Genomic DNA, 57,671 nt, shown 5'->3' with positions numbered 1-57,671 from the left:
GTGAAAGTAATTAAAATGCTGGATTTTGGAGCTGTGGTAGAATACCTAGAAGCACCAGGAAATGAAGTTTTATTACATGTATCAGAACTTGCCTGGGAACGCACAGAAAATGTTAGCGATGTTGTTAACATGGGTGATGTTTTTGACGTAAAATATTTTGGTATCGACTCCAGAACACGTAAAGAAAAAGTATCTAGAAAAGCACTTCTACCAAGACCTCCTAGACCAGAAGGTGGTGATAAACCAAAAGGAGATAGAAGACCTCCTCGTAGAGAGAAAAAAGAAAATTAATTTTCTTTTAAAACTGTTCTAAAAAAACGTTACAGTTTTTATAGGATCAAAAATAGTTAAATCTCAGATAAGACATTTTGTATGTTTTATCTGAGATTTTTTTTGTGCGTTTATTCTAGTGCTAAAATTTGACAAGACAAATGTGATCTTTCGTGTTACAAACTCTAACACTTTGTTTAACAAACACTTTACTTAAAACTTTTTGGCAATCACGCAACCTTTTAGAAGTGATCAGTCTATAAGACATAAACTTAAATAAAATGATCATGAAAAAACTAACTTCTTTCTTGTTGTTTATTGCCCTATTAACATTCATATCATCTTGTGAATACGATTCTTTTGATCGATTCCCAGACAATATCGAAGAAATTAATAAGGATTCGGAACTATTCAATTCGATCAAAAATATTTCAACAAATAAAAGCAAAGATACCGAACCTGTTTGTGTCATTTTTGTTTACCCGTTTAATATATACCTATTTAATAGTGAAGCAGAAATTGTGGATAGTAAAATAATTAATAACAACCTTGAATTTATAGAACTTCTAGCCAATACTGAAGGTAATAACGGAGGTGTTGGATTGAGTTATCCTATTACAAGTACTCTCGAAGACGGCAATGAATTTATTATTCACAATAATGCCGAACTAAAATCTGTTATCGAAGCTTGTATCGAAACAGAAATTATTGGTATTTGTGAAGACATCTTAGAAGAAAAAAACTGTATCTGGCAAATAACTTCATTAACAGATAACCAAAGATACAATTCTTCTTTACTAGACTTTTACAATGATGGTACTGGTGTATTTTATGATAATGGTAATGCATATAGAACCTCTTGGGTTTCGTTATTTATTGAAAACGAACTACATGTTAATATTCACTTAGAAGGAGATTCTGAAGTTACAGAAGATTGGAATTTTGACTGGAGTGCAGTAATTATAGATGACAATGTTATGGAAATAACTAATGACGATCAAAAATACACCATCAAAAAACAATGTGGTGTCGAAAATTCATGTGATTATGTAGAATTCAAAGAATGTATTATAGGAGGTTCTGATGACAAAGCAGAATTTGTTTTTGACAACTATAAAGATTGTATAATTTCTCTTCAAGAGAACGTAACCAATCCTACATTATCATTTTATGAAACCTTAGAACATGCAAAACAAGAAACAAATATGCTAGACGTAACCACACCCTATCTAAACACCTCAAATCCACAATTAGTTTATGTTCGTGTAAAAAATGAAGATATTGAAGAACCCCAAATAATTAGGATCATTTTATTTGCTGAAACCTGTACAGATAATAATGAAAACTAATTGTATTGTTAGCAATCTTTCCTGTTTTCAGGAAAGGTTGCTTTAATTATAATACAAACATCTCATCTCTTAACTTTGTTAAAAATTACTATTTTAAAAAAAATCACGCAACCTTTTTAAATAATACAGTCTGATGGACATAGAACTTATGATAACACAGGTTATTCCTAAGTATCACAAAGCAGAAAATTCAATAAATAATTAGTCTTTACAAAGCATAAAACCAATTGGACACAAATAAATTAATTAAGAAGTGCCAAAAAAATAATCGTAAAGCACAGAGCGAACTGTTTCATCAATATAAAGATGTACTTTTTTCTTTGAGTCTAAAATATTGCAGAAATTATAGTGAAGCAGAAGATAACTTACAGGACTCCTTTATTACTATTTTTAAAAAAATCAACCAATACAAGTTTAAAGGTTCTTTTGAAGGGTGGATGAAAAGAATAACAATTAATGAAGCCATTGATAAATACAAAAAAACCACTTTTCTAAAAGACAACATAAGCGAAGAGAAAATAGCAGATATTATAGTTGATCCAGAAGTACTAAATATTTCATTAGATGAACTATTAATGCATATACAAGAATTACCAGACAGATATAGGTTAGTATTTAATTTATACCAACTAGACGAGTATTCGCATAAAGAAATAGCCGCAATGCTACATATTTCTGAAGGAACCTCTAAGTCAAACTTGCACAGAGCAAAAAGCCTTTTGAAAAAGAGAATAGTATTAAACAACAAACATTTAAAAAAAGCGCAATAAGTAATGGCTGATCAAAAAGACATAGGAGAAGCTTTTAAAGATAAGCTAAAAGGTTTTGATAGTTTCCCTAGCTCATTAACATGGGAAGATATAGAACCTCATTTACCTAAAGAAAGGCGTCCCTTTTTGTATTGGATAAAGGTAACTGGTATAACTTTATTACTATTACTTTTGATTTTTCCTACATATAATGCCTACAAAAATTCTTTGACCTTAAAAACATCTAACCCTACAACTATAGAAAATACAACGATAACAGATGATTGCGAAGAGGAAAAAATAGATTTAGAAAAAAATAATAGAACGGTTATAGTATATAATGGAAATACCAAAGAAACAACCTCTTTGTCAACACCATCAAAACCCAATATCGATGCTGCAAGCTCAATAAAAAATAAACAATCATCATATCATAGAAATTCTACTAGTAATACAATACAATCTAGCAGTAATACAATACAATCTAACAGTAATTCTACTAGCTCAAAATTAAAGGGTTCGAATACAGATGTTACATTTTCTACATCTAACACTAAGAAAGCAATATCTATAGAAGAAAACAAAGGTTCTTTGGTAGAAAAAACTTCAAAAAAACATACCGATGAAGTAAAAAACAACTCAAATCTTATTGCCAATCAAAATATAAAAGCATCTTTATCACAAACCGCTTCTAAAGATAAATTAGAACATAAAGAAGATTCTATAAAAGCACAATCGACTCTAAAAAAAGACGAGCCACTCACCAACCGTAAAAAGAAGTCATTAATTTATATGTACAGAGAACAAAAAGAACTTTTTCAAAAATATAGTATAGCACTACACATTACTCCTACATATACAATTCCTTCTAACATATCTTTGATCAGTAACCTTTTAAAAGAAGTTGGCAATAACGCAAAACACAATAACCTAGACAGGCTAAGCCTTGGCTATGGCATAATATTCAAAACATTTAATACCAAAAAAGCAGCAATAAGAATAGGATATAATCGATTAAAAATAAACCACACAGTAAAAAACATTAGAGGTAATCGACTTAAATCTGCGTTAAGCAATTCAGGAATATTGTTATCTGGAGATCAAATAATTGGAAATTCGGAAGAAGTAGATCTTATACAAAAAGTAACTTATAATGAAATCTCATTTGGATTTCAATATCAAATTACTGATATGCAAATAAGCACTTCATTAATAGGTGGAACAAATTTTATTTTCCCCGGAAAAAACAGTATTAAGATAAATGCTCCATCAAACAGTTTCACGGTTCAAGGTAGTAGTAATCTACAAAAAGTAGGTTTCACTATGATTGTGGGGTCAAATTTTCAATACAAACTTTCAAAAAACATATTTTTGAATGTAGAGCCTTTGATTAATTATCAAATAAATGATACCAGCAAAGACTCAGAAATCTATAAAAGTTTATATTTTACTATTCAAACAGGGCTTTCTTATAAATTTTAAAAATTAATTTTTCATGCGTCCTACTACATAAAAAGTAAAAACACTCGTATTATTTCTTTTTCTCTCCTACTCTATTTGACATATACAGGACGAATAATATGATAAAAAAGAGTTTTTTTTAATAAAAAGCACTTCAAAAAAATAAAGTAGTAAAGTTTAACAAAACCCAGTGTTAGTAATGCCTAACCGTTTATGACAAAAGAAACAAAATGACTTTTTTAAAATAAAAACACAACATTTTTGTAACATTTTGATAACATATTACGTATATATAATAAACAGACGCCCTAAAAGATTCACATAATAAATTTCAAGGAGAATAATAGATGAGACAACTTAAAATTACGAAGCAAGTAACAAATCGTGAAACTGCCTCGCTAGATAAGTATTTGCAAGAGATCGGTAAGGTAGACCTTATTACTGCGGATGAAGAAGTAGAATTAGCACAGCGTATAAAAGCTGGTGATGAGAGAGCCCTTGAAAAATTAACAAAGGCCAACTTAAGGTTTGTTGTATCGGTTGCAAAGCAATACCAAAATCAAGGACTTACCCTTCCTGATTTAATTAATGAAGGAAACTTGGGACTTATTAAAGCTGCAAAGCGATTTGATGAAACTCGTGGTTTTAAATTTATATCGTATGCGGTGTGGTGGATTCGTCAATCTATTCTTCAAGCATTAGCAGAACAATCTCGTATTGTACGTTTGCCACTAAACAAAATTGGTTCGATTAATAAAATAAATAAAACATATGCTTTCTTAGAGCAATCTCATGAGCGCCCACCCAGTGCAGAAGAAATTGCAAAAGAATTGGATATGACAATTAATGACGTAAAAGAATCTATGAAAAATTCTGGTCGTCATGTAAGTATGGATGCTCCTCTTGTAGAAGGAGAAGATTCTAACCTATACGATGTATTAAACTCGGGAGAATCACCAAATCCAGACAGAACATTGTTGCACGAATCTCTTCGAACAGAAATAGAACGTGCTTTAGAAACGTTAACTCCAAGAGAAGCAGATGTTATTCGCTTATATTTTGGCCTTGGTGATCAGCATCCTATGACACTAGAAGAAATAGGTGAAACATTTGATCTAACAAGAGAACGTGTACGTCAAATTAAAGAAAAAGCAATTCGAAGATTAAAACATACTTCGAGAAGTAAAATATTAAAAACTTATTTAGGATAAATTCTTAAATTGCGGCTACAAACAGTTTTATAACATAACTGTTCGTTTTTTGATTGATGAATGACCTCCGGCTGATTACCGGAGGTTTTTTTTACGGAAAACCATAACAAAAATTACGGAAAATCATAATTATAACTCAATTTAATGTTAAAGTCATTTTCTCATTAAATACTTCCTTCCTAAACAATAGTATAAATACCTAGTTATTTGTAACTTATGTTTATAGTCAGTCATTCTAATAGAGTTATCATGAGATATGCCATTAGTTATGTAAGCACAGTAAACCCTACCCTATCAAATTCTGATATTACCAAACTTATGGATTATGTTAATACTTATAACAATGCTAAAGGTATTATAGGAATATTAATATATTCTGACGGAAATTTTTTCCAGGTTCTAGAAGGTTCAAAAAGCGTTATCCAAGAGATGTTTGAAAAAATCAAAAAAGACACTCGACATCATAATATTATTAAAATGTTAGATCAGGAGATAGAAGGACCTCCTTTTTCTGAGTACCATTCTTCGTATACAGTCTTATCAGATCATCATAATCAATGTGAAATACAGCGATTCTTAAAAAATGAAGCCGGTAACAAACCTGCTCATTTTAAGAGTACTTCTTACCTTGCTAAAAAAATATTGAAAGTTACCTAGTGAGTTTACACGGGTAAATCTTTAGCATCCTTTTGGTTTATTTCCTATTAATTTTAAAACTTAAATAGTATTTTTGCCGAAAACAACACAATTTTATGGCTTTAAAACGTATAGCACCTTCCGTACTGGCAGCAGACTTTGCTAATTTACAGCGTGATGTAGAAATGATTAACCAAAGTGATGCAGATTGGTTTCATATAGATATTATGGATGGTGTATTTGTTCCTAATATCTCGTTTGGAATGCCAGTTTTAAGGGATATTGTAAAACATGCAAATAAAACTATCGATGTACACTTAATGATTGTAGACCCTGATAGGTATATAAAAACATTCGCTGATCTGGGGAGCAATATTTTGACAGTACATTATGAGGCCTGCACGCATCTTCATAGAACATTACAGGCTATTAAAGCAGAAGGCATGAAAGCTGGTGTTGCTATTAATCCCCATACCAACGTTAGTTTATTAGAAGATGTTATTAAAGATATTGATTTGGTATGTATTATGAGTGTAAATCCAGGATTTGGAGGACAATCATTTATAGAAAACACCTATAAAAAAGTACAGCAGCTTCGAGATATTATTTCTAGAAATAATGCCAGCACTTTGATAGAAATTGACGGAGGAGTAACGAGTAAAAATGCAAAACAACTTGTTGAAGCTGGAGCTGATGTATTGGTGGCTGGTAGTTTTGTTTTTAAAAGTGATAACCCAACTCAAACCATCAAAGAACTAAAAGAGATTGTAAATGAATAACCCTTAAAATGGAACAAACCCCTATTCCTTCTTTTGATACCTGGACATCAATTTTCCTTATCGTAAGTTCATTAGGGTTCTTTTTAAGTTTTATTTTAAGCTCACATAAAACGAGGCTGTCTAAAAAGGCAGTCTTTTTTTATTTACTCAGCTTACCGAACTATATATTAAATTATTAGCTTTACACCAGAAACACATGATTACTAATGAAGCATATAGATTTAATTGTAATAGGAGGTGGACCTATCGGTATCGCTTGTGGTTTAGAAGCCAAAAAAAAAGGATTAAACTATCTTATTATAGAAAAAGGGACAATTGTTAATTCTCTATACAATTACCCCATAAATATGCAATTCTTTTCTTCCTCAGAAAAACTTGAAATAGATAACATTCCGTTTATTAGTAAAGAAGCAAAACCTAAACGTAATGAAGCATTAGAGTATTACCGAAGGATTGTAACCTCTAATGATTTAAATATTAATTTGTTTGAAAAAGTTAGTAGCGTTAAGAAAAATAGTCAGCTATTTCAAGTAGAAACCAACAAAAACAACTATACGGCTACCTACCTAATCGTTGCTACAGGCTTTTATGATTTGCCCAATACTATAAACGTACCTGGTGAAAATTTGGAAAAAGTATCTCATTACTACAAAGATCCACATTTTTTTGCCAAGCAAAAGTTAGCGGTGATTGGAGCAAGTAACTCTGCTGTAGATGCAGCCTTAGAGTGCTATCGAAAAGGTGCCGAAGTTACCATGTTAGTACGTGGTCCAGAAATAGGGAAACGTGTAAAATATTGGGTAAGACCTGATATTCTTAATCGAATTGATGAAGGTAGTATTAAAGCTTTCTACAATGTAACTATTGATGAAATCTTACCCGATAAAATTAATTTTAAAACAGCAGATAGAAAGATATCGATTGATAATGACTATGTTTTAGCCTTGACAGGGTACAAACCTAATTTTGAATTTTTAAAGAATATAGGAATTCAACTTTCTGAGGATCAAAAACTCTATCCACAATACAATGAGGATACCATGGAAACAAATATTGAAAATCTATACCTAGCAGGTGTTATTTGCGGAGGAATGGACACGCACCTCTGGTTTATTGAAAACTCTAGAATCCATGCTACAACAATCCTAAAATCTATTCTTAAAAAACAATAAACATAAAAAGACTCATTTAGACATACTAATATCTCTAAATGAGTCTTTATTATAAATTCCTGTCTACAAGGAATTATACCATATACTGCCTAGCCTATTCTCTAGATAGAATACTTAATATATACCAAAACAACAGCATCAAAGAGGCAAATAATCCAAGTGAGGCTCCTACGTATTGATCTTCTGAATACTTATGAACCATGTTAGAAGTTTGATATAATATAGACCCTGAAGCCAATACTACCATACCTACACTAAACCATAATCCCAAATTAAATCCAAATAACATTCCGGCTACAATAAGTCCAATTGCAATAAAAAAGCCAATTGCCAAAATAGACTTAAGAAATGAAAAGTCCTTTTTTGTCAAAAGAACAATAGCCGATAACCCAGTAAACAATGATAGGGTTAAAATTGCAGCTTGATTAAGTATGTTTGCACCTCCACTTTCTGCAATCATCATGGCCATGCCTATAAGCGGAATAAAAATAAAAGCTTCTGCAACCACATACAATAATAAACCTAAGTATTGCTGATTGATATTATGGTTTCTAAATGCCATCTTTTCTGCATAATTTGTAGCCAGCATAAAACCTCCTAACATAATTAGCCATCTCCAACCTTGCGTCATAGAAAAAGCAAAATTTACAATAGGCTCTATCTGAAAAAATATCCACTCTACAATAACAAAAAGTAGAACAGCCATCGCTAGGTGTGTATAGGTCTTTTTATAAAAAGCAACTCTTTTTTCGTCCGTAAGTGTACTTACAGGAGCTACTTGCTGAAATTCTTCCATATAACTTTATAAATTAAAATTGTTTCCGGCAATAAATATACTAAAGTGACATCACTTTTTGATATTGCTTATAAATTATCTTCTGTAGTTTCAATTAATAAATAATACAACTATTCGAAAATTTAAAAAATTAATTTAACTGATTGGAGTTACTTTCAAAGTATCTAAAATTAAGCATTCTTGATACATAATAATAGATGTCAGGAAATTCGTTTTTTAATTTCATTGGTGATTCCATAAAAACTTCAACAAGAACCGCTATAAACTCGAATTTATCGGTATATGCATATTCTCTTAAAATTTTGGTATCTACAATTTTTTTTCTAAGCTCTACAGAGCCCAAATGCTTTTCTAACAACAAAAAAGTGTCATAAAAAATCTCTGAGCTTATATCATTATTCTTAATTGAATTATAATGAATAGCATGAGTAATTTCATGAATACCAAGACTTTTCCCTTTATCTTGATGCAAATTTCCTTTTTGAAAATGTTTCCAAGATAAAGCCAATGCTTTTGACCTGGGGTTAAACTCTCCTAGGTTTTCCGTTTTATTTAATATAGAATAAAAAGATGACGGGTATAAAATAATAGTATATAGATATCCTAACTGATAATGTCTCATCCCAAAAGTTAGTTGCGTAACCATAATAGTTACCTGCATACGCATAAAATCGTCTATTACAAGTCCATCTCTACCCACAAATCTTGTACGTTCTATAAATTTTGCAGCTCTATGGGCAAAGTATTTTTTTTGCTTTTTATCCAAAATTTTATAAAAAGCATTCTCATCTAAAAACAACTGCAAATGTGATGGTAATTTTTTAAGAATTGGATAACAATGTACATAATAAGGTTTTCCTTTATATTTTACATAAACCGATTCTAAATATCGCAATACATAGTACACACAAATCGATACAATACCCACAGTAACAAAAACTCCTAATACTGTTTGAAGTATCGAATTCGAGGGGGCTTCTTCTACTAATAGTATAGTTGTTATATAAAGGTTCAAAAAGTTTAAAATGTAGGTTAAGGGTATTAAATGTAACGTTTTAGAACTAAATATCTTATGAATTCTCTATAAATATCAGATTATATTAATTACTATTCTTAATACAAGTTCATTACATTTTGTTTTGGAAATATAACAAATCAAAAGTAATTAACTTAATTTTCAATAAAAATTTACACTAATTAACACAAAAACAATTATTTACATATTATATTAGTACTACAATTATCAATCATTATCATCAAAATCATTTTTTGATTAGTTAAGTACTCTTTCTTATTCTTCCCCCATTAAGAGTATATCGCAGATATCATATTTTCTTATTTGATTTAAACCTATTTATAGTCTTAAGGTTTTATAAGCAATTGATTATACATAAAACAATATAATAACAACATACCGATTACAAATATTAACCATTCACAATTATTAAATCCCTTACGCAAATGAAAAAATTCATTTTATTTATCGCAATTGGCTTTATAGCTGCCTTACAAAATTCGTGTCAGAACGAAGAACTTTTGAATCCCGAAGAGTCAATAGAAATCATAGACAAACAAAATAGTTATTCTAAAGAGTATTTTCTTGTAGCTAACCGTGGATCTGGTACTATTAGTGTTTTTGATGCAAAAACTACTCGATTTATCAGAAATATTAAACTACCGGACTCTAATGCTGAACCTACTTATTTAGCACATAGTAAAACGCATAACAGATTATATGTTGGTGATTTTGCCAACAAAAAAATACTATACTTTAATGCAAAAAACTTTAGGCTAAAAGGCGAAATAAAAATAAAAAAAGGAGCATTACATATGGCATTAAATAAACAGGCAAATCAATTATGGGTTAATAATATTATTTCAAAAAAAACTACGATAATTGATTTGAACAGTAATTCTGTTATTAAAAACATTAAGCTTCCTTTTGACAAAATAAAAAGATTGACGACTAACGCTGTACAACACGACATAACCATTAACCCAGTTGGAAAAAAAGCCTATATATCAATATTAGATGGTCTTAATAAAAGTTATATCGTAGCATATGATACTAAAACTTTTAAGTATATAGATCATAAAGTAGTTGGTGGTGGTGCCCGTTTATTATCTGTTAAGAGCAAATTATATGTCTCATCCAAAGAAGACAATAAATTAAGTGTATTTAGAAATCAAAATTTAAACTTAATAAGTAATATCCCTTTTAAATCAGCTCATGGTATCGCTAGTAGCGATGATTATATATTTACTACTGGTATTAAAAACAATAAATTAGCCGTGATCGATAGGAAAAACAATAGGATCATATCACGAAAAAACACTGCTTATGGCAGACCTCACAATCTTGCTGTAAATAGTAATGGAAACCGTTTATTTGTATCTCATTCAGATCCAAATGCGACCCAAGTAGTTTTTTATAAAGTAAAACGCAACGGTACCTTACAAAAAATCTCACAATACGATTCTGGTTTAAACCCATATGGAGTATTATATTATTAAAATAAACGATCAAAAAAATAAAATGTAATCGGTAATTGTATAAACAAAACGTTATTGGTTAAGGTAATCATTAAATAAATTTAATGATTACCTTAACACTATTAATTATTGATTGGTTTATATTGAACTTGTTCAAACTTTTTTGATTCATGCGAAAAATGATGATTCTTTGGTGAATTGAATAAAGTTTAAACCAATTCATTTAATAGTCTATACCCTTTGTTTTATATGATTATCCGTTTTGTATGATAATGATATTCAATGTCATTCCGAATTTATTTCGAAATCTTATTACATTCATATGTACTAACTTATAACAAGAACCTGAAACAAGTCTATAATAATGAGTTATTATGCATTTCGGACATTCAAATTGTTTTACTATAAAATTTGAAATATCAATATTAAATTTATGATTAGTATATTGAATTATGAAAAAATGGTATCTTATTGTTAACACTTATTCCTCCTAAAAAACGCATCAAGAAATAACTATAGAAAGGCTTGTTTATACGAAAAACGTCAAAACATACTAGTACTTTTAAATAATATAATACAGAATAAAAGTTCTAAATGACTTGTTCCTAAAAGTATAATTTCTTACAAAAAAATTAACAAATTCAATCATAGTCTTACATATCATCGTTATAAACATTCCTTAAAACCGAAGCAAAAAACAGTTTTACTTATTTACAATCAATGATTTGTGGTAATACCACATACAAAATACTGTGCTTTTAGCTATATTTGAGTAAGATCGATTCTATACGTTTTAAAGATATTTATTGCTTTTTAACGACATACCCAGATCATCCTATCAAAAAAACCCCTAACAAATATTGAATATTAATCATTGATTTTACATCGAACTAATTTCGCATGGCTAAACTTTACATTCTAATTATTGCATTAATTATCGGTGGTGCTAATGTTAGGGGGCAGTTAAGTAATATCCACTATTTACCACCCTTAAAGCAAGGAAATGGAGGATCAGGCTCTATAAGTCAACAAAGAATTTATCTTTCTACTCCAGAAACTACTGCTTTTGACGTACAGATATATAACGGAACAAATCCTACTGCAATTGCAACCATCACAGGCTTATCTAATACAAGTTCTCAAACTTACAATCTAGCGAATGGAAACAATGGTTTAACTCTTGTTAGCACAGCAAATACCGGAATTGTACTTAGTAATGCAGGATTACGATTCGAATCTGCAGGAGGTGAAGAATTTTATGTAAACTATCGAGGAAGATCAAACGCTCAAGCAGCTTCCTTAACTTCTAAGGGAAGGCAAGCATTTGGAACCTCATTTAAATGGGGAGGTCGACCAAATTATGGGAATAGTCATAATACGTTGAATGCCGTAGTAGGTATTATGGCAACACAAGACAATACAACTGTAAATATTTTTGGTTATGACTCAGATTGTACTTTTAGAAATGGTAATAGTGCCGCGGGTATAACTGCAGATAATATAACAATTACACTAAATGCTGGTCAATCATATGTATTAGAAGCCCCAAGAAACAATGGAGCAGCAAATATTGACTGCTGGTTGGGGGCTTCGATACAATCGAATAAAAATATAGTTATTTCGAATGGTAATCTAAATGGAGCTCCTTCTCCAACTTCGAATAGTAGAGATGCAGGTATTGATCAGGCTGTGCCAGAAAACGTATTAGGCAGAGAGTATGTATTTGTAAGAGCGGGAGGTACAGACTTGAATGAAACACCAATTATTATAGGTACGCAAAATGGTACAGATATTTTTGTAAATGGTGCTACTACTCCTATAGCTACTATTAATGATGGAGATTACTTTATGATTCCGGGAACCAATTATTCTTCAGGGTCAATGGGTGCAAATATGTATGTCACGGCTAGTAAGGAAGTATATGCATATCAAAATATTGCTGGTTCTAGTGCAATACAAACGGGAGGATTAAACTTTATTGCTCCTACCAATTGTTTATTACCTGATTTTTTTGATAATCTTCCAGATATAAGAAATGTTGCCGGATTAAATTTTACGGGTGGAGTTACCATTACCGCTTCTACGAGTACACCAGATGCAAATATTACCGTCACTGATGATAATGGCGCGGTAACCCTACCAGCTTCTATACCCGTTACAGGAAGCTCTGATTGGAAGACAATTACAGCACTAGGACTTACAGGTGATGTTAGCGTACAGTCAACAGGCCCTATAGCAGTAGGATTTTTTGGCGCGAGCGGTAATGCCGGGTTAGCAGGATACTATTCTGGCTTCGACACGGTTCCTGTAGTAGAATTGGATGTAACAGGAGATGGGTGTCTTCCAGGATCGGATGTCTTCGAAGTTTCTGGTAATTTTGATGCATATCAATGGTTCGAAAATGGAGCACTAATTCCCGGAGAAACCACCAGCGTATATACTCCAAGCGAACCAGGTGATTTTTTTGTTCGAGTCACAAGAGGACCTTGTACTTATGACTCTGCTATTTTATCTGTTTTTAATTGTGACCCCGAAATTGTATTAACAAAAACGGTAGATAATACTACTGCTATTGAAGGAGATACGGTCACTTTTACTATAGAAGTAGAGCAATTGGGAATAAACCCTGTCACGAATCTGGTTATCAACGACCTTTTACCTCCAGAGCTCACTTTTGGAACGGTAACCCCTAGCTATGGAACATGGTCAGCTCCAAATTGGACTATTGGAGATATGTTTAGTGGCGAGGTTCATACACTTACCATAGAGGCAATAGTAAATGAAGTTGCAACACCCGGAGTGGTTACAAATACGATTAGTAACACACAAACAGAAGTTGAGGGAAACTTTTTGCCAGATGACCCCACAGAAGATGTCACCATTATTAACAATGAACTAACAAGTACAAAAACGGACCGACCTGCACCCGATGGTAGCTATGACACAGTTGGCGAAACAATTACCTATGATTTTGTTGTAACCAATACTGGAGATCAAATCATACCTTCTGTTACTATTTCTGATCCCGATATCGATCCAGGAAGTTTATCACCTGCTTCGGTTTCTAATCTTGCAATAGGAGGTTCTGCTACTTTTACAGCAACCCATACCATTACTCAAGAAGATATAGAAGCTGGACAAGTAATAAACTCTGCCACCGCTGAAGGTACATTATCCAATGGTTTTGTGATTTCTGATATTTCTGATGATCCTGACGATCCTACAACTTCGACTCATGATCCTACTATTACACCGATTGAGCAAATAGGTGCTCTGATATTAGAAAAAATTGCACAACCATCAACCGGTGGCGATGGAGATAGTTTATATAATCAATTAGGTGAAATAATCACCTACGAACTTACTGTTTACAATACAGGTAATGTAAGCTTAAATAATATTACTATCACAGATTCTAATGCGGATCTAGGAAGTATCAGTCCTGCATTTATCACCAATTTACCTGTTGGAGCTTCTGCTGTATTTACTGCCCAACATACCATTGTTTCAGCAGATTTTACCGCTGGAAATGTAACAAATATAGCTACAGTATCGGGTACAGAAGTAGTAGAAGGTACTTTAATCACAGATACTTCTGACGACCCTACCACTATAGTTTTAGATGATGCCACAGTAGTCACTATTCCTCAAATAGGAAGAATTGAAGTTACTAAGGCTGCCAGTCCTCCTGCAGATGGAGATTTTGATACTGTTGGTGAAACAATCACTTACACTCTTGTGGCTACCAACACAGGAACGGTTGCTCTCACAGATATCAATCTAGTAGATCCAAATGCAGATACTCTTATTTTAGATAGTACCACAGGAACCGATGATGGGTTAGACTTGATAGTAGATAATCTAGCTCCCTTAGAAACAGCTACATTTACAGCAACACATATTATCACTCAAGATGACTTAGATACAGGCGAAGTAATAAACACCGCTACAGCAGGCGCACAATACTTTGGAGGAAGTATTACAGATATTTCTGATGACCCCAATGACTCTACGACAACAACAGAAGACCCAACCATTGTTGCGATGACCTCAACTCCTTCTATGACCGTTACAAAAACAGCCGATGATGACAGTAATGTATCAGAAGGACAAATCATTATCTATACGTATGTGGTGACCAATACTGGAAATGTAACCATAGATGAGGTAACTATAAATGATGTTCACTCTGGAAATGGAGTTATAAATACTCCTTCTTTACAGAGTACTACAGGAACCGATGATACTCTGGATAATGATGTAGACAGCTTAGCTCCTGGTCAAATAGCAACATGGACATTGGAATATATTGTTACATCAGCTGACATTACAGATCAGGTAGATATTACCAACACCGTAACCGCAACGGGAACACCTAAAACAGGAAGTATAACAGATCCCGTGGTAGCAGAAATTGTTACTGTAAATCCCATTGAAACGATTTGCGGAGGGGTTACTTTATCACACGATTTAACGAATGATGTTGATACATCTATTGTATCCTTTAGCTGGTCTGCAACAGATAATCCTTTACTATTTGGAGAAACCACTACTACCAACACTTCTTCTGAAATTACAGACACATTGGTTAATGGGGTTACTTCTGCTCAAGATATTATTTACACAATCACCGGTTTTGATTCAGGAGGAGTAATACAAGATGTATATACATATACAGTAACAGTTCAACCTATTCCGACGGTAACAGGTTCTATTAATAAAACAAAAAACACATGTTCAGAAACATCTTTAAATGAAAAATTAATTAATGATATTGACAACTACAATGATGGGGTCACTTTTAGCTGGTTAGCTGCTGAAAATCCTAACGTTACTGGAGAAACTACCACTTCTAATACGGCTGCTAACATCACAGATACGCTCATCAATACTACCACAACGCCTCAGGATGTAGTGTATACCATAACACCTTCTGATTCGACAACCGGTTGTATTGGCACTATCTATACCATAACAATAACGGTTAATCCTAAACCTTCTGTGATAACATCTCCTACAGATACCATTTGTAGTGATGTTTCTTTAAATCATGACTTAAATAGTGATATTGATCTTGCATCCGGAACTTTTAGCTGGTCGGCAGCAGAGAACTCTAATGTAACAGGAGAAACTACGGCTGCAAGCACCGATAATAGTATCACAGATACTTTAACCAATATTTCGGGAACAGTACAAATTGTAACCTATACCATTACTCCTACCAGTGTAGATGGATGCGAAGGAGATTCCTATACTTATGTAGTTACTGTTAACCCAGAACCTTTTGTGACAACACCCCCTTCTGATACTATATGTAATGATGAAACATTAAATCATAACCTAAACAATGATATAGATCTTATAGGGGTAAGTTTTAGTTGGTCGGCGGCAGATAACCCAGATGTGACCGGTGAAACCATAATCACAAGTACAGATATCGATATCACTGATACATTAACCAATACTTCGGGAACAATACAAACAGTAACCTATACTATCACTCCTACTAGTGCTGATGGATGTCAAGGAGACTCCTATACCTATGTGGTTACTATTAATCCAGAACCTTCTGTTTCTTCTCTTCCTACGGATACAGTTTGTAGTGATATCTCATTAAATCATGATCTTAACAATGATGTAAATTTAACTGGTGTAACCTTTAGTTGGTTAGCTGCTGATAACCCTGATGTGACCGGTGAAACCATAACCACTAGTACAGATACCAATATTACTGATATATTAACGAATATTTCAGGAACAATACAAACTGTAACCTATACCATCACTCCTACTAGTGCCAATGGTTGTGAAGGAGACTCCTATACCTATGTGGTTACCATTAACCCAGAACCTTTTGTAGCTGCTCCCCCTTTTGATGTCGCATGTAGTAATATTGCTTTGGATCATGACCTTACAGAAGACGTAAACCTTCCTGGAACAACCTTTAGCTGGTTTGCAACGGACAATCCTAATATTACCGGTGAGACAACTACATCGAGTACTGATTCTAATATCACAGATACACTAAGTAATACATCAGACACCACTCAAATGGTTATCTACACCATTACTCCTACTAGTTCAGATGGATGCGAAGGAGATGCCTATAATCTTACTCTCTTTATTAACCCAGAGCCTTTTGTAACTATTCCCCCTATAGAAGAAATTTGTAGTGATGAAGCTTTAAACCATGACTTAAGCAATGATGTTAACCTCACTGGTGTAATTTTTTTATGGGTGGCAATCGACAACCCTAATGTTACAGGAGAAACGATAACCACTACTAATACTTCAAGTATTACTGATACATTAATCAATACTTCGGGGGTTGTACAGGATGTAATTTATACAGTCCTTCCGGTAAGTGCTAGTGGTTGTGTTGGAAGTCCATTTGTATATTCTTACACTGTAAGAGTAAGTCCTAAAGCGTTTGTAAATACTCCTCCTACTGATGTTATTTGTACTGGAACAACGTTAAATCATGATTTAATTGCTGATATAAATATTCCCGGAACTACTTTTAGCTGGTCGGCAGCAGAAAACCCTGATGTAACAGGAGAAACCACAACTACAAGTACAGCTACCAGTATCACAGATACATTGACCAGTACTTCGGGAACACCCCAAATTGTAACCTATACCATCATTCCTACAACCGCCGATGGATGTGAGGGAGACACATATACTTATGAAGTGACAGTGAATCCAAAACCAGTTATCATTACGCCACCAATTGATACTATTTGTAGTGATGCAACACTTAACCATAATCTAAATGATGATGTGGATCTTACCGGAGTAACCTTTAGCTGGTCGGCAGCAGAAAACCCAGACGTAACAGGAGAAACTACCTCAACAAGTACAGCGACCAGCATCACAGATACATTAACTAATACTTCGGGAACAGTACAAACTATAACCTATACCATCACTCCTACAAGTGCTGATGGATGTGAAGGAGATTCTTATACCCATGTGGTCACTATTAATCCAGAACCATTTGTGGTAACATCTCCTACAGATACTATTTGTAGTGATGCAACGCTTAACCATGATCTAAACAACGATGTAGATCTTACCGGAGTAAGCTTTAGTTGGTCGGCAGTAGAAAATCCAGACGTAACAGGAGAAACCACTGTAACAATTACGGACACCAGTATTACTGACACATTAACCAATACTTCAGGAACTGTACAAACGGTAACCTATACCATCACTCCTACTAGTGCTGATGGATGTGAAGGTGACTCCTATACCTATGTGGTCACTATTAATCCGGAGCCTTTTGTAGTAACACCACCTACAGATACTATTTGTAGTGATGTAGCATTAAACCATGATTTAAACAATGATGTAGATCTTACTGGAGTAAGTTTTAGCTGGTCGGCGGCAGAAAACCCTAATGTAACTGGTGAAACTACCACTACAAGTACAGCTAGTAGTATTACCGATACACTGACCAACATTTCAGGATCAGTACAAACTGTAACTTATACCATCACTCCTACTAGTGCTAATGGATGTCAAGGAGACTCCTATACCTATGTGGTTACGATTAACCCAGAACCATTTGTAGTAACACCACCTATAGATACCATTTGTAGTGATGCAACTTTGAATCATAACCTAAACGATGATGTAAATCTTACCGGAGTAACATTTAGCTGGGCAGCAGTAGAAAATCCTAATGTAACCGGTGAAACTACCACAACAAGTACATCCACTAGTATTACAGATACATTAACCAACATTTCGAGAACAGTACAAATTGTAACCTATATCATCACTCCTACTAGTGCTGATGGATGTCAGGGAGACTCTTATACTTATGTGGTAACTATTAACCCAGAACCTTTTGTAGTAACACCACCTACAGATACCATTTGTAGTGAAGCCGCACTTAATCATAACTTAAACGATGATGTAGACCTGACAGGAGGAACATTTAGTTGGACGGCTGCAGAAAATCCTAATGTAACTGGTGAAACTACCACAACAAGTACCGCTACTAGTATTACTGATACATTAACCAACACTTCAGGAACTATACAAACTGTAACCTATACCATTACTCCTACTAGTGCTAATGGATGTGAAGGAGACTCCTATACCTATGTGGTCACCATTAATCCGGAGCCTTTTGTAGTAACACCACCTACAGATACTATTTGTAGTGATGTAGCATTAAACCATGATTTAAACAATGATGTAGATCTTACTGGAGTAAGTTTTAGCTGGGCAGCTGCAGAAAATCCTAATGTAACTGGAGAAACTACTACTACAAGCACTGCCACTAGTATTACAGATATATTGACCAACATTTCAGGAACCGTGCAGACTGTAATCTATACCATTATTCCTACCAGTGCCGATGGATGCCAAGGAGACTCCTATACCTATGTGGTTACGATTAATCCAGAACCCTTTGTAGTAACACCTCCTACCGATACCATTTGTAGTGATACAACTTTGAATCATAACCTAAACAATGACGTAAATCTTATCGGAGTAACATTTAGCTGGGCGGCTGCAGAAAACCCAGACGTAACAGGAGAAACTACAACTATAAGTACAGCTAGTAGTATTACCGATACACTGACCAACATTTCAGGATCAGTACAAACTGTAACTTATACCATTACTCCTACTAGTGCTGATGGATGTCAAGGAGACTCCTATACCTATGTGGTCACCATTAATCCCGAACCCATTGTTATAACACCTCCTACAGATACTATTTGCAGTGGTACAACACTCAATCATAATCTAAATAATGATGTAAATCTTACAGGAACAAGTTTTAGCTGGTCGGCAGTAGAAAACCCTAATGTGGCTGGAGAAACTACCACAACAAGCAATTCCACTAGTATTACAGATACATTAATCAACATTTCGGGAACCGTGCAAACTGTAATCTATAGCATCACTCCTACTAGTGCTGATGGATGTCAAGGAGACTCTTATACTTATGTAGTAACTGTTAACCCTGAACCATTTGTAGTAACACCTCCTACGGATACCATTTGTAGTGATGTAACTCTTAATCATAACCTAAACGATGATGTAGACCTGACGGGAGGAACATTTAGCTGGGCGGCTGCAGAAAACCCTAATGTAACTGGTGAAACTACAACTATAAGTACTGCCACTAGTATTACAGATACATTAACCAATGCTTCAGGAACTATACAAACTGTAACCTATACCATCACTCCTACTAGTGCTGATGGATGTCAAGGAAGCTTCTATACCTATGTAGTCACTATTAACCCAGAACCATTTGTAGTAACACCACCTACAGATACCATTTGTAGTGATGTAGCTCTGAATCATAACCTAAACAATGATGTAGACCTTACTGGAGGAACATTTAGCTGGGCAGCTGCAGAAAACCCTAATGTAACTGGCGAAACAGCCACAATAAGTACTGCCACTAGTATTACAGATACATTAACCAACACTTCGGGAACAGTACAAACTGTAACCTATACCATCACTCCTACTAGTTCTGATGGATGTCAAGGAGACTCCTATACCTATGTGGTCACCATTAATCCTGAACCTTTTGTGTTAACACCTCCTACAGATACCATTTGTAGTGATGTAGCACTTAATCATAACCTAAACAATGATGTAGACCTGACAGTAGGAACATTTAGCTGGTCGGCAGCAGAAAACCCTAATGTGGCTGGAGAAACTACCACAACAAGCAATTCCACTAGTATTACAGATACATTAATCAACATTTCGGGAACCGTGCAGACTGTAATCTATACCATCACTCCTACTAGTGCTGATGGATGTCAAGGAGACTCTTATACTTATGTAGTAACTGTTAACCCTGAACCATTTGTAGTAACACCTCCAATTGACACCATTTGTAGTGATGTAACGCTTAATCATAACCTAAACGATGATGTAGACCTTACTGGAGTAACATTTAGCTGGGCGGCTGCAGAAAACCCAGACGTAACAGGAGAAACTACAACTACCAGTACAGCCACTAGTATTACAGATACATTAACCAATGCTTCAGGAACTATACAAACTGTAACCTATACCATCACTCCTACTAGTGCTGATGGATGTCAAGGAAGCTCCTATACCTATGTAGTCACTATTAACCCAGAACCATTTGTAGTAACACCACCTACAGACACCATTTGTAGTGATGCAACTTTGAACCATAATCTAAACAATGATGTAGACCTGACAGGAGTAACATTTAGCTGGGCAGCTGTAGAAAATCCTAATGTAACTGGTGAAACTACAACCACTAGTGTAAATGGTATTATAACTGATACACTAATTAATACCTCAACAGTAACTCAAACAGTAACCTATACCATCACTCCCACCAGTACTGGTAGTTGTGTTGGTGACTCGTATAATTATGTGGTGACTATTAACCCAAAACCTTATGTAGCTTCTCCTCCTACAGACATTATCTGTAGTGATGTAATGCTTAATCATAACCTAAACAATGACGTAAATCTTACCGGAGTAACATTTAGCTGGGCAGCTGCAGAAAATCCTAATGTAACTGGAGAAACTATCACAACAAGTACATCCACTAGTATTACAAATACATTAACCAATGCTTCAGGAACTATACAAACTGTAACCTATACCATCACTCCTACTAGCGCTGATGGATGTCAAGGAGACTCCTATACCTATGTGGTTACGATTAACCCAGAACCCTTTGTAGTAACACCTCCTACAGATACCATTTGTAGTGATACAACTTTGAATCATAACCTAAACAATGACGTAAATCTTACCGGAGTAACATTTAGCTGGGTAGCAGCAGAGAACCCTAATATAACAGGAGAAACTACCACTATAAGCACTGCCACTAGTATTACAGATACATTAACCAACATTTCAGGAATAGTGCAGACTGTAACCTATACCATCACCCCTACTAGTGCTGATGGATGTCAAGGAGACTCCTATACCTATGTGGTCACCATTAATCCCGAACCCATTGTTATAACACCACCTACAGATACTATTTGCAGTGGTACAACACTCAATCATAATCTAAATAATGATGTAAATCTTACAGGAACAAGTTTTAGCTGGTCGGCAGTAGAAAATTCTAATGTAACTGGAGAAACTACCACAACAAGTACATCCACTAGTATTACAGATACATTAACCAATGCTTCAGGAACTATACAAACTGTAACCTATACCATCACTCCTACTAGTGCTGATGGATGTCAAGGAGACTCCTATACCTATGTGGTTACGATTAACCCAGAACCCTTTAATGTAACACCTCCTACAGATACCATTTGTAGTGATACAACACTTAATCATAACCTAAACGATGATGTAGACCTTACTGGAGTAACATTTAGCTGGGCGGCTGCAGAAAATCCTAATGTAACTGGAGAAACTACGGCTACAAGCACTGCCACTAGTATTACAGATACATTAACTAATGATTCAGGAACAGTACAAACCATTACATATACCATCACTCCTACTAGTACTGATGGATGTCAAGGAGACTCCTATACCTATGTGGTTACGATTAACCCAGAACCATTTGTAGCAACACCTCCTACAGATATCTTTTGTAGTGATACAACACTTAATCATAACCTAAACGATGATGTAAATCTTACCGGAGTAATATTTAGCTGGGTAGCTGCAGAGAACCCTAATATAACAGGAGAAACTACCACTATAAGCACTGTCACTAGTATTACAGATACATTAATTAACACCTCAACAACAACTCAAACCGTCATTTATACCATCACTCCTACTAGTGCCGATGGTTGTATTGGTAATTCCTATACATACACCATAACTATTAGCCCAAAACCTCTTGTGATAACATCACCTACAGACATTATCTGTAGTGATACAGCTCTTAATCATAATTTAAATAATGATGTAAATCTTACCGGAGTAACATTTAGCTGGGTAGCAGCAGAAAATCCTAATGTTACTGGCGAAACAACCGCAACGAGTACAACTACCAGTATCACCGATTCATTAACCAATACTTCAGGAATCGTACAAACTGTAACCTATACTATTACTCCTACTAGCGCTGATGGATGTGAAGGAAACTCCTATACCTATGTGGTCACCATTAACCCAGAACCATTTGTAGCAACACCTCCTACGGATACCATCTGTAGTGATGTAACTTTGAATCATAACCTAAACAATGACGTAAATCTTACCGGAGTAACATTTAGCTGGGCGGCTACAGAAAACCCTAATATTATTGGCGAAACAACCGCTACCAGCACGACAGATACTATTACCGATACATTAATCAATACCTCTGGCGCAACGCAAATCGTAACGTATACCATTACTCCTACTGGCTCAAACGGTTGTGTGGGTGATTCATATACATATACAGTAACCATTAATCCCAAGCCTTTTGTTACTTCTCCCCCTTCTATTACTGTGTGTAATAATGTAGCTTTAAGTCATGACCTTACCAATGATGTAAATCTATCAGGAGTAAGTTTTAGTTGGTTTGCAATGGATAATGTTAATGTTACAGGAGAAACTACCACGATAACTACTACATCAAATATTACCGATACTTTAATAAATAACTCTCCTTCAGTAGAAACTATAACTTATACAATTACACCTATAAGTGCAGATGGGTGCTCAGGAAATCCATATACATTAACAGTATTAGTCACTCCTACACCAGAGCTGATAGTAACCAAAGAAGCCCTTCCCGCACCAGATGGGTCTTATGATACAGTTGGAGAATCAATAAACTATCAAATAATCATTCGAAATTCGAAAAGTGTAGATATTAATAATGTCACTATTACAGATAACAATGCTGATTATATTAGTATGACTAATATTCCAACAATACATGCTAACACTTCAATTACAATAACTGCAAGGCACACCATTACCCAAGAAGATTTAAATAATGGAACAGTAACTAATGTTGTTACCGTCGAGGGTACTGATACATGTAACACAATAGTAACCGATATTTCTGATGATCCTAATACCAGTATTCCTAATGATCCAACCGTAGTAACTCTGGATCAAAATCCTGCTTTACAATTGTTAAAAACGGCAGATATCGCTCCAGACGGAGCCTGGGATGAAGTCAATGAAGTAATAACATATGCTCTGGTAGTAACAAATACAGGAAACATCCCTCTTCAAAACGTGATAATTACTGATGCCAATGCAGATAGCGGAAGTCTTATTCCTTCATTTATAGCAACCATTCAACCTGGTGATCAGATTAATATCACTGCAGCACATACAATTACCCAATCTGATTTGGATCATGGAAGTGTTACTAATAGTGCCTATGTAGATGCCGAAGATTTAATAGGAAATATAATTACTGACATATCAGACGATCCTAATGACAATACAAATATTGATCTTAATGCAGATGGTATTCCTGATGATCCAACCGTGGTTAGTACGATTCAAAGTACAATGTTGGAAGTAACTAAAATAGTTGACAAAAAAATATACAGTCAAATAGGAGATATACTATCATATACCATTTTAATAACAAACACAAGTAACATAACGCTTCATGATGTTATTGTAAATGATCCCAATATTAGCTTTACATCTCCTAATACTCTTTTAGAAATCGCCCCCAACGAATCATTTACTGTAACGGGATATCATATCATTGATAAACAAGATATTACTAACGAAATGGTTAGCAATACAGCAATTGTCAAAGCTTTGTTTCCGAATGGAACGGCTATCATCTTTGAAGATTCTGATGATCCCAATGATCGTACCGATATCGACATTGATAACGATGAAGATCCGGAAGATCCTACGGTAAGTTATTATGATAAAGATGAAGATAACATACCCAACATAGAAGATTTTGATGATGACAATGATGGAATAACTGATATTGAAGAGCAAAACGGAGATCTGTTTCTTGACACAGATGATGATGGTATAATCGATCGTCTAGACCTTGATTCTGATGGCGATGGTATTTATGATTTTGTAGAGGCGGGGCATAATGCCATAGATTCTGAAATCGACGGAACCATAGATGGTCCTTATGGTAGTGATGGAATTTCTGACAGCGTACAAGACAATCCTTATTCGGGAGAGGTGAATTACCAAATACAAGATACTGATAATGATAGTAAACACGATTTTCAGGATATCGACGATGATGATGACGGTCTTTTAACCGAAAATGAAAACCCAGACCCAAATGGCAACGGAATTCCCGAAGATGCTTTTGATACAGATGCAGATGGAACCCCAGATTATCTGGATCCCAACTTATTTGATCCTAATGCAGAAGATGATGTAGAAATATATAATGTGGTCACTCCTAATGGAGATGGAGATCATGATATGCTACTGATTAGAAATATTCAAAACTTTCCTGAAAACGAAATCAAAATATTTAACAGATGGGGAGTATTGGTTTATGAAGTGCAAGGGTATGGAAAAAACAATAATTTCTTTAGAGGTCAATCTATGGGAAGAGTTACACTGAATAAAGAAAAACAGTTACCTGTAGGAACCTATTTCTATATTCTTACGTATACAACCAAAGATGGTAAAACAAAAAAAAGATCTGATTATCTCTACATCAATAGGTAAAGCAACTATACCTGTGTGAGCATAGTCCGAAGTCTTAAAAATAAATAAACCTTAAAAAATGAATCGAACCTATTTCATATGGGGAGTTCTATTACTGCTCTTCACCCAAACATTTTTTGCTCAACAAGATGCTCAATATACGCAATACATGTACAATACCATAAGCGTTAACCCTGCATATGCAGGCTCAAGAGATGCAATGAGTATTATTGGTTTATATAGAAATCAATGGGTAGGTATTGGTGGAGCGCCTGTTACACAAACGATAAGCATAAACTCACCTATTGGTTCACATAATCAGGTTGGATTAGGATTGTCTATAGTGAATGATAAAATAGGACCCACACAAGAAACGTATTTCGATATTGATTTTTCGTATACCATTAATCTGACTCTTGATAAACAATTAGCATTTGGAGTAAAAGGAGGTGGTCATTTATTAGATGTTAATTTTGATAAGCTTAATCAATATACCAACTCTGATCTGTCATTAGAGACCAATATAGATAATAAATTCTCTCCTAATGTTGGCGTTGGAATTTATTATCATACAGAAAAACTATATTTGGGAGCTTCTGTACCCAATCTGTTAGAAACACAACATTTTAATGAATCCGGAGATCAAGACATGTCTGCTTCTTTTTTGGCCAAAGAAAGGATGAGCTACTACCTTATTGGTGGATGTGTTTTTGATGTTAACCGATTTCTAAAATGGAAACCCGCAGTACTGGTCAAGGCTGTTTCGGGAGCCCCGCTTCAGGTAGATCTGTCTGCGAACTTTTTATTCAGAGAAAAACTTACTCTAGGTATTGGATATCGATGGGATGCTGCGATCAGCGCACTTACCGGGTTTCAAATTTCAGAAGATCTCATGTTAGGGTTCTCCTATGACTGGGAAACAACAGCATTAGGAAATACCGAGTTTAATACAGGTTCGTATGAATTTTTTCTACGTTTTGAAGTTCTCAGAAAAAACAAACGGATTCTTTATCCTCGATTTTTTTAAACAAGTATAATATAACTAAGTACTTCTAACTCTTTAAATCTATCTCCTTCAGGTTTTTAATCCTATTTCGTTCTAGAAAATCATCAATAGTCTCAAAATGCTCTATAACACGTTGTTCTTTAAATTCAAAAACTTTTTGAGATAATCCTTGTAAAAAATCACGATCATGGGATACTAAAATAAGTGTTCCTTCAAAAGACAGTAATGCTTCTTTAAGTACATCTTTGGATTTAATATCTAAATGGTTCGTTGGTTCATCAAGAATCAATAGATTAACGGGCTCTAAAAGTAATTTTACCATTGCCAATCTAGTTCTTTCACCTCCAGAAAGTACTCCCACTTTTTTCTCGATATCATCACCTCCAAACATAAATCCTCCTAAAATATTCTTTATTTGAGTTCTTATATCACCTTTGGCAACCTCATCTACAGTTTGAAAAACGGTTAATTCGGGATCTAATAGTGCTGCTTGATTTTGAGCAAAATATCCCACTTTTACATTATGCCCCAAATGGCAATCTCCTTCAACATCAATTTCATTCATAATGGCTTTAATCATGGTTGATTTACCTTCTCCGTTACGCCCTACAAAAGAAACTTTTTCTCCCCTAGAGATTGACATATTCGCTTCTCTAAATACCGTGTGATCACCATATTTTTTTGTTAGGTTTTTTACGGTTACAGGATAATCTCCTGATCTGGGAGCTGCCGGAAATCGCAATTTAAGAGATGAAGTATCCATCTCATCAACTTCTATGATTTGTAACTTTTCGAGCATTCGTTCTCTGGATGTCACTTGATTCGTTTTAGAATATGTGCCTTTAAATCGTTCTATAAATGCTCTGTTATCTGCAATAAATTTTTGCTGTTCTTTATAGGCTTTCATCTGGTGCTCTAATCGATCCTTACGCAATTGCAAATAATGAGAATAATTAGCTTTATAATCATAAATTCTTCCCATAGTTACCTCTATAGTTCTATTAGTAATATTATCGATAAAAGCTTTATCATGAGAAATAACAACAACAGCATTTGCTTTGTTTACCAAAAAATCTTCTAGCCAAATTACAGACTCGATATCGATGTGGTTTGTGGGCTCATCTAACAAAATTAAATCAGGCTTTTGCAATAATATTTTTGCCAACTCTATTCGCATTCGCCAACCCCCGCTAAACTCTTTGGTAAGTTTGGTAAAATCTTCTTGCTTAAATCCTAGACCTTTTAATGCTTTTTCTATTTCTGCATCATAATTAATGTCTTCGAGTGCATAAAATTTCTCTCCTAAATCTGAGACTTTTTCTATGATAGACATATACTCATCAGACTCATAATCTGTTCTGGTTTCTAACGCTTTATTTAAGCTGTCTATCTCATCACGCATGGCTAGAATGCTAGCAAAGGCTTTTGACGTTTCTTCAAAAACAGTACAATTATCTTCTGTAAGCAAATGTTGTGGCAGGTATGCAATTACCGTGTCTTTGGGACATCTAACACCTCCTCTGGTTGATTTTTGAGCACCTGCAATAATTTTCATCATTGTGGATTTACCTGCACCGTTCTTACCCATCAAAGCTATTTTGTCATTTTCATTGATAACAAAAGAAACATCACTAAATAAAGTTTGGCCACTAAATTCTACTGCTAACGCATCTATAGAAATCATACTATTTTGATTTTTAAAAATGCAAAATTAAGAAAAAGTCTTGCAGTATAAGTGATCCATTCTATTTACTTTAAAATTGCTAAAAAACAACCTTCAGCTTACCTCGTTTCTCATAGTATCCTACATAGGCGAACACCACTTATGAAATATGCTGAAATATTATTTCAGATAACACTCTCGTAAATTTGTAGTATCAAAATCGGAATGGTGGAGTTGTCAATTGATGATCTGGGTTATTTTTTGTGCAAAACAGATCTCATATAAAGCGGTTAATTTAAGTTATGAAATGATTTAATGACGCGTCATTTCATAGAGAAGGGGTTCTAAAATTCACAAAATTTATATCGATAACTCCATTCATTCCTCAACCTAAAATATCTTTGGTTATGTGTACAAAAAACAGCTTTTCTATTTTGCTACCTTTTAAGGTATTTACAGATATTTATTTTTTTATTTCTACTACCGCAATTCGTAAAATAAATTTGTTCTCTATCAAGAGATAAGTGCTATATTTTTTTTAACTTATATACGCATTTAAAAGTAGTTATTTTATCTTAAAAACTACACCATCAATCGTTTATAAAACCACCACTATTAGTTGCTAAAAGAATCACATAAAAAAGGTTAGTAGTGCCATCTTATAAATGCTATTTTTGATAAGATGCAGGAAGTTACAAACTAGAAATATTTCAAACTTCGCTTATAGTTTACACTGCAAATAACAGTACTAATGACTTAATTAAATTAAATATGTTGACCACATATAAAGCAGAATTATTCAATAATTTACAAACGGCGATAGAGCTCGAACATTCTACCATCCCTCCATATTTAGCTACACTTTTTACCATCAATCAAGATACAAATGCTTTTGCTTATGGGGTAATACGCAGTGTAGTAATGGAAGAAATGCTACATATGACATTGGCCTGTAATATTTTGAATGCGGTAGGAGGAACTCCTCTTATAGATAACCCAAAATTTATCCCAGAATATCCCGCAGAATTTAATTTTGCAGATCGCAAATTTGACGTTGGGATTATAAAATTCTCTAAACCTGCGATTGAAGCATTTTTAGAAATTGAAAAACCCTCTCAAGAACAACTTAATGTTACAGGAGAACATATCAATAGTTTTCTGCATCCAATAGACATAAATAGCAAAACTATTGGTGAGTTTTATGACACTATCAAAAAACAACTAGTCTATTTGGTAAAAGAATATGGTGAAGAAGCAATTTTTGATGGTGAGAAAAACCTGCAAATCACTCCCAAAGAATATACTAGTAATAGTGGCGAAGTAATTGTTGTAGAAAACCTGAAAACGGCTCTTTTTGCTATAGATGTTATTGTCGATCAGGGTGAGGGGATTTCTGATTCTATTTACGATGGTGACAACACCTATTTTGGTCAGGATAAAGAAGTAGCGCATTACTATAGATTTTATGAAGTCTATGTCGAACAACAATACCGAGAAGGAGATCATCCAACAAAAAAACCCACAGGTAAAAAGATTTCTATTAATTGGAATGCTGCAATAGACATGATAGCAAACCCAAAGGCAAGTGATTTTCCTGCAAACTCGATGGCCAGAACAAAAGCAGATGAATTTAACCAGTTGTACTCTCACTTTTTACAGTTATTACACCTTACGTTTAATGGGCAATCTTCTTTACTTGATAAAGCAATAGCAATGATGTACCAGATGAAACAACTTGCGGCAGAATTATTAAGTTGTAACATCCCCGGAAATGAGGAAGGAAAAGTAGCTGGGCCACCATTCGAGTATATCCCTTTGGCAGAGCGAAAGCAATTTGACTGGTTGGCTAAAGAATTAACCTCGAAATAAGAGATCGGATCTAAAAAAACTTAAAACCTAAATATTTATACATTTTAATTAAACATACAATAATCCATCTATTATGAAAAAACCATTCGATCGCATTATTACCGTTATGTTTGAGAATCAATATAGAAACTATGTGATTCAGGATCCTTTTTTAAAGAAACTTGCTGCCGCAGGTGCCGATATGACCAACTATTTCGGTGCATTTCACCCTTCACAAACCAATTATCTGGCTTCTTTGGCAGGTGAAATTTGCGGAGTTACCAATGACACGCCTCCAGCAGCTCCACTACCACAAGAGACGTTAGTAGATTTGTTAGAAGCAAAAAACGTAAGCTGGAAAGCTTATATGGAAGCATATCCCGGAGATCCCTGGAAGGAAATATGGGAAAAAGAAACCTATCCCACTTCAGATCAACCCATAAATCAATACCCTCCTAAAAATTCTAAAAATCTATCCCGATACTATAGAAAACACAATGCTTTTGCATCCTTTCATACCATTCAAAAAGATAAAAACCGGTGGAATAAAATTGTAAGTGATATCAATTTCTGGAAAGATGTCGCCAATCAATCTTTACCAGAGTATAGTTGGTTTACGCCTGATATTTGGAACGATGGGCACTATCTGTATAATACTCATATCGACACCAATCCCCGTACACAGTTAGTACCTCAACTATCGGCCTGGTTAGAGCATGTATTTCTTGGTAACATAGAGAGTGATAAGCTCGAAGGAGGAGTCGCTGCAGGAGAAACCACTATAGGACTAAATTTGGATATTGATTTATTATTAACCGATCCGGCAAAGGCATGGGCACAATCTAACATTCCTAAAGGAACACTACTGGTAATTACTTTTGATGAAGCAGATTTTAATGCAACAGGTTATGATACGAATTATGACGGTCCCAATCAAATATACACCGTACTTTTAGGAGATATGATAACGCCTGGCACTGTAATTTCTACTCCTTATAATCATTATAACCTCATCAAAACCATCGAAAAAAATTATCAATTAGAATCGCTTTACAAAAACGATTATGGTGCCAATTGGTTTCGCTTTCTTTGGGAGGAATCTTTTGAATGGGAAAAACCTATAAACACTAATCTTCAGGCCGGAAAAGCATTAGCCATTACACAAGGTACGGCAGGATTACACATGGTTTTTTCTGATCAAAATGGTCAGTTATACGATTGCTTACATACCGATTCTGGTTGGGAACAACCTAATGAATTAGGCTTCATCACTACAGGAGCTATAGCCATGGCATCTATTGGAGACATCAATCTATTGGTCTTTCAGGGTAAAGAAGGAGAGTTACTAACCAGTTCGTATAGTGCTTCAAAAAAGGAATGGACGCAAGTCACATCTTTACAGCAAAACACTTCAGGAAGTCTTGCCTTAACTGCATATTATGATATGAAAAGTTGTGAACATAAATTTATGTTATGCTGGGTATCTTCTGATCATTTTATACAATCTATGCAAGGGACTGCTACCGGTTTTTCTAACACTGTAGTCCCTGTAAACCAACTTACAGATGGGCCTATGACTATCGAACAATTAGGTGCCTCTCTTTTCTTAGTTTATAAGGAAAGAAATACAAGAAAAATGCGAATGACTTCATATAACACAGGAGCTTTTAACGCTTTTGATGCGGTTGATTTTCAAGACAATCCAGCACCAGAAAATAATACTTCTATACATCAATGGTCTGTTATGGATTTTACAGTAGGGCATTTTTCAAAAAAGATGGCTGCCCTGGCTAATGAATATCAAAATCTTGGGCAGATGGCCATGGTAACAGCATCTGGCGAAATGCATTTGGTACATCGAGGAGGATATAGTGATACTCCTAATGCGTTTACCGAAATATTTGGATTAACTGGCATATATACTGCTATCAATGAACTATCTAACGGGTTCGGAACTCTCGATCAAGCGGGATGGACAAAAGAACAAGAAATGACAGCTCTTACACTAGCTCCTGATAGTCCAATAGCAATGTGTTCAAACCAAGAAATGATCACTCTGGTTTGGGCAGATACCAAAAGTAATACGATTAAATATCAACAAGGCGGATATAAAAAGAAGAGAGCAGCATTAAAAAAACAATTAGAAAATCAACATCTAGCTACTTCTTTGTAACCTGAGACCATAATATTAGAGTAGTTTTCTTAATGAAATGGAGAACTGCCATAGTATCGCGTTTGCAACCGTGGGCTTCGCACTGGCAACCGTGGGCTTCGCGCTGGCAACCGTGGGCTTCGCGCTGGCAACCGTGGGCTTCGCGCTGGCAACCGTGGGCTTCGCGCTGGCAACCGTGGGCTTCGCGCTGGCAACCGTGGGCTTCGCGCTGGCAACCGTGGGCTTCGCGCTGGCTGTAGAATAAAAAAATCATTCAGTAAACATGAATGATTTTTTTAATATCAGAACCTCAATTAAAGTAAGTTCGAGATAAGAAAATTTACGTCGGTCAGAGTGATTTTCGATAGAAAATTGTACTTCAACATAGCTCAGAAGAACTATCGAAGACCTTGTTTTCAGCTAGGCAGGCAAAGTAAATTTTCGAGTAAAAGTCTAATTTCGATACAATCTTTCTCCGTATCATCTCGAGCCCTTCGATAAACTCAAGACAGGCACAGTCGAGAGGTCGCTATGAAAATCACTCAATTCGACGGCTTTTTTCATTTAATGGTTATCCCGATTTACGTTAATTAGTATCGTGATTTTATAAGCTTTATAAACTATTCTAACAGTTCAAAGTCATCTTGAGCGATATAAGAAACTTTGGCTACAAAACCAGTTTCAACTAGCTGGACAACATTTTCGCCTTCTATTAAATTAATCTGATTTTGCTGATCTTCTAACCTATCAAAAGTCATACTGTACAATTCGCCATTTATGGTATATGGAACAACAGATTCTTTTACAGTGCCACTACCCTCACCTTCTACTTTTATTAATACCGAATACTTCTCACTTGGATTAACACAATCAAACACAGAAATAAAAGTACCATCTTCTTTTATAATACTTATACTGGTTGCCTTTATGATAGTATTTGATGGGTCATCATCTTTAGAGCAACTGCTAAACATTGTGAGAATAGCTATTGCATATATACATACTCGAATATTCATCATTCCTCTTTTTTATTGATTATTATTTCTTTACTAATATTCCCTATTTGCACCAAATAAGTTGCGGTCTCAAGATTACTAAATATTGTTTCTCCATTAGTAATGGTTTGTTTAGAAAAAGCTATGCCATCTTTTAATAATGATACCTCTTCATTGTTACGGGTAGATACAAGCTTAATAGCACCGCCTTGATAACAAACAGCGTCTTTTTTATAGTAAACAATATCGCCAGAAGTTTGCTTCACATTTACTGTCCATTCTTTTAGAACAGATTGATCTTCTGATACTACTCTAAACGCTACTGGTGTACTAAAGTCCATTAAGCTTTCTCCCGATTTTTGCTCTGTTGTACCCACGTATAATTTTGCACCTGGGCTCATTGTAAACATTGAATTAAGGTTACTAATATCATCGCTATTATCTACTATCAATGTGATCTCATTTTCATTGAAGATCTTATCTTTTACAAAAACATCTGCTAAATCAAAATCTACAATATTCGCTTCATTATTTAACGCTGGCTCTGCAATACTATATGCCTGAAAAACATCACCATAATGTTTATTGATTTCAAAATTTTCTGTTTTACTAATACTTACCACCTTATCATTAGACGAATCGTAAATCTTAAAGTTGATCGTTTCATCATTTCTATTGGCAAAAACCGTTAAATATGCATAGTACCTATTTTCTGAAACAATATAAGTGAGCTCACTAACTCCCCTGCATTCATTATCTACAAAAGCTGCTACCTTATCATTAGAATTTTCTAAATCGTTGCTATCAATGTTTAAAAATGCTACAAACGACATGGTGTATTGAAAATCATTTTCATTTACGATCCATTCTGGATTCTGAGCATATACTTGGACACCCATTAATAAAAGGAACATCCAATTTTTATAGTTACCTATTTTCATCTTCTTATGATTTAAAAACCACTGTTAACGTTTCTATGTTAACAGTGGTACTTATTGGACTTATTTTTTAATTACTTTTTTACTTACTGTTACACCATTTACGATGGCTTTCAGGTAATAGCTCCCCGAAGAAATTTCTGGTTGAATCGATAACCAGTTTTCTCCAGTGTTAACGTCTATCTCTTTCTGATAAATTGTTTGTCCAGACATAGCATCCAATGTAAGTTGTACTTTTTGGTTACTTTCTACGACAACACGTATTTTAAGCTCTTTTTCAAAAGGGTTGGGATAAACCTCTATAATTTTTGAAGGTACTTTTAACACGATAGGTTCCTGTACCGTACCAAGAACATCATTAGCATTAAAAACAATAGTCTTTGTGGTTTCTTCTTCTGTAACCCCATTAGATATATAAAACCTCATATTTTCGCCTATGTCACCATAAATGGTCAAGAAACTAAGCGATTCATCTTCTACCCACTGGTTTTCTGCACTACCTCTCAATATACCTTGAGTATCATATACCATAACTTTAGAATACCCTTTAGGTAATCGAAGAATTACATTCATATTTTCTGCATATTTTGTATACTCTTTGGAAATTTCTGACTGAGACTTTAGTACGCTCTTTCCTTTTGCAGCTGTACTTAGATATCTTGGATATCTAAATGTTTGTGTCTTGCCCGATCGTATCATATACCCATTTCCAGCAATTAAATAATTTAAGGTACCCGTCCAACCATTTAAAGGGTCGTATATCGAAAATAGATTTTGTGATTTGATCACATCTCCATCTTCGGGTTCAAAAAAAGCAAGTGCATCATTGATCGGAGTATTATTACCCACAACAAAGGGCAACCAGTTCCAGTTTTCATGTAGCTCATAGAACCATTCATCCAGATTAACTTTTATACCTTTAATACTTAAATTATTCTCTTTTTCTAATTTAAGTTTATACATTTTTGAAGTAGTTAACCCTCCATTGGCACTTATTGTACCAGACCAACCACTTTTATATGGGTCTGTTGGGTGTTTGAAATACGTTTCTAAACGTCCTGGATTTAAGCTTAATATTCTATCGTTGGTATACAAATCCAATTCGCTGGTTAACTTATTAAGATTACTAAAGTCAGGGGCACTTACATCAAAAGACACCCATGTCCATCCGGCATTTAATGCTAATTTTTGCTCTACCACTTCTGTATTCTCGAATATAGCTGCATTCGATTTTGTGCCTATTATCTCGTTTTCCATAAAAGTAGTCGTGGTGACATCATTTAAATCTACTTCGAGAATTTTACCCTGAGAAGCATCCCATGCTCTAAATTCGATAGTTTCGCCATACGCAGTATTACTAAATATGGTTAAGTACACAAAATACTCATCATAGGCGGGATCATATACCAGACGCGTTTCACCTCGTGGGATTCCGTTAAAAAAAGCACCTACTTTATCATAGTGGTCTCTCGAAATGGTACCACTTACTTTTAATTTTCCGATAATATTCATGCTAAAATCGAAAGCATTAGGATCAACAGACCAGTTAGGTTCTGTTTCTAACACCCTAAGATTTAATTGTAGCTTTTGATCCAACCCAAAATCAGTTTCTAAATATAAGTTTTCGATATAGTCACCAATTGTAAATTCTGGATCTACACTTGCATTAATAGTCATTTTACTATTGGGTTCTAATGTACCAGAATCAACACTTAATGTTAACCAGCCAGGTATATTGTTAATCTTAAATGTTTGGTTTTTGCCACCTCTATTGATCAATGTTATGTCGAATTGATAGCTATCACCTACAAACTTTTCTATATCCAACACATCCTCATTTTCTGCTACATACCAGCTTACTTCATTACGCTCGACAAATGCAGTCCAGGTAACCGGCGATGCCTGCCTATTTTCTACGGTATCAAACATTCTATCTACCGTAATATCTAAAATTTGCCCTTCGAGAACTGCCCAATTACTAATCTCTGGAGTAATAATCATTTCATCTCCATTAATCACATGACGAACATCAAAACTTAACAAATCACGTTTTGGTTTTAACTTGGGCGCATCTTCTGAATAATTTGGTAAACCAGTACTTAAAACCGAATTTACAGCAGGAGTGGTATTGTTAGATAAAGCATGATAATACCTGGGACCTTTACCATTGGGCAACTCTGGACGGTTCATATTTGCATAAAGAATTAACCCTAATGTAGTTGGAGAAATCTCATAACCGCTATCTCTTCGTATTTGTTCGATAGATCTGGCGGTATTCCATAATCTTACCTCATCAATTTTTCCTGTAAAAAACTGATCTACAGTAGTTGTACTGTTAGGGTGTGTAAAACCACGAGCACCTATCCAGAATGTATTTCCAGAAATCCCTCCGATATCTTTGGTGGGATATGAGCTTACTAACGCTGTATCGATATATGTTTTTAATGCTCCGATACGATTCACGACCATGGCAATATGATGCCAGGAGTTATCTGCAATACTCCTATTACTAAGTTGGTAAGACAACCCTTCATTTTTGAAAACTAAAAGCCCCTCTGTATCCAATTCTATCGCCCATTTATTACGCTTACCATTAGACTGTACAAAATCCTCTGTAGTCCCTCTACCATTAGAAAATATAGTAGCCACCTTCTTTTTATCAGTTTTCACCCAAAAAGAGAGCGTAATATCCATTTCGTCATGGATTTGTTTTGCTGCTCCGTACTCTGAGAAATCACTTAGATTTAGTTCGATATACTGATCATTATTGAAACCATATGCATTGGTTTTTGGCTTGATATCCCAGGAAGCATTCATAGTTGCATGAATATATCTTGCCAAATCTTTGGCGATGGTTCCTTGCCCTTCATTTAATAGCCAATATCCTACTAAGTTACGTTCTGAACCAGAAAACTTTGTATACATATTAGCAGCAGATTCTGATAAGGATATAGATTTTGTCCACATTCGTAAATCGTGCAGGTTTCCAGAAAAATTATTTCCTCCTATCGTTAATTTCTCTTTGTTGGTAAACTCTAAAGCTCCCACTGTTTTAACGATAAGCTCGTTACTATCTTCATAGATACGTAACTCTCCTTTTTCTGAATGATAACTTAATGTATAATGATGAAACAAATCATCACTGATAATTCCTTGTTGTATGGTTTGTCCTCCCAATGTCCAGACTAATTCTCCGTTGACAAGTCGTAGGTCAAAACCATTTTCCTGGTGCATAATGGTTGCATCACCTATTGTACTATTGTTCATCCAGAATTCGATACTATAATCCCCACTCACAACATTGGTTTTATCAATAACTACCGTATTTTCTGATCCATTAAAATAAGCAGATACGCCATGAGAAACCGGCAGGTCATTGGTTTCTGCAACAATCTCTATTTTACTTATTGCGGGATTGTAATAAATAGGTTCGCTAAATTGCAATCTTAGGTCTTCACCAGCATGCAAAATACCATCGGTAGGTGATGGAGTTCCAAACTGTTGTGGACGTTGTAAATCTACTGTACCCAAAATCGTTTCTGAAATATATTGAGTACCATCGGTACAACTGGTAATCGCGCGTATTTCGTACCTGCCATCAGACAGTTCTAATCCTGCAATATCAAATGCATACGATAATGTAGCTTCTGTTATGCTCGAATTTTTATCTTCACCATTTTCTATAGCTGTGGCCAAATAATCTACCGCATCTCCTTCTACCGTAGTAAAAGGTGATTTATAATAGGTATGCAAGCGATTCCATGAAGAAGCAGTCGATTTTCTATACTGTAGTTCTATCTTTTTGAAACTATTAAAGCTGGTGTTAAATTCTGATAGTTCTACGGTTACAGCGTTTGTAGATCCATCCAGATTAAAAATATCTGCATTGTTTACCACCCAGTTATCAAAAGGCTTTGCAACCACTACTTTTGAGCACGAAGGCACAAAGGATGCTGAAATTGAAACGCGATCATTTACATTATACTTATCACATAAGGATTCTAATATAATATCGATATCATGATAATCGAATTGATCTGATGCCGATTTTTCAAGGGTTAATAAAAAAGGTACTTTTTGCCCATAAGGTACATGGACTATTTCTCCTCCAAACCCAACATTCATTTTTGCGTTATAAGGATTGGTAGTATTATCTATTTTTAATTTAAAATCTGCGTCTGTTTCACTTACACTATTATTCTCTAAAATGAGTTCAAATTCGGCAATACCAGTTTCAGGAATATTTGTCATATTAGCTTTCTTTACACTAATAAGTGGTATTTCGACTCTTTGGGTGGCATAATTTAATTCAAAGCCTCCCTTAAATTTTGAAAAATCGACCTTATAAAAATCAGGTTTATTGACCACATCTGGTTCTGTACAATCCGTAGTCGCTCCATTTTCTTTGTTTAATTCGCAAATTTCATACGCACTCTTACTTTTTACATAATCGTTGTATTCTCTCATCTCCTCATGATATTTTTCTGGGATTTTCTTATACTCCTTTTCATCAAAAAACAAAGAACTGCTGATACCTTCATATGGACAAGATGTCCTTCCTCCAATAGTACTGAAAACCGGGCCATCACCATCAAATGCATTGACTACATCAACACTTAACATATTTGCCTCGTCATTATCTTTTAAAGTATAAGAAATTATTGAAGTATTTGTTTTTTCTGCTTTCACACCTCCGTTTATTTCTTGAGTTGCAATAGCAGAAATTGTTGAAATAAATCCAGCCTTGTTAATGGTAAACCCCAACTCTAATGCTAACGATTCATCTATAGTTATGTTATATTCTGTTGTTTTTCCTACTATTGTTGTAGATTCTATATGCTTCGACAACTCTCCTACTCCTGCATCAAAAGAAATATTTTCTTCAAAACGATTTTCAAGTAATGTTTTTAGCTGGCTAAGATCTTCAAGCTTTTCTTTAAGTTGTTTTTCCCCATTCAACTCTCCTCCAGGAGCCAAATCACTTTTTTCAATTTCTCTTTCCAAAATTGATTCTTGTGCTTCTAAAGTAGCGGTTAGTCCCTCTTTATATTTACCTCTTTCTTTTAAAGTTCTATACTTTGTAATTTCATTATTAAGTACTGTTTCTTTCCACAAGTTTATTTGTCTTTCATATTCATCTTTCGATAATTTTGGTGGATTTTTGGGGTCAAACGTATTATTTTCGATACTATAAACAATGGCTTCCAATTCAGGAATCAAAGTCTCTATAATATGCTTTTGGCTGTACACAAAAAATGTCTCTGAAGGCTTTTCTACAAAATACATGGCTTTTTGCTTACTAATAAACAAGGGAACATCATTTCCCTTGATATCTTTAAAATGTAATTCGAGTGAATTAGAATCCGGCAACTTTGATGTATTAACTTGTATATTATCATAAGATCCGTAAAAATAGTTTTTGGAATTCCCGATAAATAAATCCCCATCTGCACCAACATATTCTGGATCATCACTTGTCGATATTGTTTCATTAAAAGTATATGTTTTATTGAGACTTGTACCTACCGAAGAAGAAGTTGTAACAGAAATTCCTCCTGTAAGGCTATTGGTTGTTTCTGTTTCTATCACTGGTCCAGCTAATCCTCCTCCAACAGAGAATGTACATCCTATTTTCCATTGCAAACTGGAAGAAACTCCTCCTGTACTATTAAAACTACTTTCTGCCGTATATGAAATACTTTCTCCCTTTTCTATTGAGGCAAAACTATTAGACCCTGGTGGATCCCTAAGAATAATATCGGGTACATCAGGGGCAGCAGTTACAAAAGTTTGGCTTCCGTCTGATTTTCCTCCCAAAATTAACCCTTCATCATTATAATTATTTGCAGGGGTATCAATCCCATTTACTCTATAGTTAATTGATAGTGTTCTTAAAAACGGTTTCGAGATACTAGGAATACCTGCTTCAAAACTATAGGTTGATTTACTTTTATCATTTTGATTGATGGTTATTTTCTCACTTCCATCCAAAGCCAAATTATTGGTAATGATAAAATCTCCATCTGTTATAGCGACTTTAGACTCAACACCAGTAATGCCTTTATCATAATTTTTATACAGCTCATAGGTTTCAAAATCTATAAAATATTTTTGAAATTGTTCATATATAAATAAGTCTTTACCATTTAATTGTACCCCTTTTGTACTGTATAAATCTCCATCGACAGGAACCTGTTCTGTCGAAGTTTGTCGAGTCACATATAATTGTGGAGCAGAACGATATACAAAACTCTTTTCAAAATGATAGGGTCCTGATACTAATGGATCTACTCCTTCTCCCAATGAAAATGTCGATGTTTTGGTAACAGGAACAGTTCGTAAGTCCAATATTTCATTTGCATTCAAGAATGTATTACTAATATTATCGGTATCATTAACAATACTAACTCCATCGCTGGTACTTGTTTTTTCGATCGTATATTGTAATGGGGCTATTGCTATTCGATACTCACCAGAGGTTTCATTAGTATTTATAAGTAAATCTCCTGCTTCATGACTTAACTTGATCGTAGCAACTCCTATATTATTTTTTGCACTTACCGCCTCTGTTCGTTCTTCTGGAGTTTGAGGATTAAATACGTGTTCTACATAACCATCACTACCAAAACCAATGGGTTTTTCTGCTTCTATCGACCCACCTACTACTTTACCTACCAGAGTGACCTTTGTCTGATCCAAAAATGTGACCGATTGCTCCTGATGTTCGAAAAAATCGAATTCGATGTTATGATTATCTCTAATATACGTTATTTCTGCAGTAGTTAAAGGCGCCCCATTTATTCGTTCTTCCTGAGCTAAAGCATCTTCTACGGTCATAGGAAAACGACCTCCATAGGTAAAATGATGCCTGTCTTTTTTTACTTCTATATAGTGATTACCTATAGGTACATTAATTACAAACCCACCATCTTTATCGGTTGTTACAGGACGATTATCACTTCCTATTACAATATTACCATCGATATAAATATTGGCTCCTTCGATCCCTACATTGGGCATATCTACAATCGTATTTGGATTTTTTCCTTCCTGATAATCCCCTTTTTGATAGGTACGTTCAGTATTATTAATGGTAACACTATATTCATTGTAGCCAGACTCTTTTACTTGTGTAACATTAGGTAATTCAATCTTTCCATCATTATTTTTAATAGGTTCAAAAGTACCATACACATCCATGCGTGCTCTTCCTCTAAATATAAAAGAAGAAACATCCTTAAAATCTATTTTATTAACTATCTGGGCACTCTCTCCCAAAAATATCAATTGTTGATTGGGCTTGAATTGATGTACCCCATAAGCTGGTGTTATAGTATAGGATTCTCCTGCCCCGCTATAAGGAATAGCGGCAATCACATAATTTCCGTTCTCATCGGTGACTCCCAGTACCCCTAATTGATTGGTCGTTGGCCTGTCTGTTGCATTTGATGTCCAGTTTGCATGAACCAGCAATGCATTATTTTTATTAAAATCATATCCTTTTGCAGATAGGTCATACACATACTCACCTTGTCCTTCATTAGCACGCAAATACATTAATAAACCTGTTTCGGTTCCGTTTAGATACCTTTTAAAATCCTGTCGTATGGTTCTTTCATCCAAAGGTCTTTGCCACAGACGGATTTCATCAATAACGCCATCCATTTGATCTGCTATCAATAAGCTATTAAACTCTTTGTCTGATGGGTATGTATAATTTCCTATAATACTAAGTTCAGGAATCTTTCTTTGGGTACTATCCAGTTCCTTTTCTTGTGCCTCGGCTATTGTACCAATGAGTTCATTATTTAATTGACGGCCATTTAAGAATAATTTTGGCGTATTACCTGCTGTTAGTATCAAAGAAAGATGAATAAAATTTGAAGTAATTTCTGATATTGGTTTTAGAATATCATCTCCTCTACCATCTACATCACCCGTTGGATAGTACTTTTTGAGAGTAACTGAATATTCTCCACTACCAGCATTAACTCCGCTAACTTTAATCTTCAACGTTTTTTCTCCATTCTCCTCATCTAATACCACATTGGCCTTGACCTTTGAAGACAATATATCTCCGTTAACCAAATCTCGGTATTGTAATGTTAGCCAGTTAAAATCAGAGGGGTCCTGTATTCTTATCCAGGATTGAAAAGTAGTTTCTGTAGTGATCTTTTTATTTAAATACCTAACATTTAGTTTTCCCTGATCAGAAATGACAATACTACTTCCTATATTGAGTTCTGCACCTTGCGGTTCTGCTCGTACCACTACATCTTTTACTGGGTTTCCTCCTTCAAAACTAATATTACCAGAAACCACTGCAGTTGGATTTCTATACCCTACCCCGGTAATGTAAGAAGTGTATCGCTCTGCCAATGCAGATACTCCTTTGGCATATACCAAATATTCGTACAAAAGTCCTCCTTCTACATAATAATCTATATATTGAAAGTCATCATTACTTAAGGTAGTAATTGGAGCTCCAAATGATTCATGCGGGATATATTCTCCATCTTCAAATTGAAAATACTCTGAAGTAGTCCCCACATAAGGCCGGCGATAAATGAGAATATTTTCGATCTCCTCTTTATTAGCGCCAATAGACCAATCTAATTGAATTTTGTCGCCGTAGTAACCTTTCGAAACATCAAATGTTTGTTCTGTAAAAGTATCATTCATGTATAATACATCCCAAGGGAAACGACTTGATAAATGCCCATCTAATTCTCCCGAAATAGGTAAACTGTAATCAAAATAATATTGACTTGTACCTACTTGTAAAGTGACATTGTCACCATCGTTGTTATAGTCTTTCTCTTGTAATGTTGTAGCGCCCGTAACCACTTGCGGATTACTTTGTGCCCAAAGCCAATTAGCCATTAACCCCAAGCAAATGGATAAAAGTATTCTTTTCATACAAGAATTACTTTTATAATTTAACAATATAGTTTACCCCATAATTTACAGGTCTTGTTTCTGCACCTCCACTAGGTGGGATAGTATGTGTATGATCTGCAAGTGGCACTTCCTCTATAACTATAGTAGGTTGAGGAATAAGAATCGATCCAAGAAATTTATCTATGTCTGCTCTGGAAACACTTTTTATCTGTGCATTTTTATTGTCATGATTTCCTGTTTTACCTTCATGATTGTGGCTTTTAAAATCTTCATTCTGAGTTGTTCTTAATTCAGGACCGCTTTTCTGATTTTCAGAACTAACTCCTGTACCTCTCAAAAACATTCCTTTCAGGTCGGGTGTATTATTTCCTATTAATGCGACCAATGCTGCCCCTGATGTAGTAGGGTTAGGGATAGGGTCTCCGTTACATAGTAACCATCCCTTGGGAGCTGTTGGTCCCAAATACGGCATTACTGATCCTGTGGGTGCTCCATTATTGGCATGATATGCATAAGGAATGTATTGAAAAGGTTGATCAGAAATCACTGTCCCGTCCAGACTGATGACCAACTTTAAATGTTTTGTGCTAAAATCCACCTCGTTGAACGAAGTCCCTTGCGGGGTACCTGTTCCTATAATATGCGAGAACACTCCAAAAGCATCTGTAGTCAGGTTTTGGGTTTCTAAATATTTAGAAGTTCCGTTAGGGGTTTGTACATCAAAAACGAAATTCAAATTTTTATTTGCCAGGGCTGCCTTACTAGCATCTCTTGCTATTCCCTGTACCGACACTCCAGTGTTTTGGGCCACATTGGTCATAGCCACACATAATGTAAAAATTAAAAAAAGTAGTCTTTTTTTCATGTTATATTCATTTTGGTTAATTACTTATCAGATTATTGTACATCGTATTGTATATTGGAAATTGTTTCTATAACACCTCTATTAACAATACCTGCGTATGTTTATCAAAAGTATTTTGACGTATACGGAATCTGTAATTAAAATGAATATCGGGGTAAAGTATCCGTAAAGAATGTGTACTTATTAAAGAAAAATATTCATTCTCCTTTAGAATTTAAAAAATCTATTATGGTTATAAAAAAGAGATGTTTTCTTAAAAAGTAATCTCTCTATTCTATAGATTCTTTTAAGTAGTATTTTTTATCTATGTAAATATAAAGCACCCTTGTAGGAAAAAATATTTCATAATATTTCAGCGGCATTACCATAAACTATTGATGGTATTTTGGATTCGGAAAATTCCTTAATATGTTAATCATAATTAAGGAGTGTTTTTTTTATGCTTTTGATATGAGCATCGCCTACATTTACTTTTTTTGCATAAGTTTCCCATTGTTGTATAATGGTATTAATCTGTTGGATAATTTCTTTGGGGTTTTTGATGTTCATAGATTTTGCTACGATAAGAAAATCCTGAAGAGTAATATTTTCTCTTTTCCCATTAATAGAAAGCGCATGACTACTTACCCACTGGCTTCCTGGGCGATATGCATAGCATATATCATATGCAGGACTAAGCTCCCACTCCCCATCTTGTTTTAATCTAAATGCAAAATTTTTGGTATGGTCATCACAATTTTTAGAAATAACATTAAACACCATCCTTCTAAACATCTGCTCTGCTTGTGGATAGGGTAATCTAAGCTCTCGCATGGTCTCAAATAATTGCTCATAGCTATACTGACCTACCTGATTATAGTCATAGTGTTTCATAGCGCATAGTGTTTGTATATGGTGTTTAATGTTTCCTTCTTCTCGGTCAAAGCGCTGTGTCATAAAATGTGCTCGGCCATTTTCTTCTAACAAGTTGCAGGGCATCATAGTAATCCCACAATCGATCGCCATATAATAATAGGCCATTTCTATACGGCCATACCCCTTGGATGTTCCAAATTGAGCATCATCTACACCATCTAGTTTTATGAGATAATGCTTAAACCCCTTGGGAGTTTTTGTTTGTCCTGATTTTACTTCTCCTGTTTTTTCATTATATGCAATAATGGCTTTTGCCCTTGCTCCTCCTGCAGAGGTTCCTATGGTAAGAATATCCTGCATTGCTTGCAACTCGCTCTTATTAATATTGGTTGTAAAACGTTCACGTTTATTAAGCATCGCAGCCGCTACTTCGACAAGATTATCCATCTCTAAATCAAATGCATCTGTACGTTTATTGGTGGCAGGCTCAAACTCTAATGCCCCCATACCTCGGGTTCCTATAAAACATAGTTTTTCTACCGGGTTCATACTATTTTCTGGTCTTCCTTGTTGTGCAAGCCAGGTGTTTATTAATCGATTTCCATAGCGATCAGGAAGTACATCTGCTAATAGCCCTGGTAACCCGCTAAAAGTATTCTCTGTAGACAATGGATTAGATCGCAAATCCGGAAAGTTATAAATAATAGTACCATCTAATGGCATCTTTAAGGGGGCTAATTCATAACCTCTTGTAATGAAAGAAGGTTCGTATTGAAAACTTGCCAGTTGATTTGCTTCATCCCATAGTACAGCACCTACTGTTACTCCCCAAATTTTTATTCTTGCACTATTTACCATTACCAATCACTATTATTTTTATCTTCTTTTCTTGTGCCCGTTGCGCGTTTTCTCTTTTTTTCTTGCAACTTCACTGCTTCCAAAGGGCTTATTTGTTGTACTGTATTAAAATGTTCTAATACATACAATAGATCCAATGTACGCAAGACCTGTATTAATGTGCCTAATGTTATAGAATCTCCTTTTTCAATTTTACCAATAGTATACCTATTAACACCCGCTGCTTCTGCTATCTGAGCTTGTGTTTTATTCTTCAAAATACGTTGGCTCTTTAAAAAATGTCCTATTTGTTTTAGAATAGCATCATCTGTCATCGCCACCCAATTAATGTTGGTTTTTACTATCATTAAATACGTTTTTAAACACTTATGTTGTTAAATAACAACATAAATATAGTAAAAAAATAACAATTCTAGATTTACAATGTCTAATTATGCTATCATTATCACCAAAAACAATCAATAATGTTAGTTTTTAACAACATTATATAAAAGAACAAGAACCTATTATTTTCATAAAGGATATTTTTATCCCTTATAAAAAAAACAATTATCTTTGTCAAGAAACTTTATTAGAAGATAAAAAGATCTTTATATAACCTATAAACTTAATACCAATGAAAACTGCCTCTCTAACTCAAGATATTGTTTATAACGACAAAAAACCCTCGATCAACGTTTTGATTGACACGTCAGCCTCAAAAGAAATACGCATTGTTTTTAAAAAAGGACAACTTATGAAGGACCATAAAACACCATTTCCCATCGTAGTACAAGTTTTTGAAGGTGCCATTGATTTTGGTGTAAACGGTAGTATACAACATCTAAAATCAGGAGACTTAATTGCATTAGAAGGTAACGTTATACATAACCTTACTGCTACAGAAAATAGTATTGTACTATTATCCTTATCTATAAAAGACAAAGTAGAACGTGTTAAAAATATAACCACCAACTAGACGAACTATGTTTACTGCCAAAAGAATTTTTATTGTAATACCGATTCTATGGTTAGGTTTTGTACTATCTATATCCTTTATGGAAGCCTGGCTAAAATTTCAGGCAGAAGGCGTTACACAAGCCATAGGATTAAGTATTGGCAAATTGGTATTTGGAGTTCTTAATAAAGTAGAGTTATTTTTTCTTATTACTTTACTCTTATGTGTATTTATAAACTCACCTATAAAAAAACACAAAGCCTCTAAATACCTTCTTTTTTTTCTAGTACTCATACTCGTCATGCAAACCTTTTATCTAATCCCCATATTAGATCTAAGAATAGAACAGATTTTAAACAAAACTACTCCTCAATCTTCCTCTATGCACTTATATTATGTGCTAATAGAAGTACTTAAAACAACCATTCTCATTATGCTATCTCATAAATCTTTACAAAATGCAAACATCTAATTCTGACATATACCAATCTATTGAAGAGAAATATCTAAAACTAGGTAGCCCCTCCAGAACTCATCTCAAAGGTTTACTTCATGCCAAAGAAGTTAATTATTGGAGCTATATACAACTGGAAACACTACTATCCCTACAAAACCCAAAAACACACTTTGAAGATGAAGAAGTCTTTATTATCTACCATCAAATAACAGAATTAGTACTAAAACTAGTTCTGAATGAAATCAAGCAAATTACTAGAGAGGAGCAAGTATCGGCATCACTTCTTACCGCCAAGCTACCAAGAATTATTCGTTATATCGAATTACTCATAAATTCATTTGGCATCATGCAAGAAGGTATGAATTATGAAGATTACAATACTTTTAGAAGTGCACTAGCTCCTGCCAGTGGTTTTCAAAGTGTTCAGTTTCGATGCATCGAATTATATTGCACTTCACTCGAAAACCTAATTACTTTTAAAGACAAAATTTCAGAACATCATACGATCGAAGATCTCATGGAACTTCTATACTGGAAAGCTGCAGGATATAACCCAAAAACAGGAAAGAAGAGCTTAACTCTACAGCAGTTTGAAGAAAAGTACGCCTCGAACCTTTTACAATTAGCAAAAGAAAGAAGAGGCCATACTCTTAATGATATATTTCAAAACTTATCAACCCCTTCTGCGACCCTCCTACAACAAATGCGTGCTTTTGATTATTTATACAATATCAAATGGCCCAGAGTTCATCTTGCAACGGCTTCACATTATTTAGAAACCAATGAGAAAAGCAAAGCAGCCACGGGAGGTTCTGAATGGAAAAAATATCTCGATCCCAAGTATCAACGTCGTATTTTCTTTCCAACAGTTTGGAGTCAAGAAGAACTTACTAACTGGGCAGAACCTTGTTTTTTTTAATGATTCTATTTTAAAACAACCCATACTATAAAAAATTACTTAAATACTAATGAAACTTACTATCATTGATTTTGATAACGAAATACATCTTATCAACTATTCTAGGTTAGAATACCCTAATTTGATGGAGCTCATTGTAAATACGTTTTATACAGAAATAGGAGAATGTAAAGGCAGAGGACTATGTGGCACTTGTATCGTAGAAATTATAACAGGAGAAATCATTTGTAATAAAAGTGATCAAGAAAATCACACCTTAAAAATTGCCTGTAAAAATACACCTCGATACAGACTCGCTTGCCAGATAGTTTTGAATAAAACCTTAGATAATTCTGTTTTTAAGCTAGTAAACGAGCAATACTAGGTTAGAATACCACAAAACAAAAGTACATAGCTACAAAGTAAAAATCAAGTTTCACATCTTAATCACATGCTTCTGAAATTCAATCAAATACAAAAAAACATTTACTATAAAACACTTTTTTATCTGGTTATAAGAATCAATCTATTATACAATTTGTTAACATTTCAACAACTAAACAGTAAATAACCGGGAATTTTCCCTTATTGTTCTTTATCTTTAGGTGAAGAACCTTTTGTATAAATATTAAAACTCTTAAAACCATGAACAACCTAGTATCTTCAGACCAAGCTATCAGTTGTGACCCTATATCTGTAGAGGTAGTTTCACAAAAACTTTTTCTAATCGACAAAGCTCCTTCAAAACCCATGGTCTCTGCATCATGTTTGTATCTCTCTAAATACCTATATCAAATTGATATTGCACTCTATTTGCCGCATGACATTGAAGGTATACAAATCTTAAAATGGGAAAACAACGAGTATATTTCTCAACTACAAGAAAATGATCAAGATTCTATTTACCGAGAAATGACCATAAGAATGTTAGGTTTTAATCAAAAAAAATTAAAAGCTTTATTATCCAATTCTAACTATATAAAATTTGATCTTTACATGGTTCAATTAAGCTATAGTACTAATGAAAGAGATGCTGCCAAAAACATACTTGTTAATTATCAATATGGTGATCCCGAAACTACCAGAGGTACAGTTACCACAGTGAGAGATATTAGTGAAACAAAATCTTCATAGCAATTAGGTAGTTTCTATCTCATTTTGTTTATACAATACTTAGATTTCATCAATTCGAAAAACTATGCTTTACTCTATACATGAAAACCAAAATATTTATAGCATTAATATACTTTACTTCAACCTTTAACTTCTATTCGCAAAGTGATGTTAAGGAATTTGATAAATCTATTCGAATGATATGTCAGGTATCAAACCATTCAAAACTCTTTCATAATTCTATTGACTATTTTTTTAACAACAATGTCGATTCTACTTATATAAATATTAGTAAATATTTATTACAAACCGAAGAGAATACACTTTTTGATTATGCACATTACTTACAAGGTGCATGTGCCATAAAAAAGAAACTTTGGGGGCAGGCAAAAGAAAGTATGAGTAAAATTTCTGACACCTTTGATTATAACTACTTAAAAAAATTAAAATTAGGTGTTATATGCTTACATCAAAAAAAATACAAAGAAGCACTATCATTTTATGAGCAATGGGAATCTACGTATGGAAAAGAAAAAAGTAATATCCATTTAAAACAAATTTATCACAATATAGGAATTTGTCATTTACATCTTAAAAACAATAAAAAGGCAGCTCATTATTTATATAAAGAACGAAATTTGGCAATACAAGATAAAGACACAATAAGCATTATCTACGCTACCATGGATATTGCAAATTTGTTTTATGAGCAATACATGGATGATAAAGCAATTCCACTATTTAAAGAAGCATATTTATTATCAAAATCTATATCGAATATAGAAATAAAGCAAAACGCTGCACTTAATATGTCGGTAGTAGAAGAAAACCGAAATGAATTAAAAGCCAGTATTGCCTATAGAAAAGAATATGAAAAATGGAAAGACTCTATCTGGAATCGAGATAAAATATGGGAACTCTCTAAACAAGAAAAAGCATTTGCCGTTGCACAAAAGGAAAAGGAAATTGAGTTACAAGAAAAACAAATAGAAGTACAAAAAACACGACAAAGCTTTTTATACGCAGGGATCATATCATTGTTGGTTTTTATAGGTGTTATTGGGTTCTTCTTAAAACAAAGAATTCATAAAAACAAGATCATTACTGCTCAAAAGAATAAATTACAACACCTAAACGAAATGAAAAACAAGTTATTTTCTATTGTTTCTCATGATCTAAGAACTCCTATAAATAGTATACGTCATAACAATACCTTAGTAATCGAAGCCGTAGAAAACAGCAATCAAACAGAATTGATTGCTAAAATTAATGAAGGTGTACAGATAACCAACGGAGTACATTTACTACTCGACAAGGTTCTTAACTGGTCCCTTCTAGAATCAGGGCAACTATTTACAAACTTAGAGTCTTTTATGCTTAAACCCATTATATCGCAAATCATTTATGATTATGAGAGTATTCTTAACTCAAAAAAAATACAACTAAAAAACAATATCCCCGCTCAAACCATCGTATATTCTGATATAGAATCCACCAAAGTAGTACTTAGAAACTTACTTGATAATGCCATCAAATATTCTCATAACAATGGATCTATAATTTTTGATATCACCCACAATAATGACAATTTCGTGCATTTACAGATCATCGATTCGGGTATTGGTATTTCTAAAGAAAAGCTCAAAAATATAACTCTGGATAACGATTCTAAAAACACAAACCAAAATTCTATTAGCGGTTTTGGGCTTAGACTTTGTAAATCATTACTTCGTAACAATGGTGGGGATTTAACAATAAAAAGTAAAAAAAACGTTGGCACAACGGTCGAGATTGTTTTTTTGACAAAAAATATAGCACATAAATAATATTGACCAAATGGAAAATATCAATATCCTGATATTAGAAGATAACCCAAAAGAGGCAGATAGCATTCAAAAAATACTAACTAAAAATGCCTATGACAACATCACTATATGTACAAATGTAAATGAAGCCGAAAAAGTACTTGCTAAAACTTCTGTAGACCTCTGTATTCTTGATATTTTTTTGGGTAAAGAAATGGGGGGAATAGCATTAGCTCAAAAAGTTTCAATGCTAAACATTCCCTTTCTATTTCTTACCAGCTCTAAAGATAAAATGGTGTTTAACAAGGCTAAATTAACAAACCCTATTAGCTATTTACTAAAACCTTTTAACGAATTGGAATTGATGTTTACTATGGAGTTAGCCATCGAAAAGTTTTTCAATCAATTTCATGCATTTTCTGAAGAAAAAGCTCCTACTGTTTTAGGAGATCAGTATCTTTTTGTAAAAAATAAAGATCGAATTACTAAAATTGAAATTAGCAATATTTCATATATACAGATAGAAGATGGTTATTGTAAAGTTGTTTATCAACAAAACAATTATTTTATAAAAATGAGTTTAAAAAAAATTACGCAGGTTCTACCTTCCTATTTTATTCAAACTCATCGTAACTCTATGGTCAATTTACATAAAATCAAAGATATTTTTCCTAATGATAATTTGATCACGTTAATGGATAATGAAAAAATTCTTATTAGTGAACGTTACAAATATGCAATTATCAAAAAGCTAAATATTATATAGGTCCTGACCCTGGTATTAGTTTTGCGAATGCAAACCTATTCGATTACCCTCTGTATCTATAAGTTGTGCAAAAAAACCAAATTCACCTATATCTGTTTTTGGGATTACTAATGTGCCTCCTGCTTCTTCTGCTCTATTCGCTTGTACGGCTACATCTTCGCATGCAAAGTAAACAACGGTGCCGTCTTGACTAGGCTTGCTATCTCCTGATTGTACGATGGACCCTGCCGATCCCACTTTGTCTGGTGCTCCAAACATATACATTTTACTATCTGGCATTTCTACCAACTGAAATTCTAAATTAAAAACCTTTGAGTAAAAGTTTTTTGCTCGTTCGAGATCTGTTGCGGCAATCTCAAACCATTGTACCGGATTATCCATTTTTATTTATTTATTGTTGTATGCTACTTTGTATATTTTCTCCTTTAATTTGTTTTCTAAAATAAGAAGCAAGGTCACCCAACAAATTATCAAAACATTCTTTAGACCTTCTATTATTTTGAATCTGGTATCGTATTTCATCCTGACTTCCGATTCCATCATAATTATTGGATCGCAATTCTATTAAATTTTGCTTGCCAACCTCAAAATTTTCAAACTCATTGATCAAATTAATCAAACTGTCATAATGATTTTTTTCAATCAAGAGCGCGTTTTTTTCTACAGCTTCTCTTGTAGATTTTAATTGATCAGAAAATGCTTTTAATTTATTAGAGCTTGCAATCTCCCACAATTCATGAGATCTAAGTTTTAAATCGCAAAGACTTCTCCATAGATCATTATACAGATTAAATTGACTTTCAGAATACCTAAGCAATACTTCTTTTGATTGATCTAAGACAGATTTTGATTTCTCAAACTGGATCCTATATGCTGTTCGAACCTCTTCTAATTCTTCTTCGTACAATCTTTTTTGTTTTTCATGCATCGAACTGCCTATCATTTGTCCAATCCATTTTGATATCCCGATAATGATAGCTCCAGAACCTCCTACACTAAGTATGATTGCTGTAGATATTTCTAGTATGTTATTCATATCATTATTTTATTTCTAAAGTACGACAAGAATCTTTTACAAGTTTTGACCAAAAATGACTGTCAAACTTTAAGCTCTAATTCAAAGATAATGAATAAACTGTAACTTTTAATTAACAACCAAGCCACAATAAGTCGATTAATTAACGGCTATATAATTTCATTATTTACTTAGAGTTTTCATAGAAAAGTTGTTTTTTGCTGATAAGTTTAATTACAAAAAAACAAGTATGACGAATTTAAACCATAAAAAAATCCAGGATTTTAAACTAAAGAAAAAAGAAATGATCAAAATTTCGGGTAGTGGGTACTATAAGAAAACAGATGAAGACGCTAAACTTAAAGAGTTAGTTTTTTTAAACTAGTCTATCTTTTATGCTTGCAATACTAACACCATAGAAAACCCTGCCTGCTTTGTGGGCAGGATTGTATCTTTGAGCTATAATGAATGTAATTATTATACAATGTTTTATTCGCTAACAGCTATTTTCTAATCGGTAAAAGTTCCTTGTAAGTTAAACATCTCCAGATCCATTCTAACGGACCATATCTAAACTTCTTAAGCCATATTTTACTTATCATTATCTGGCCAACAAACACCAAAACGGCGGTCAATAACGCTCCCGAAGGACTAAAGGTTTCATACAGTTTAAAACCAACAGACGAAAACAAGATCAATCCTATAAAACTATGCATGATGTAATTGGTTAGTGCCATTCTACCGACGTACTTTAAAGGAGAAAGTACATTTTTTAGTTTTGTATTATACCAAAACCAACCGATTACCCATAGATAAAATAACCCCATCATAGTATCAGACAGCACCATTAATTTTATAAAAATAGGTCTAAAAATTTCTGTCGAATAGATTTCAAAATCAGGAAGTACAAACAAGAATACAATCCTATACAGGTTAGTTACAAGAGCAACTATAAGCATGGGTTTTTTGATTTTTAGAATAAAAGCATCTAATGTATCATAAATCTTGTTTTTACCCAGATATAGCCCCAACAAGAACATCGATATCGCAATAGGTGCTAAAAAACCAAACAGCATAGGAATGTTTGTGAGGTATTCTAAACATCTTAATTTTAGACCTTCTAAGTAGGTTCCGCTTTTTATTATGTGGTTAACGGTTTCTCCTGTATATCCATCTAAATAAATCTCTGGCTTAAATCTTAAAAGCTCCATCAAATACCCAAGTACCAGATCATAAAACGGAAAGAAAAGAAAAAAAGCAGCCAGAAAAAGAATGGTTTTATTTGATTTTTTGATCATCAGTGTTGTTAATAATCCCAAAATCGCATAGAGATTTAATACATCACCCGACCATAACAACAAAATATGCAATACACCTATTATAAATAGGATGGTCATCCTTCTTGCAAAAAATGAAAACGACAATGTACCTTTTTCTAATAACCGTAATGCTTGCATCGAAATTCCTAATCCGAAAAGCAACGAAAAAATAGGAAAGAATTTTGTATAAAAAAACAGTTGTAAAATTTTACTAGAAATTTGATCAATACTTGAAGTCCATTGCAAAGCAAATTCATCCTGATTCAAAAATGTCGAATTCATAATTACAATATTGACTACAAAAATTCCCAGAATTGCAAAGCCTCTATATACATCTAACAGTTCAATTCTCTTTTTTACTAGGGTCGGTTGTTCGTTCAATTTAGGTCTTATTTTTTATACTATTTATTATTAAAACTAGGTACTAGTTGTAGAATTCTGGTTTCAACAACCCTCTATTTAAGTAATATCATTACTTTATTGCGATGCTTTTTTTAGCACATCATAAGGTACTAAAAATTCTTCTCTACAGTGAGTCATTGCATGCACATAAGAGGGTACTACCATAATTCCCTTTTTTGTGAAAAACCAGTTAGCATACTTCCAGGCATCTTTGTTCTCCTCTGCAAAATGCTCACACTCATTTTGGTAACCTTCTTCATCCTTATACTTATTTTTAACCAGTTCAGAAATAACCAAGTTTGGATAGATTTCTTGTATCGAATCTAATTGTTTAAGTCGTTTTAAATCAAAATTCAACCCTGCAATTGTATGATTTGGATGCGCTCCGCCACAATAGATAGATGAAAATTCTTTGTAACTCACATATTCTTCTGATACCAATTCAATTTCTACCCCTATATCTGCCCAGCTACAATCTAAACTTGTTATTGCATGCTCAACATGTATCGAATCTAATATGGGGTTAAAGACATCTCGTTGCTGTTTTGTAAACCCATTACCTAACCTAAAAAAGTATGTTTTTGAATGTTTTTCGGTAAACCAAACCAGCTCTTTTTTATGATAGTTTGTGATGCTATCTCTAATAAATTCAATCCTTTTAAGCTTGAAATCGTTGCTGTTTTTTGAAGTTTTAGATAATTTGACTTGATGAGATCGTCCATTATATTTCCAGATACCGTTCAAAGAATCCTTATTAATAGATAGTGTAAAAAGTTCTTTTTCTTGTTTTTCGCTTAATATCTCATCTAATATTAGTGTTGAATCATCATAGGAACCTGTGAATGAAATGTTTTTTAGTTGAGATTTATAAAAGTAGTATGCAAATACATCATTATACTCTTGGTTAATTTCTAACTCTAATAAAATTGGATATTTACCTATATTTCCTTCATACGTTTGTGCATGTGTACAACTGACCAAAAACATAAAAACTACAATAAAATATAACCTCATTTATTAAAACATTATAATTTCTAAATTTTGTACCATTTCATTCTACTATTAGGATTGTAAAAGTATCTTAACCCGCATGATCTGGCAAAAATTTAGTATCGACTTTTTGACTTAAACAATCTATTTATTATTCTTCAGAAAGATCCTACTACAATCAAATATGTCTGAGGTAAAAAAGAGTATTCATTGTTGGATGATACAAAGGTAAAACAAATACCAAATCAAACTATTTACTAGGGAAAATTCAAAAAATTGTACGCTAATTTATTCCTTCAAAACTAAGAAATTTATATTCTACATGCCTAACTAATAAATAGTACTTTACAAAACCACAAAAACCACCCCTAAAGATGGCTTTTACAAAACAATACCTGTAAGAAGTAATATTGTTACATAGTAATTAGACAGTATGTTTTCTTATATCTAAATAATTTCTACTATTTTGTGAATATCTCTTCTTGATTTTGGTTTTTTACTGGGTTGATTAAAATCTTCCTGATCTCTATATCCTATGGCGACAGCCACAAGAGTAGTATAATCTGTTTGATTTAATATTTTATCATAGTTTTCTGGTTCAATACCTTCCATAGGCGTTGCATCGATTCCCATATCGGCACAAGCACTTAATAAAATACCAAGAGACAAGTAAACTTGTTTATCAAACCAAGCTTTAATTTGCTCTTCTGTCCTGGGCTTTATAAATTCTTTGTAATAATCTACTGCTCCTTTTGGAAGTTCTTTTTCTATTTGCTCTTCAAACAAAGCAACATTATTGATTCTACTAAACACCACAACAGTATCACTATCCAATACTTTATATGTATTAAGCCATGAAACGCCAGAAAGTTGCTTCTTTACATCATTATCAGAAACAAAAATAAATTTCCAGGGCTGACTGTTTATTGAAGACGGACTTAGGTGTAAAATTTCCTTTAACTCTTCTAATTTATTGTTTTCGATCTTTTTTGATGCATTATACTTTTTTGTGGTATAACGCTGCTGCATTGATTTTACAAAACTCATATTGTTGATTTTTATTTGGTATTGATTTTTTACTATAAAAATTATAGTTGCAAAACTAAGTATAGTATTTTATCTTTGCAATAACGGTCAAAAAGGATAGTTTAATTTTTTTGTTATGTATACATTTAAAGGAAAGGAATATCCCTGTTGTACAAGTTTAACAATGGGTATTATTGGTGGAAAATGGAAGACGGTAATCTTATTTCATTTAATGGAAGGCACACTGCGATATAACGAGTTAAGAAAAGAAATGCCAACTGTTACCGAACGAACTCTAAGTTTACAACTAAAAACTTTAGAAGAAGACGGAATCATCAAACGAAAGGTATATACATCAAAACCTCCTTTAAAAGTCGAATATTCATTAACCGAATTTGGAAAAACACTACGTCCTCTTATCAAATCAATTGCAGATTGGGGAGACTTTGTAGTTGAAAATTACTCTAAATAAGGCTTTACAACTTTCTATATTTCATTTTTTCACTAAAGCCTCGTATATAAAAACATTGAACATTTTTATATAATGAACTGATTTAAATGAACTATATGTTGTTCAAAAAAAAGAACTTATTGATTTAATAACAAACTTCTATTTTTGGTAGTGAACTCCTCTTGACTTTTTGTTTTAACCGAAATCGAAGATTCATGAACTCTTTATTATAATATATAGACTTCGTGAACTAAAATGAGTTAAAATTTAACCAGATGAGGCACTTTTTGAAAATCATAGCAGCGCTACGAGTAAGAAAAGTAACGAAATATGGGTGAATTTTAGCCATTTTTTAGGAAATAGAAAAAGTCAAGATGAGTTCTGTATATAATACCTAACTTTTTGCTCCTATTCTATGATGTGTGCCAAAACGTATTTCTCTCATTTTGGCATCGATATATTGCTTCCAATCTTCAAGATTATCTGTTTTCCTTTTAGGAATATATGAGCTTTTTAATAGTAATTTAGTTTTCATCTGTTCTTTTTTATTGTTTTAAATGTCAGATCGAATTCGCCATTGATGATATCGATGGGTATCGACTTTATTGTTATGACTCATTTCTACACAACATTTTTTGGTTAATATTTCCCCTTTTATGAGATTATATACCAATCATGATGCCAAATTTTAAAAACGCTCAAAAATCTAAGGATAAACTGGAGTTATACCGTCATAGAAAATAATGGTGTTTCTGGTTGGTTTTTCTGAAGCCTTACATCAAAGGCCATACAGATATTACGAACAAATGGGCGACCTTTTTCTTTGATGAATAGGCTGTTTTCTGAAATCTCTAATAGTGCATCATTTTCTAATTCTTTCAATTCTTTTAGTACATC

39 protein-coding genes (2 of these 39 cut by a window edge) are annotated in these 57,671 nt (G+C 33.9%); 23 read left to right on the top strand and 16 right to left on the bottom strand.

Annotated features, from left to right (window positions below; genetic code table 11):
- The 8 genes from ABW636_RS14790 to ABW636_RS14755 all read left to right on the top strand — a co-directional run.
- Window positions 1-291: the 3' portion of a polyribonucleotide nucleotidyltransferase gene (locus ABW636_RS14790; RefSeq protein WP_367590840.1), read on the top strand. 1,902 nt of this gene lie to the left of the window's left edge; 291 of the gene's 2,193 nt are visible here — the last part of the coding sequence; its start codon lies off the left edge, out of view; it ends in the stop codon at window positions 289-291.
- Window positions 292-557: 266 nt separating this feature from the next.
- The gene (locus ABW636_RS14785) at window positions 558-1,619 is read left to right on the top strand and encodes an FIDD domain-containing protein (protein ID WP_367590839.1); all 1,062 of its coding nucleotides are present in this window, start codon (window positions 558-560) and stop codon (window positions 1,617-1,619) included.
- A gap of 227 nt (window positions 1,620-1,846) precedes the next feature.
- Window positions 1,847-2,389 (top strand): RNA polymerase sigma factor, encoded by a 543-nt coding sequence (locus tag ABW636_RS14780; RefSeq protein ID WP_367590838.1) that lies wholly within the window; start codon window positions 1,847-1,849, stop codon window positions 2,387-2,389.
- Window positions 2,390-2,392: 3 nt separating this feature from the next.
- Window positions 2,393-3,850, top strand: coding sequence for a hypothetical protein (locus tag ABW636_RS14775; RefSeq protein ID WP_367590837.1), 1,458 nt, complete (start codon window positions 2,393-2,395; stop codon window positions 3,848-3,850).
- A 326-nt stretch (window positions 3,851-4,176) separates the two neighbouring features.
- The gene (locus ABW636_RS14770) at window positions 4,177-5,040 is read left to right on the top strand and encodes a sigma-70 family RNA polymerase sigma factor (protein WP_024772554.1); all 864 of its coding nucleotides are present in this window, start codon (window positions 4,177-4,179) and stop codon (window positions 5,038-5,040) included.
- A gap of 249 nt (window positions 5,041-5,289) precedes the next feature.
- A complete protein-coding gene (locus ABW636_RS14765) occupies window positions 5,290-5,697 on the top strand; it encodes a BLUF domain-containing protein (RefSeq protein WP_367590836.1) in 408 nt (135 codons plus the stop codon).
- A 95-nt stretch (window positions 5,698-5,792) separates the two neighbouring features.
- On the top strand, window positions 5,793-6,455 hold the full coding sequence (gene rpe / locus ABW636_RS14760) for a ribulose-phosphate 3-epimerase (protein ID WP_367590835.1): 663 nt from the start codon (window positions 5,793-5,795) through the stop codon (window positions 6,453-6,455).
- Window positions 6,456-6,661: 206 nt separating this feature from the next.
- A complete protein-coding gene (locus ABW636_RS14755) occupies window positions 6,662-7,627 on the top strand; it encodes a YpdA family putative bacillithiol disulfide reductase (RefSeq protein ID WP_367590834.1) in 966 nt (321 codons plus the stop codon).
- 94 nt (window positions 7,628-7,721) lie between these two features.
- On the opposite strand, the gene ABW636_RS14750 is transcribed toward ABW636_RS14755, so the two are convergent.
- Complete coding sequence (locus ABW636_RS14750; protein ID WP_367590833.1) at window positions 7,722-8,423, bottom strand: Bax inhibitor-1/YccA family protein; 702 nt, start codon at window positions 8,421-8,423, stop codon at window positions 7,722-7,724.
- Window positions 8,424-8,553: 130 nt separating this feature from the next.
- Window positions 8,554-9,438 (bottom strand): zinc-dependent peptidase, encoded by an 885-nt coding sequence (locus ABW636_RS14745; RefSeq protein ID WP_367590832.1) that lies wholly within the window; start codon window positions 9,436-9,438, stop codon window positions 8,554-8,556.
- A gap of 446 nt (window positions 9,439-9,884) precedes the next feature.
- Here ABW636_RS14745 and ABW636_RS14740 point away from each other — a divergent pair, with 446 nt between their 5' ends.
- The 3 genes from ABW636_RS14740 to ABW636_RS14730 all read left to right on the top strand — a co-directional run bounded on the left by ABW636_RS14740 (window position 9,885) and on the right by ABW636_RS14730 (window position 26,541).
- Window positions 9,885-10,937 (top strand): YncE family protein, encoded by a 1,053-nt coding sequence (locus ABW636_RS14740; RefSeq protein WP_367590831.1) that lies wholly within the window; start codon window positions 9,885-9,887, stop codon window positions 10,935-10,937.
- An 879-nt stretch (window positions 10,938-11,816) separates the two neighbouring features.
- Window positions 11,817-25,535 (top strand): PKD-like domain-containing protein, encoded by a 13,719-nt coding sequence (locus ABW636_RS14735; protein WP_367590830.1) that lies wholly within the window; start codon window positions 11,817-11,819, stop codon window positions 25,533-25,535.
- Between the two features lie 58 nt (window positions 25,536-25,593).
- Window positions 25,594-26,541: a PorP/SprF family type IX secretion system membrane protein gene (locus ABW636_RS14730; RefSeq protein ID WP_367590829.1), complete on the top strand. Its 948-nt coding sequence runs from the start codon at window positions 25,594-25,596 to the stop codon at window positions 26,539-26,541.
- A 25-nt stretch (window positions 26,542-26,566) separates the two neighbouring features.
- On the opposite strand, the gene ABW636_RS14725 is transcribed toward ABW636_RS14730, so the two are convergent.
- Window positions 26,567-28,204, bottom strand: a complete 1,638-nt coding sequence (locus tag ABW636_RS14725) for an ABC-F family ATP-binding cassette domain-containing protein (RefSeq protein WP_367590828.1) — start codon at window positions 28,202-28,204, stop codon at window positions 26,567-26,569.
- Between the two features lie 753 nt (window positions 28,205-28,957).
- Here ABW636_RS14725 and ABW636_RS14720 point away from each other — a divergent pair.
- The 3 genes from ABW636_RS14720 (at window position 28,958) to ABW636_RS14710 (ending at window position 32,448) form a co-directional block, all read left to right on the top strand.
- A complete protein-coding gene (locus tag ABW636_RS14720; RefSeq protein WP_367590827.1) occupies window positions 28,958-30,052 on the top strand; it encodes a ferritin-like domain-containing protein in 1,095 nt (364 codons plus the stop codon).
- A gap of 73 nt (window positions 30,053-30,125) precedes the next feature.
- Window positions 30,126-32,204: an alkaline phosphatase family protein gene (locus ABW636_RS14715; RefSeq protein WP_367590826.1), complete on the top strand. Its 2,079-nt coding sequence runs from the start codon at window positions 30,126-30,128 to the stop codon at window positions 32,202-32,204.
- Between the two features lie 37 nt (window positions 32,205-32,241).
- The gene (locus tag ABW636_RS14710; RefSeq protein WP_367590825.1) at window positions 32,242-32,448 is read left to right on the top strand and encodes a hypothetical protein; all 207 of its coding nucleotides are present in this window, start codon (window positions 32,242-32,244) and stop codon (window positions 32,446-32,448) included.
- Window positions 32,449-32,803: 355 nt separating this feature from the next.
- On the opposite strand, the gene ABW636_RS14705 is transcribed toward ABW636_RS14710, so the two are convergent.
- The 6 genes from ABW636_RS14705 to ABW636_RS14680 all read right to left on the bottom strand — a co-directional run bounded on the left by ABW636_RS14705 (window position 32,804) and on the right by ABW636_RS14680 (window position 45,942).
- Complete coding sequence (locus ABW636_RS14705; RefSeq protein ID WP_367590824.1) at window positions 32,804-33,202, bottom strand: hypothetical protein; 399 nt, start codon at window positions 33,200-33,202, stop codon at window positions 32,804-32,806.
- Window positions 33,199-34,119, bottom strand: a complete 921-nt coding sequence (locus tag ABW636_RS14700) for an SGBP N-terminal domain-containing protein (protein ID WP_367590823.1) — start codon at window positions 34,117-34,119, stop codon at window positions 33,199-33,201. The genes ABW636_RS14705 and ABW636_RS14700 overlap by 4 nt, the downstream gene beginning before the upstream one ends.
- Window positions 34,120-34,179: 60 nt before the next feature.
- Window positions 34,180-43,035: a LamG-like jellyroll fold domain-containing protein gene (locus ABW636_RS14695; RefSeq protein ID WP_367590822.1), complete on the bottom strand. Its 8,856-nt coding sequence runs from the start codon at window positions 43,033-43,035 to the stop codon at window positions 34,180-34,182.
- A gap of 13 nt (window positions 43,036-43,048) precedes the next feature.
- The gene (locus ABW636_RS14690; protein WP_367590821.1) at window positions 43,049-43,882 is read right to left on the bottom strand and encodes a tail fiber protein; all 834 of its coding nucleotides are present in this window, start codon (window positions 43,880-43,882) and stop codon (window positions 43,049-43,051) included.
- Window positions 43,883-44,293: 411 nt separating this feature from the next.
- On the bottom strand, window positions 44,294-45,595 hold the full coding sequence (locus ABW636_RS14685) for a type II toxin-antitoxin system HipA family toxin (protein ID WP_367590820.1): 1,302 nt from the start codon (window positions 45,593-45,595) through the stop codon (window positions 44,294-44,296).
- Window positions 45,595-45,942: a helix-turn-helix domain-containing protein gene (locus tag ABW636_RS14680; RefSeq protein ID WP_367590819.1), complete on the bottom strand. Its 348-nt coding sequence runs from the start codon at window positions 45,940-45,942 to the stop codon at window positions 45,595-45,597. The genes ABW636_RS14685 and ABW636_RS14680 overlap by 1 nt, the downstream gene beginning before the upstream one ends.
- A gap of 269 nt (window positions 45,943-46,211) precedes the next feature.
- Here ABW636_RS14680 and ABW636_RS14675 point away from each other — a divergent pair, with 269 nt between their 5' ends.
- From ABW636_RS14675 to ABW636_RS14645, 7 genes are all read left to right on the top strand, one after another.
- A complete protein-coding gene (locus ABW636_RS14675; protein WP_367590818.1) occupies window positions 46,212-46,553 on the top strand; it encodes a cupin domain-containing protein in 342 nt (113 codons plus the stop codon).
- 7 nt (window positions 46,554-46,560) lie between these two features.
- The gene (locus tag ABW636_RS14670; RefSeq protein WP_367590817.1) at window positions 46,561-47,004 is read left to right on the top strand and encodes a hypothetical protein; all 444 of its coding nucleotides are present in this window, start codon (window positions 46,561-46,563) and stop codon (window positions 47,002-47,004) included.
- Window positions 46,991-47,908 carry a tryptophan 2,3-dioxygenase family protein gene (locus ABW636_RS14665; protein WP_367590816.1) on the top strand — a complete coding sequence of 306 codons (918 nt, stop codon included), beginning with the start codon at window positions 46,991-46,993 and terminating at the stop codon, window positions 47,906-47,908. The genes ABW636_RS14670 and ABW636_RS14665 overlap by 14 nt, the downstream gene beginning before the upstream one ends.
- Before the next feature lie 49 nt (window positions 47,909-47,957).
- The gene (locus ABW636_RS14660) at window positions 47,958-48,272 is read left to right on the top strand and encodes a 2Fe-2S iron-sulfur cluster-binding protein (RefSeq protein WP_367590815.1); all 315 of its coding nucleotides are present in this window, start codon (window positions 47,958-47,960) and stop codon (window positions 48,270-48,272) included.
- 260 nt (window positions 48,273-48,532) lie between these two features.
- A complete protein-coding gene (locus ABW636_RS14655) occupies window positions 48,533-49,021 on the top strand; it encodes a hypothetical protein (RefSeq protein ID WP_367590814.1) in 489 nt (162 codons plus the stop codon).
- An 80-nt stretch (window positions 49,022-49,101) separates the two neighbouring features.
- The gene (locus ABW636_RS14650) at window positions 49,102-50,826 is read left to right on the top strand and encodes a tetratricopeptide repeat-containing sensor histidine kinase (protein ID WP_367590813.1); all 1,725 of its coding nucleotides are present in this window, start codon (window positions 49,102-49,104) and stop codon (window positions 50,824-50,826) included.
- Window positions 50,827-50,836: 10 nt separating this feature from the next.
- Window positions 50,837-51,571, top strand: a complete 735-nt coding sequence (locus tag ABW636_RS14645; protein WP_367590812.1) for a LytR/AlgR family response regulator transcription factor — start codon at window positions 50,837-50,839, stop codon at window positions 51,569-51,571.
- A 15-nt stretch (window positions 51,572-51,586) separates the two neighbouring features.
- On the opposite strand, the gene ABW636_RS14640 is transcribed toward ABW636_RS14645, so the two are convergent.
- Both ABW636_RS14640 and ABW636_RS14635 read right to left on the bottom strand, forming a co-directional pair.
- Window positions 51,587-51,952, bottom strand: a complete 366-nt coding sequence (locus ABW636_RS14640; RefSeq protein WP_367590811.1) for a VOC family protein — start codon at window positions 51,950-51,952, stop codon at window positions 51,587-51,589.
- 10 nt (window positions 51,953-51,962) lie between these two features.
- Window positions 51,963-52,607: a hypothetical protein gene (locus ABW636_RS14635; RefSeq protein ID WP_367590810.1), complete on the bottom strand. Its 645-nt coding sequence runs from the start codon at window positions 52,605-52,607 to the stop codon at window positions 51,963-51,965.
- A gap of 229 nt (window positions 52,608-52,836) precedes the next feature.
- Here ABW636_RS14635 and ABW636_RS14630 point away from each other — a divergent pair, with 229 nt between their 5' ends.
- Window positions 52,837-52,971 carry a hypothetical protein gene (locus ABW636_RS14630; protein ID WP_367590809.1) on the top strand — a complete coding sequence of 45 codons (135 nt, stop codon included), beginning with the start codon at window positions 52,837-52,839 and terminating at the stop codon, window positions 52,969-52,971.
- Between the two features lie 118 nt (window positions 52,972-53,089).
- Here ABW636_RS14630 and ABW636_RS14625 read toward each other — a convergent pair whose 3' ends face one another.
- From ABW636_RS14625 to ABW636_RS14615, 3 genes are all read right to left on the bottom strand, one after another.
- Complete coding sequence (locus ABW636_RS14625; RefSeq protein WP_367590808.1) at window positions 53,090-54,286, bottom strand: DUF418 domain-containing protein; 1,197 nt, start codon at window positions 54,284-54,286, stop codon at window positions 53,090-53,092.
- Between the two features lie 96 nt (window positions 54,287-54,382).
- Window positions 54,383-55,321: a hypothetical protein gene (locus tag ABW636_RS14620; RefSeq protein ID WP_367590807.1), complete on the bottom strand. Its 939-nt coding sequence runs from the start codon at window positions 55,319-55,321 to the stop codon at window positions 54,383-54,385.
- A 423-nt stretch (window positions 55,322-55,744) separates the two neighbouring features.
- Window positions 55,745-56,344 carry a nitroreductase family protein gene (locus tag ABW636_RS14615; protein WP_367590806.1) on the bottom strand — a complete coding sequence of 200 codons (600 nt, stop codon included), beginning with the start codon at window positions 56,342-56,344 and terminating at the stop codon, window positions 55,745-55,747.
- A gap of 115 nt (window positions 56,345-56,459) precedes the next feature.
- Here ABW636_RS14615 and ABW636_RS14610 point away from each other — a divergent pair, with 115 nt between their 5' ends.
- Complete coding sequence (locus ABW636_RS14610) at window positions 56,460-56,795, top strand: winged helix-turn-helix transcriptional regulator (RefSeq protein ID WP_367590805.1); 336 nt, start codon at window positions 56,460-56,462, stop codon at window positions 56,793-56,795.
- Window positions 56,796-57,168: 373 nt separating this feature from the next.
- Here the strand turns inward: ABW636_RS14610 and ABW636_RS14605 are convergent, their stop codons facing one another.
- Together ABW636_RS14605 and hemN are read right to left on the bottom strand one after the other, a co-directional pair.
- Entirely contained in the window at window positions 57,169-57,309 is a 141-nt protein-coding gene (locus ABW636_RS14605) for a hypothetical protein (protein WP_367590804.1), read from the bottom strand.
- 188 nt (window positions 57,310-57,497) lie between these two features.
- Window positions 57,498-57,671, bottom strand: partial view of an oxygen-independent coproporphyrinogen III oxidase gene (gene hemN, locus ABW636_RS14600; protein ID WP_367590803.1) — the 3' end only. 1,191 nt of this gene lie beyond the right edge of the window; 174 of the gene's 1,365 nt are visible here — the last part of the coding sequence; the start codon falls outside the window, past its right edge; the stop codon is at window positions 57,498-57,500.

Origin of the sequence: Aquimarina discodermiae (assembly GCF_040786235.1) — a bacterium.
GTDB lineage: Bacteria > Bacteroidota > Bacteroidia > Flavobacteriales > Flavobacteriaceae > Aquimarina.
This window is presented reverse-complemented; position numbering and strand designations above follow the sequence as displayed.

What these genes read in the sequence shown, in the direction of transcription:
- ABW636_RS14670 (WP_367590817.1), top strand. Translation starts at nt 46,561, where the DNA reads ATGTTTACTGCCAAAAGAATTTTTATTGTAATACCGATTCTATGGTTA.
- ABW636_RS14710 (WP_367590825.1), top strand. Translation starts at nt 32,242, where the DNA reads ATGGAGAACTGCCATAGTATCGCGTTTGCAACCGTGGGCTTCGCACTG.
- ABW636_RS14675 (WP_367590818.1), top strand. Translation starts at nt 46,212, where the DNA reads ATGAAAACTGCCTCTCTAACTCAAGATATTGTTTATAACGACAAAAAA.
- ABW636_RS14620 (WP_367590807.1), bottom strand. Translation starts at nt 55,321, where the DNA reads ATGAGGTTATATTTTATTGTAGTTTTTATGTTTTTGGTCAGTTGTACA.
- ABW636_RS14665 (WP_367590816.1), top strand. Translation starts at nt 46,991, where the DNA reads ATGCAAACATCTAATTCTGACATATACCAATCTATTGAAGAGAAATAT.
- ABW636_RS14650 (WP_367590813.1), top strand. Translation starts at nt 49,102, where the DNA reads ATGAAAACCAAAATATTTATAGCATTAATATACTTTACTTCAACCTTT.
- ABW636_RS14700 (WP_367590823.1), bottom strand. Translation starts at nt 34,119, where the DNA reads ATGAAAATAGGTAACTATAAAAATTGGATGTTCCTTTTATTAATGGGT.
- ABW636_RS14705 (WP_367590824.1), bottom strand. Translation starts at nt 33,202, where the DNA reads ATGATGAATATTCGAGTATGTATATATGCAATAGCTATTCTCACAATG.
- ABW636_RS14715 (WP_367590826.1), top strand. Translation starts at nt 30,126, where the DNA reads ATGAAAAAACCATTCGATCGCATTATTACCGTTATGTTTGAGAATCAA.
- ABW636_RS14740 (WP_367590831.1), top strand. Translation starts at nt 9,885, where the DNA reads ATGAAAAAATTCATTTTATTTATCGCAATTGGCTTTATAGCTGCCTTA.
- ABW636_RS14655 (WP_367590814.1), top strand. Translation starts at nt 48,533, where the DNA reads ATGAACAACCTAGTATCTTCAGACCAAGCTATCAGTTGTGACCCTATA.
- ABW636_RS14725 (WP_367590828.1), bottom strand. Translation starts at nt 28,204, where the DNA reads ATGATTTCTATAGATGCGTTAGCAGTAGAATTTAGTGGCCAAACTTTA.
- ABW636_RS14660 (WP_367590815.1), top strand. Translation starts at nt 47,958, where the DNA reads ATGAAACTTACTATCATTGATTTTGATAACGAAATACATCTTATCAAC.
- ABW636_RS14735 (WP_367590830.1), top strand. Translation starts at nt 11,817, where the DNA reads ATGGCTAAACTTTACATTCTAATTATTGCATTAATTATCGGTGGTGCT.
- ABW636_RS14750 (WP_367590833.1), bottom strand. Translation starts at nt 8,423, where the DNA reads ATGGAAGAATTTCAGCAAGTAGCTCCTGTAAGTACACTTACGGACGAA.
- ABW636_RS14630 (WP_367590809.1), top strand. Translation starts at nt 52,837, where the DNA reads ATGACGAATTTAAACCATAAAAAAATCCAGGATTTTAAACTAAAGAAA.
- ABW636_RS14640 (WP_367590811.1), bottom strand. Translation starts at nt 51,952, where the DNA reads ATGGATAATCCGGTACAATGGTTTGAGATTGCCGCAACAGATCTCGAA.
- ABW636_RS14680 (WP_367590819.1), bottom strand. Translation starts at nt 45,942, where the DNA reads ATGATAGTAAAAACCAACATTAATTGGGTGGCGATGACAGATGATGCT.
- ABW636_RS14690 (WP_367590821.1), bottom strand. Translation starts at nt 43,882, where the DNA reads ATGAAAAAAAGACTACTTTTTTTAATTTTTACATTATGTGTGGCTATG.
- ABW636_RS14755 (WP_367590834.1), top strand. Translation starts at nt 6,662, where the DNA reads ATGAAGCATATAGATTTAATTGTAATAGGAGGTGGACCTATCGGTATC.
- ABW636_RS14610 (WP_367590805.1), top strand. Translation starts at nt 56,460, where the DNA reads ATGTATACATTTAAAGGAAAGGAATATCCCTGTTGTACAAGTTTAACA.
- ABW636_RS14685 (WP_367590820.1), bottom strand. Translation starts at nt 45,595, where the DNA reads ATGGTAAATAGTGCAAGAATAAAAATTTGGGGAGTAACAGTAGGTGCT.
- ABW636_RS14635 (WP_367590810.1), bottom strand. Translation starts at nt 52,607, where the DNA reads ATGAATAACATACTAGAAATATCTACAGCAATCATACTTAGTGTAGGA.
- ABW636_RS14615 (WP_367590806.1), bottom strand. Translation starts at nt 56,344, where the DNA reads ATGAGTTTTGTAAAATCAATGCAGCAGCGTTATACCACAAAAAAGTAT.
- rpe (WP_367590835.1), top strand. Translation starts at nt 5,793, where the DNA reads ATGGCTTTAAAACGTATAGCACCTTCCGTACTGGCAGCAGACTTTGCT.
- ABW636_RS14605 (WP_367590804.1), bottom strand. Translation starts at nt 57,309, where the DNA reads ATGAAAACTAAATTACTATTAAAAAGCTCATATATTCCTAAAAGGAAA.
- ABW636_RS14785 (WP_367590839.1), top strand. Translation starts at nt 558, where the DNA reads ATGAAAAAACTAACTTCTTTCTTGTTGTTTATTGCCCTATTAACATTC.
- ABW636_RS14775 (WP_367590837.1), top strand. Translation starts at nt 2,393, where the DNA reads ATGGCTGATCAAAAAGACATAGGAGAAGCTTTTAAAGATAAGCTAAAA.
- ABW636_RS14645 (WP_367590812.1), top strand. Translation starts at nt 50,837, where the DNA reads ATGGAAAATATCAATATCCTGATATTAGAAGATAACCCAAAAGAGGCA.
- ABW636_RS14730 (WP_367590829.1), top strand. Translation starts at nt 25,594, where the DNA reads ATGAATCGAACCTATTTCATATGGGGAGTTCTATTACTGCTCTTCACC.
- ABW636_RS14695 (WP_367590822.1), bottom strand. Translation starts at nt 43,035, where the DNA reads ATGAAAAGAATACTTTTATCCATTTGCTTGGGGTTAATGGCTAATTGG.
- ABW636_RS14765 (WP_367590836.1), top strand. Translation starts at nt 5,290, where the DNA reads ATGAGATATGCCATTAGTTATGTAAGCACAGTAAACCCTACCCTATCA.
- ABW636_RS14770 (WP_024772554.1), top strand. Translation starts at nt 4,177, where the DNA reads ATGAGACAACTTAAAATTACGAAGCAAGTAACAAATCGTGAAACTGCC.